55 protein-coding genes and 6 pseudogenes (1 of these 61 running past the window's edge) are annotated in these 55,469 nt (G+C 71.1%); 38 read left to right on the top strand and 23 right to left on the bottom strand.

The window, feature by feature from the left end:
- The 5 genes in view from glyA to AC067M_RS39015 are tightly spaced (at most 10 nt apart) and all read left to right on the top strand, a layout consistent with a single transcriptional unit that may run on beyond the window.
- Nucleotides 1-1,056 carry the 3' portion of a serine hydroxymethyltransferase gene (gene glyA / locus AC067M_RS39035; RefSeq protein WP_478701745.1) on the top strand. 258 nt of this gene lie to the left of the window's left edge, so the window shows 1,056 of its 1,314 coding nt (coding positions 259-1,314); the start codon falls outside the window, past its left edge; its stop codon occupies nt 1,054-1,056.
- Nucleotides 1,053-2,273, top strand: a complete 1,221-nt coding sequence (locus tag AC067M_RS39030; RefSeq protein WP_478701744.1) for a sarcosine oxidase subunit beta family protein — start codon at nt 1,053-1,055, stop codon at nt 2,271-2,273. The genes glyA and AC067M_RS39030 overlap by 4 nt, the downstream gene beginning before the upstream one ends.
- Nucleotides 2,274-2,283: 10 nt before the next feature.
- The gene (locus AC067M_RS39025) at nt 2,284-2,580 is read left to right on the top strand and encodes a sarcosine oxidase subunit delta (protein WP_478701743.1); all 297 of its coding nucleotides are present in this window, start codon (nt 2,284-2,286) and stop codon (nt 2,578-2,580) included.
- Nucleotides 2,577-5,435, top strand: a complete 2,859-nt coding sequence (locus tag AC067M_RS39020) for a sarcosine oxidase subunit alpha family protein (RefSeq protein WP_478701742.1) — start codon at nt 2,577-2,579, stop codon at nt 5,433-5,435. Before AC067M_RS39025 ends, AC067M_RS39020 begins: the two co-directional genes overlap by 4 nt.
- Nucleotides 5,428-6,057, top strand: coding sequence for a sarcosine oxidase subunit gamma (locus tag AC067M_RS39015; protein ID WP_478701741.1), 630 nt, complete (start codon nt 5,428-5,430; stop codon nt 6,055-6,057). The genes AC067M_RS39020 and AC067M_RS39015 overlap by 8 nt, the downstream gene beginning before the upstream one ends.
- Nucleotides 6,058-6,163: 106 nt before the next feature.
- On the opposite strand, the gene AC067M_RS39010 is transcribed toward AC067M_RS39015, so the two are convergent.
- Complete coding sequence (locus tag AC067M_RS39010) at nt 6,164-7,015, bottom strand: SDR family oxidoreductase (protein ID WP_478701740.1); 852 nt, start codon at nt 7,013-7,015, stop codon at nt 6,164-6,166.
- A gap of 133 nt (nt 7,016-7,148) precedes the next feature.
- On the opposite strand from AC067M_RS39010, the gene AC067M_RS39005 reads away from it, so the two are divergent.
- The 5 genes from AC067M_RS39005 (at nt 7,149) to AC067M_RS38985 (ending at nt 11,842) form a co-directional block, all read left to right on the top strand.
- Nucleotides 7,149-7,715 (top strand): RNA polymerase sigma factor, encoded by a 567-nt coding sequence (locus AC067M_RS39005; RefSeq protein ID WP_478701739.1) that lies wholly within the window; start codon nt 7,149-7,151, stop codon nt 7,713-7,715.
- A 76-nt stretch (nt 7,716-7,791) separates the two neighbouring features.
- Nucleotides 7,792-8,715 carry a zf-HC2 domain-containing protein gene (locus AC067M_RS39000; protein WP_478701738.1) on the top strand — a complete coding sequence of 308 codons (924 nt, stop codon included), beginning with the start codon at nt 7,792-7,794 and terminating at the stop codon, nt 8,713-8,715.
- Nucleotides 8,716-9,588: an ABC transporter ATP-binding protein gene (locus tag AC067M_RS38995; RefSeq protein ID WP_478701737.1), complete on the top strand. Its 873-nt coding sequence runs from the start codon at nt 8,716-8,718 to the stop codon at nt 9,586-9,588. It abuts the gene before it with no gap.
- Nucleotides 9,585-11,165, top strand: coding sequence for a hypothetical protein (locus AC067M_RS38990; protein ID WP_478701736.1), 1,581 nt, complete (start codon nt 9,585-9,587; stop codon nt 11,163-11,165). The genes AC067M_RS38995 and AC067M_RS38990 overlap by 4 nt, the downstream gene beginning before the upstream one ends.
- Complete coding sequence (locus AC067M_RS38985) at nt 11,150-11,842, top strand: hypothetical protein (RefSeq protein ID WP_478701735.1); 693 nt, start codon at nt 11,150-11,152, stop codon at nt 11,840-11,842. The genes AC067M_RS38990 and AC067M_RS38985 overlap by 16 nt, the downstream gene beginning before the upstream one ends.
- A 158-nt stretch (nt 11,843-12,000) precedes the next feature.
- Here AC067M_RS38985 and AC067M_RS38980 read toward each other — a convergent pair whose 3' ends face one another.
- Nucleotides 12,001-13,302, bottom strand: coding sequence for an alpha/beta hydrolase family protein (locus tag AC067M_RS38980; protein WP_478701734.1), 1,302 nt, complete (start codon nt 13,300-13,302; stop codon nt 12,001-12,003).
- A gap of 210 nt (nt 13,303-13,512) precedes the next feature.
- Here AC067M_RS38980 and AC067M_RS38975 point away from each other — a divergent pair, with 210 nt between their 5' ends.
- Nucleotides 13,513-14,883, top strand: a complete 1,371-nt coding sequence (locus tag AC067M_RS38975) for a sensor histidine kinase (protein ID WP_478701733.1) — start codon at nt 13,513-13,515, stop codon at nt 14,881-14,883.
- The gene (locus AC067M_RS38970; RefSeq protein WP_478701732.1) at nt 14,880-15,584 is read left to right on the top strand and encodes a response regulator; all 705 of its coding nucleotides are present in this window, start codon (nt 14,880-14,882) and stop codon (nt 15,582-15,584) included. Before AC067M_RS38975 ends, AC067M_RS38970 begins: the two co-directional genes overlap by 4 nt.
- Before the next feature lie 44 nt (nt 15,585-15,628).
- Here the strand turns inward: AC067M_RS38970 and AC067M_RS38965 are convergent, their stop codons facing one another.
- Nucleotides 15,629-15,799, bottom strand: coding sequence for a hypothetical protein (locus AC067M_RS38965; RefSeq protein ID WP_478701731.1), 171 nt, complete (start codon nt 15,797-15,799; stop codon nt 15,629-15,631).
- Nucleotides 15,800-15,952: 153 nt separating this feature from the next.
- Between AC067M_RS38965 and AC067M_RS38960 the strand changes: the two genes are divergently transcribed.
- Nucleotides 15,953-17,767 (top strand): hypothetical protein, encoded by a 1,815-nt coding sequence (locus tag AC067M_RS38960; RefSeq protein WP_478701730.1) that lies wholly within the window; start codon nt 15,953-15,955, stop codon nt 17,765-17,767.
- Nucleotides 17,768-17,872: 105 nt separating this feature from the next.
- On the opposite strand, the gene AC067M_RS38955 is transcribed toward AC067M_RS38960, so the two are convergent.
- On the bottom strand, nt 17,873-19,444 hold the full coding sequence (locus tag AC067M_RS38955) for a multicopper oxidase family protein (protein WP_478701729.1): 1,572 nt from the start codon (nt 19,442-19,444) through the stop codon (nt 17,873-17,875).
- Between the two features lie 171 nt (nt 19,445-19,615).
- Between AC067M_RS38955 and tap the strand changes: the two genes are divergently transcribed.
- The 3 genes from tap (at nt 19,616) to AC067M_RS38940 (ending at nt 23,593) form a co-directional block, all read left to right on the top strand.
- Nucleotides 19,616-21,772 carry a telomere-associated protein Tap gene (gene tap / locus AC067M_RS38950; RefSeq protein ID WP_478701728.1) on the top strand — a complete coding sequence of 719 codons (2,157 nt, stop codon included), beginning with the start codon at nt 19,616-19,618 and terminating at the stop codon, nt 21,770-21,772.
- A gap of 6 nt (nt 21,773-21,778) precedes the next feature.
- Entirely contained in the window at nt 21,779-22,333 is a 555-nt protein-coding gene (gene tpg, locus AC067M_RS38945; RefSeq protein ID WP_478701727.1) for a telomere-protecting terminal protein Tpg, read from the top strand.
- A 153-nt stretch (nt 22,334-22,486) separates the two neighbouring features.
- Nucleotides 22,487-23,593: an NAD(P)/FAD-dependent oxidoreductase gene (locus AC067M_RS38940; protein ID WP_478701726.1), complete on the top strand. Its 1,107-nt coding sequence runs from the start codon at nt 22,487-22,489 to the stop codon at nt 23,591-23,593.
- A 7-nt stretch (nt 23,594-23,600) separates the two neighbouring features.
- On the opposite strand, the pseudogene AC067M_RS38935 reads toward AC067M_RS38940, so the two are convergent.
- Nucleotides 23,601-23,780 (bottom strand): annotated as a pseudogene (locus AC067M_RS38935) (tripartite tricarboxylate transporter substrate binding protein); the annotation flags it as partial.
- A 169-nt stretch (nt 23,781-23,949) separates the two neighbouring features.
- Nucleotides 23,950-25,356 (bottom strand): cytochrome P450 family protein, encoded by a 1,407-nt coding sequence (locus tag AC067M_RS38930; RefSeq protein ID WP_478701725.1) that lies wholly within the window; start codon nt 25,354-25,356, stop codon nt 23,950-23,952.
- Nucleotides 25,357-25,627: 271 nt separating this feature from the next.
- On the opposite strand from AC067M_RS38930, the pseudogene AC067M_RS38925 reads away from it, so the two are divergent.
- Nucleotides 25,628-26,480 (top strand): annotated as a pseudogene (locus AC067M_RS38925) (class I SAM-dependent methyltransferase).
- A gap of 34 nt (nt 26,481-26,514) precedes the next feature.
- Here the strand turns inward: AC067M_RS38925 and AC067M_RS38920 are convergent.
- Nucleotides 26,515-26,865 carry a hypothetical protein gene (locus tag AC067M_RS38920; RefSeq protein ID WP_478701724.1) on the bottom strand — a complete coding sequence of 117 codons (351 nt, stop codon included), beginning with the start codon at nt 26,863-26,865 and terminating at the stop codon, nt 26,515-26,517.
- Between the two features lie 177 nt (nt 26,866-27,042).
- Between AC067M_RS38920 and AC067M_RS38915 the strand changes: the two genes are divergently transcribed.
- From AC067M_RS38915 to AC067M_RS38890, 6 genes and pseudogenes are all read left to right on the top strand, one after another.
- Nucleotides 27,043-27,909: a lysozyme gene (locus tag AC067M_RS38915; RefSeq protein WP_478701723.1), complete on the top strand. Its 867-nt coding sequence runs from the start codon at nt 27,043-27,045 to the stop codon at nt 27,907-27,909.
- A 128-nt stretch (nt 27,910-28,037) separates the two neighbouring features.
- Nucleotides 28,038-28,241: a hypothetical protein gene (locus AC067M_RS38910; protein WP_478701722.1), complete on the top strand. Its 204-nt coding sequence runs from the start codon at nt 28,038-28,040 to the stop codon at nt 28,239-28,241.
- Nucleotides 28,242-28,279: 38 nt separating this feature from the next.
- Nucleotides 28,280-29,082, top strand: a pseudogene (locus AC067M_RS38905) (alpha/beta fold hydrolase).
- Nucleotides 29,079-29,332 (top strand): annotated as a pseudogene (locus tag AC067M_RS38900) (hypothetical protein); the annotation flags it as partial. The pseudogenes AC067M_RS38905 and AC067M_RS38900, both read left to right, overlap by 4 nt.
- Nucleotides 29,333-29,404: 72 nt before the next feature.
- Nucleotides 29,405-29,716, top strand: a complete 312-nt coding sequence (locus AC067M_RS38895; protein ID WP_478701795.1) for an STAS domain-containing protein — start codon at nt 29,405-29,407, stop codon at nt 29,714-29,716.
- Between the two features lie 66 nt (nt 29,717-29,782).
- A complete protein-coding gene (locus AC067M_RS38890) occupies nt 29,783-30,535 on the top strand; it encodes a restriction endonuclease (RefSeq protein ID WP_478701721.1) in 753 nt (250 codons plus the stop codon).
- A 6-nt stretch (nt 30,536-30,541) separates the two neighbouring features.
- On the opposite strand, the gene AC067M_RS38885 is transcribed toward AC067M_RS38890, so the two are convergent.
- Nucleotides 30,542-31,897 carry a lipase family protein gene (locus tag AC067M_RS38885; protein WP_478701720.1) on the bottom strand — a complete coding sequence of 452 codons (1,356 nt, stop codon included), beginning with the start codon at nt 31,895-31,897 and terminating at the stop codon, nt 30,542-30,544.
- A 267-nt stretch (nt 31,898-32,164) separates the two neighbouring features.
- Here AC067M_RS38885 and AC067M_RS38880 point away from each other — a divergent pair, with 267 nt between their 5' ends.
- Nucleotides 32,165-32,860, top strand: coding sequence for a beta-glucanase (locus AC067M_RS38880; RefSeq protein ID WP_478701719.1), 696 nt, complete (start codon nt 32,165-32,167; stop codon nt 32,858-32,860).
- A 13-nt stretch (nt 32,861-32,873) separates the two neighbouring features.
- Here AC067M_RS38880 and AC067M_RS38875 read toward each other — a convergent pair whose 3' ends face one another.
- Nucleotides 32,874-34,460, bottom strand: a complete 1,587-nt coding sequence (locus tag AC067M_RS38875) for a glycerol-3-phosphate dehydrogenase/oxidase (protein WP_478701718.1) — start codon at nt 34,458-34,460, stop codon at nt 32,874-32,876.
- Nucleotides 34,457-35,056, bottom strand: coding sequence for a TetR/AcrR family transcriptional regulator (locus AC067M_RS38870; protein ID WP_478701717.1), 600 nt, complete (start codon nt 35,054-35,056; stop codon nt 34,457-34,459). The genes AC067M_RS38875 and AC067M_RS38870 overlap by 4 nt, the downstream gene beginning before the upstream one ends.
- A 99-nt stretch (nt 35,057-35,155) precedes the next feature.
- On the opposite strand from AC067M_RS38870, the gene AC067M_RS38865 reads away from it, so the two are divergent.
- Together AC067M_RS38865 and AC067M_RS38860 are read left to right on the top strand one after the other, a co-directional pair.
- Entirely contained in the window at nt 35,156-36,751 is a 1,596-nt protein-coding gene (locus AC067M_RS38865; protein WP_478701716.1) for an FAD-binding oxidoreductase, read from the top strand.
- A gap of 106 nt (nt 36,752-36,857) precedes the next feature.
- A complete protein-coding gene (locus AC067M_RS38860; protein ID WP_478701715.1) occupies nt 36,858-37,739 on the top strand; it encodes a diacylglycerol/lipid kinase family protein in 882 nt (293 codons plus the stop codon).
- Nucleotides 37,740-37,817: 78 nt separating this feature from the next.
- Here AC067M_RS38860 and AC067M_RS38855 read toward each other — a convergent pair whose 3' ends face one another.
- Complete coding sequence (locus AC067M_RS38855; protein ID WP_393627882.1) at nt 37,818-37,988, bottom strand: hydrophobic protein; 171 nt, start codon at nt 37,986-37,988, stop codon at nt 37,818-37,820.
- A gap of 208 nt (nt 37,989-38,196) precedes the next feature.
- On the opposite strand from AC067M_RS38855, the gene AC067M_RS38850 reads away from it, so the two are divergent.
- Both AC067M_RS38850 and AC067M_RS38845 read left to right on the top strand, forming a co-directional pair.
- Complete coding sequence (locus tag AC067M_RS38850; RefSeq protein ID WP_478701714.1) at nt 38,197-39,558, top strand: diacylglycerol/lipid kinase family protein; 1,362 nt, start codon at nt 38,197-38,199, stop codon at nt 39,556-39,558.
- Nucleotides 39,551-40,141: a phosphatase PAP2 family protein gene (locus tag AC067M_RS38845; protein WP_478701713.1), complete on the top strand. Its 591-nt coding sequence runs from the start codon at nt 39,551-39,553 to the stop codon at nt 40,139-40,141. The genes AC067M_RS38850 and AC067M_RS38845 overlap by 8 nt, the downstream gene beginning before the upstream one ends.
- Before the next feature lie 5 nt (nt 40,142-40,146).
- Here the strand turns inward: AC067M_RS38845 and AC067M_RS38840 are convergent, their stop codons facing one another.
- Both AC067M_RS38840 and AC067M_RS38835 read right to left on the bottom strand, forming a co-directional pair.
- The gene (locus tag AC067M_RS38840) at nt 40,147-40,662 is read right to left on the bottom strand and encodes a molybdenum cofactor biosysynthesis protein (RefSeq protein WP_478701712.1); all 516 of its coding nucleotides are present in this window, start codon (nt 40,660-40,662) and stop codon (nt 40,147-40,149) included.
- A gap of 104 nt (nt 40,663-40,766) precedes the next feature.
- Entirely contained in the window at nt 40,767-41,600 is an 834-nt protein-coding gene (locus AC067M_RS38835; protein WP_478701794.1) for a chitosanase, read from the bottom strand.
- 155 nt (nt 41,601-41,755) lie between these two features.
- Here AC067M_RS38835 and AC067M_RS38830 point away from each other — a divergent pair, with 155 nt between their 5' ends.
- Entirely contained in the window at nt 41,756-42,355 is a 600-nt protein-coding gene (locus AC067M_RS38830) for a 3'-5' exonuclease (protein ID WP_478701711.1), read from the top strand.
- 742 nt (nt 42,356-43,097) lie between these two features.
- Here the strand turns inward: AC067M_RS38830 and AC067M_RS38825 are convergent.
- Complete coding sequence (locus AC067M_RS38825; protein ID WP_478701710.1) at nt 43,098-43,322, bottom strand: hypothetical protein; 225 nt, start codon at nt 43,320-43,322, stop codon at nt 43,098-43,100.
- Here AC067M_RS38825 and AC067M_RS38820 point away from each other — a divergent pair.
- The gene (locus AC067M_RS38820; protein WP_478701709.1) at nt 43,317-43,466 is read left to right on the top strand and encodes a hypothetical protein; all 150 of its coding nucleotides are present in this window, start codon (nt 43,317-43,319) and stop codon (nt 43,464-43,466) included. The genes AC067M_RS38825 and AC067M_RS38820 overlap by 6 nt on opposite strands.
- 53 nt (nt 43,467-43,519) lie before the next feature.
- On the opposite strand, the gene AC067M_RS38815 is transcribed toward AC067M_RS38820, so the two are convergent.
- From AC067M_RS38815 to AC067M_RS38805, 3 genes and pseudogenes are all read right to left on the bottom strand, one after another.
- Nucleotides 43,520-43,912, bottom strand: coding sequence for an arsenate reductase ArsC (locus AC067M_RS38815; protein WP_478701793.1), 393 nt, complete (start codon nt 43,910-43,912; stop codon nt 43,520-43,522).
- Nucleotides 43,913-43,960: 48 nt separating this feature from the next.
- A pseudogene (locus AC067M_RS38810) lies at nt 43,961-44,179 on the bottom strand (three-helix bundle dimerization domain-containing protein); the annotation flags it as partial.
- 262 nt (nt 44,180-44,441) lie between these two features.
- Complete coding sequence (locus AC067M_RS38805; RefSeq protein WP_478701708.1) at nt 44,442-44,855, bottom strand: arsenate reductase ArsC; 414 nt, start codon at nt 44,853-44,855, stop codon at nt 44,442-44,444.
- 130 nt (nt 44,856-44,985) lie between these two features.
- On the opposite strand from AC067M_RS38805, the gene AC067M_RS38800 reads away from it, so the two are divergent.
- Genes AC067M_RS38800 through AC067M_RS38780 form a run of 5 tightly spaced genes read left to right on the top strand, consistent with a single transcriptional unit; the run spans nt 44,986 to nt 48,000 of the window.
- A complete protein-coding gene (locus AC067M_RS38800; RefSeq protein ID WP_478701707.1) occupies nt 44,986-45,300 on the top strand; it encodes an ArsR/SmtB family transcription factor in 315 nt (104 codons plus the stop codon).
- A 36-nt stretch (nt 45,301-45,336) separates the two neighbouring features.
- Nucleotides 45,337-46,119, top strand: a complete 783-nt coding sequence (locus AC067M_RS38795; protein ID WP_478701706.1) for an aquaporin — start codon at nt 45,337-45,339, stop codon at nt 46,117-46,119.
- Nucleotides 46,116-47,174, top strand: a complete 1,059-nt coding sequence (locus AC067M_RS38790; protein ID WP_478701705.1) for an ArsO family NAD(P)H-dependent flavin-containing monooxygenase — start codon at nt 46,116-46,118, stop codon at nt 47,172-47,174. Before AC067M_RS38795 ends, AC067M_RS38790 begins: the two co-directional genes overlap by 4 nt.
- 34 nt (nt 47,175-47,208) lie before the next feature.
- Nucleotides 47,209-47,322 carry a MerR family transcriptional regulator gene (locus tag AC067M_RS38785; protein ID WP_478701704.1) on the top strand — a complete coding sequence of 38 codons (114 nt, stop codon included), beginning with the start codon at nt 47,209-47,211 and terminating at the stop codon, nt 47,320-47,322.
- A 21-nt stretch (nt 47,323-47,343) separates the two neighbouring features.
- A complete protein-coding gene (locus AC067M_RS38780) occupies nt 47,344-48,000 on the top strand; it encodes a MerR family DNA-binding protein (protein ID WP_478701703.1) in 657 nt (218 codons plus the stop codon).
- A 363-nt stretch (nt 48,001-48,363) separates the two neighbouring features.
- On the opposite strand, the gene AC067M_RS38775 is transcribed toward AC067M_RS38780, so the two are convergent.
- Nucleotides 48,364-48,741, bottom strand: a complete 378-nt coding sequence (locus tag AC067M_RS38775) for an ArsR/SmtB family transcription factor (protein ID WP_328785320.1) — start codon at nt 48,739-48,741, stop codon at nt 48,364-48,366.
- 224 nt (nt 48,742-48,965) lie between these two features.
- Complete coding sequence (locus AC067M_RS38770; protein ID WP_478701702.1) at nt 48,966-49,304, bottom strand: FAD-dependent oxidoreductase; 339 nt, start codon at nt 49,302-49,304, stop codon at nt 48,966-48,968.
- A 107-nt stretch (nt 49,305-49,411) separates the two neighbouring features.
- On the opposite strand from AC067M_RS38770, the gene AC067M_RS38765 reads away from it, so the two are divergent.
- From AC067M_RS38765 to AC067M_RS38755, 3 genes are read left to right on the top strand one after another with little or no spacing between them, the layout of a single operon-like run.
- Entirely contained in the window at nt 49,412-50,788 is a 1,377-nt protein-coding gene (locus AC067M_RS38765; RefSeq protein ID WP_478701701.1) for an NAD(P)-binding domain-containing protein, read from the top strand.
- A 28-nt stretch (nt 50,789-50,816) separates the two neighbouring features.
- The gene (locus AC067M_RS38760) at nt 50,817-50,945 is read left to right on the top strand and encodes a hypothetical protein (protein ID WP_478701700.1); all 129 of its coding nucleotides are present in this window, start codon (nt 50,817-50,819) and stop codon (nt 50,943-50,945) included.
- On the top strand, nt 50,942-51,109 hold the full coding sequence (locus AC067M_RS38755) for a hypothetical protein (protein WP_478701699.1): 168 nt from the start codon (nt 50,942-50,944) through the stop codon (nt 51,107-51,109). The genes AC067M_RS38760 and AC067M_RS38755 overlap by 4 nt, the downstream gene beginning before the upstream one ends.
- 188 nt (nt 51,110-51,297) lie before the next feature.
- On the opposite strand, the pseudogene AC067M_RS38750 reads toward AC067M_RS38755, so the two are convergent.
- From AC067M_RS38750 to AC067M_RS38735, 4 genes and pseudogenes are all read right to left on the bottom strand, one after another.
- Nucleotides 51,298-52,674: pseudogene (locus AC067M_RS38750) on the bottom strand (IS1380 family transposase).
- A 459-nt stretch (nt 52,675-53,133) separates the two neighbouring features.
- Nucleotides 53,134-53,370: a hypothetical protein gene (locus tag AC067M_RS38745; RefSeq protein WP_390993535.1), complete on the bottom strand. Its 237-nt coding sequence runs from the start codon at nt 53,368-53,370 to the stop codon at nt 53,134-53,136.
- Between the two features lie 237 nt (nt 53,371-53,607).
- Nucleotides 53,608-54,702 (bottom strand): ABC transporter permease subunit, encoded by a 1,095-nt coding sequence (locus AC067M_RS38740; RefSeq protein ID WP_478701698.1) that lies wholly within the window; start codon nt 54,700-54,702, stop codon nt 53,608-53,610.
- A partial coding sequence (locus AC067M_RS38735) for an ATP-binding cassette domain-containing protein (protein ID WP_478701697.1) occupies nt 54,699-55,469 on the bottom strand: 771 nt, incomplete at its 5' end. The genes AC067M_RS38735 and AC067M_RS38740, both read right to left, overlap by 4 nt.

Here is a 55,469-nt window from a genome sequence, read left to right as displayed (position 1 = left end):
CTGGCCATCGCCCGGGTGAAGGAACTGTTCGGCGCCGAGGCCGCGAACGTGCAGCCGCACTCCGGCGCCCAGGCCAACGCGGCCGCGATGTTCGCGTTGCTCAGCCACGGCGACACGATCCTCGGCCTCGACCTGGCGCACGGCGGTCACCTCACCCACGGCATGCGCATCAACTTCTCCGGCAAGCTGTACAACGTGGTGCCGTACCACGTGCGCGAGTCCGACCTGCGCATCGACATGGACGAGGTCGAGCAGCTCGCCCTCGCGCACCGGCCCAGGATGATCGTCGCCGGCTGGTCGGCGTACCCCCGGCGGCTGGACTTCGCCGAGTTCCGGCGGATCGCCGACGCGGTGGGCGCGTACCTGATGGTGGACATGGCGCACTTCGCCGGGCTGGTGGCCGCGGGCCTCCACCCGAGCCCGGTTCCCTACGCCGACGTCGTCACGACCACTACCCACAAGACTCTCGGCGGCCCGCGCGGCGGGGTGATCCTCAGCCGGTCCGGCCTGGCCAAGAAGATCAACTCGGCTGTCTTTCCGGGCCAGCAGGGCGGCCCGTTGGAGCATGTCATCGCGGCGAAGGCGGTCGCCTTCAAGGTGGCGGCGGGGGAGGAGTTCAAGGAGCGTCAGCAGCGCACCCTGGACGGCGCCCGCATCCTCGCCGGACGGCTGCTGGCCGACGACGTGGCCGAGGCCGGGATCACCGTGCTGACCGGCGGCACCGAGGTCCACCTGGTCCTCGTCGACCTGCGCGACTCCGCGCTCGACGGGCAGCAGGCCGAGGACCGGCTGCACCGCATCGGCATCACCGTCAACCGCAACGCGGTGCCGTTCGACCCCCGCCCGCCGATGGTCTCCTCGGGGCTGCGGATCGGCACCCCGGCCCTGGCCACCCGCGGCTTCGGCGAGGCGGAGTTCCGGGAGGTCGCCGACATCATCGCCGAGGCACTGAAGGGCGATCAGCCCGACGACGAACTGCGCGCCCGGGTCGGGAAACTCGCCGCCGCCTTCCCCCTCTATCCTCACCTGCCCCACCTGAACGGAGACGCGGCATGACCGCCGAGCCGCTGCCGGAGCACCCGGACTTCCTCTGGCGCAACCCCGAGCCGCGCTCCTCGTACGACGTCGTCATCGTCGGCGCCGGCGGCCACGGCCTGGCCACCGCCTACTACCTCGCCAAGAACCACGGCATCACCAACGTCGCCGTACTCGAAAAGGGCTGGCTGGCCGGCGGGAACATGGCCCGCAACACCACGATCATCCGCTCCAACTACCTCTGGGACGAGAGCGCGGCGATCTACGAGCACGCGCTCAAGCTGTGGGAGCAGCTCCCGGAGGAGCTGGACTACGACTTCCTGTTCAGCCAGCGCGGCGTCCTCAACCTCGCGCACACCCTGCAGGACGTCCGCGAGGGTGTGCGGCGCGTCAACGCCAACCGCCTCAACGGAGTCGACGCCGAGTGGCTCGACCCGGACGAGGTCGCCAAGGTCTGCCCCATCCTCAACGTCTCCTCCCGCACCCGGTATCCGGTCCTCGGCGGCACGTTCCAGCCGCGGGCCGGCATCGCCAAGCACGACCACGTCGCCTGGGCGCTGGCACGACGGGCCGACGAGATGGGCGTGGACCTGATCCAGGGCTGCGAGGTCACCGGCTTCCTCAAGGACGGCGACCGGGTCGTGGGCGTCGAGACCAACCGCGGCCGCATCCACGCCGGCCGGGTCGGCCTCGCGGCGGCCGGACACAGCAGCGTGCTGGCCGCGCGGGCGGGCGTACGGCTGCCGGTGCAGTCCCATCCGCTCCAGGCGCTGGTCTCCGAGCTGCACGAGCCGGTCCACCCGACGGTCGTCATGTCGAATCACGTGCACGTCTATGTATCCCAGGCGCACAAGGGCGAGTTGGTGATGGGCGCGGGCGTCGACTCGTACAACGGCTACGGGCAGCGCGGCTCGTTCCACGTGATCGAGCAGCAGATGGCCGCCGCCGTCGAGCTGTTCCCGATCTTCGCGCGCGCGCATGTGCTGCGGACCTGGGGCGGCATCGTCGACGTCACGCCGGACGCCTCCCCGATCATCGGCACCACCCCCGTCGAGAACCTCTACGTCAACTGCGGCTGGGGCACCGGCGGATTCAAGGCCACCCCGGCCGCCGGCTGGACCTTCGCCCACACCATCGCCACGGGCGAAGCACATCCACTGAACGCCCCCTTCGCCCTCGACCGTTTCGCGACGGGCGCGTTGATCGACGAACACGGCGCAGCAGCCGTGGCCCACTGAGGAGGACGTCGTGCTGCTGATCACCTGCCCCTGGTGCGGCCCCCGTGACGAGACCGAATACCACTACGGGGGACAGGCCCACGTCCCCTACCCCGAGACCCCCGCGGACCTCACCGACGAGCAGTGGGCCGAGTACGTCTTCTACCGCGACAACTCCAAGGGCCCCTTCGCCGAGCGGTGGATGCACGGCACCGGCTGCCGCCGCTGGTTCAACGTCCTGCGCGACACCGTCACCAACGAGGTGCTCACCGCCTACCGGCTCGACGAGCCCCGCCCCGAACTGCCCCAGGCCGGAGGGAACCGATGACCGACCAGCACTTCCGGCTCCGGCAGGGTGGCCGCGTCGACCGCGCCACCGTGCTGCGGTTCACCATCAACGGACGCGAACTGACCGGGCACCCCGGCGACACCGTCGCCTCGGCGATGCTGGCGAACGGGCTCGTCGAGGTCGCCCCGTCGCTCTACCGCGGCCGCCCGCGCGGCATCGTCGCCGCGGGCGTCGAGGAACCCAACGCCCTGCTCCAGCTCGACGGCCCGTGCTCGGAGGGCATGCTCCCGGCGACGACGGTGGAGCTCTACGACGGCCTGTCCGCCACGACCTTGTCAGGGATGGGCCGACTCGACCCGACCCCCGACCCCGCCGTCTACGACAAGAAGTACGTCCACACCGACGTTCTGATCGTCGGCGCGGGACCGGCCGGGCTCGCGGCAGCCGCCGCTGCCGCCGGCTCCGGCGCCCGCGTGATCCTCGTCGACGACCAGCCCGAGTCCGGCGGTTCGCTGCTCGCCGGCGCGCGGAGCGACCTCCAGTGGGTCGCCGACGTCCGCGCGGCACTCGACGCCGCCCCCGAAGTCGTCGTACTCGAACGCACCACGGCCTTCGGGTCGTACGACGACAACTACGTGCTCGCCCTCCAGCGGCGCACCGACCACCTGGGAACTGCCGCTCCGGAAGGCGTCTCGCGCCAGCGGCTGTGGCACATCCGGGCCCGCCAGGTGGTCCTGGCGACCGGTGCCCATGAGCGTCCGCTGGTCTTCGCCGGCAATGACCGGCCCGGGGTGATGCTCGCTGGGGCCGTTCGGACGTACGTCAACCGGTATGGCGTGGCGCCGGGTTCGCGAGCCGTGGTGAGCACGACGAACGACAGTGCGTACGACACGGTCGCCGACCTGCACGCGGCCGGGATCGACATCGCCGTCGTCGTGGACGCGCGGCCCGAACTGTCCCGCAGGGCCACCGAGGTCGCCGAGGCGACCGGGGTGCGGGTGCTGACGGGCAGTGCGGTGGTCGGCACCTCGGGCGACCACCGGCTCACTGGCGTCACCGTTCAGGAGCTCGACGTCGATGGCCAACTCACCGGTGAATCCCAGCCGTTCGACTGCGATCTGCTCGCCGTGTCGGGCGGATGGAGTCCGGTGGTGCATCTGCACAGCCAGCGCCAGGGACGGCTGCGCTGGGACGAGGACGTGGTGGCCTTCGTCCCCGACGGGAATGTACGGAACCAGCAGGTCGTCGGTGCGGCTCGGGGGACGTACGACCTCGGCGGTTGCCGGGCCGAAGGAGCGCGCGCCGGTGCACGCGCCGCCACGGACGCCGGGTTCCCGGTGGCCGTACCGTCTGATGTCGCGCGGCTCGCAACCGGCCCGACGCGCGCCCTGTGGCTGATACCCGCCCCCGACGGCGAACCCGGCACCTGGGACACCCACTTCGTCGACCTCCAGCGCGATGTCACCGTCGCCGACGTCTGGCGCTCCACCGGTGCCGGCATGCGCGGTGTCGAGCACGTCAAGCGCTACACCTCGCTGGGCACGGCGAACGACCAGGGCAAGACATCCGGCGTCAACGCGATCGGTGTGATCGCCGAGGCCCTCGGCGGTGCGCTGGGAGAGATCGGCACCACGTCCTACCGGGCGCCGTACACGCCCATCGCCTTCGCGGCCCTGGCCGGGCGCGAACGAGGCGAGCTGTTCGACCCGGAGCGGACCACCTCCCTCCACCAGTGGCATGTCGCGCACGGTGCGGAGTTCGAGGACGTCGGGCAGTGGAAGCGCCCCTGGTACTACCCCCAGGCCGGTGAGGACATGGACATGGCCGTGGCCCGTGAGTGCCGTGCGGCCCGTGAGGGGGTGGCGTTCATGGACGCCTCCACCCTCGGCAAGATCGAGATCTGGGGCGCGGACGCGGGCGAGTTCCTCAACCGCGTCTACACCAACGCCTTCAAGAAGCTCAAGCCCGGCATGGCCCGCTACGGCGTCATGTGCAAGCCCGACGGCATGATCTTCGACGACGGTGTGACCCTCCGCCTCGACGACAACCGCTACTTCATGACCACCACGACCGGCGGCGCCGCCGGGGTCCTGGACTGGCTGGAGGAGTGGCTGCAGACCGAGTGGCCCGGACTCGACGTGCACTGCACGTCGGTGACCGAGCAGTGGTCGACGATCGCCGTCGTCGGCCCCCAGTCGCGCGAGGTCGTAGCCCTTCTCGCCCCCGAGGTCGACCTGTCCAACGAGGCCTTCCCGTTCATGGCCTTCCGCGAGACCACCCTGGCCTCCGGCATCCCCGCCCGCATCTGCCGGATCTCCTTCTCCGGCGAACTCGCCTACGAGATCAACGTCTCGGCGTGGTACGGCCTGGCGGTCTGGGACGAGGTGTACGCGATCGGCCGGCCGTACGGCATCACCCCGTACGGCACCGAGACCATGCACGTCCTGCGGGCCGAGAAGGGCTACATCATCGTCGGCCAGGACACCGACGGCACCGTCACCCCACAGGACGCGGGCATGTCCTGGGTGGTCTCCCAGCAGAAGGACTTCATCGGAAAGCGGTCCTACTCCCGCGTCGACACCTCACGCACCGACCGCAAGCAACTGGTCGGCCTGCTGCCGACCGACCGCACGACCCGGCTGCCCGAGGGCACTCAACTCGTCGCGCCGGACGTGCCGATCACTCCCGAGGCCGGGCCGGTGCCGATGCTCGGTCACGTCACCTCCAGCTACCACAGCCCGGCCCTCGGCCGCCCCTTCGCCCTCGCCCTCGTCGCCGACGGGCGGGCAAGGATCGGCGAGACCCTGCTCGCCCCGGTGGGCGAGGACCTGGTGCCCGTCGAGGTGGCCGACTTCGTCCTCTACGACCCCGAAGGGACCAAGCGAGATGGCTGATCCGACGATCGAGCAAGGCGCAGGCCCGGTGGCGCTGCGCACGAGCCCCCTCGCACATCTGGAGGAGCAGATGCGCGCCGCCGCCGTCAGCGGCGCCCGTGGCGTCACGCTGACCGAGCAGCCGTTCCTCACCATGGTGAACCTGCGCGTCGATCCCGCGTCCGATGCGGCCGCCCGCATCGAGAAGACCCTGGGGGCGCCGCTCCCGCGCCAGTGCGGCCACACCGCCGAGTCCGGCGCCCACACGGTCGCCTGGCTGGGCCCCGACGAGTGGCTCGTGCTGTCCCAGGCCGACACGCCCGCCGTGGCCGCCGGGTTGCGCGAGGCACTCGGCGGAGACCCGGGCTCGGTCGTGGACGTCTCCGCGAACCGCACCACGCTGGAGCTGAGCGGCCCGGCCGCCCGGCAGGTACTGGACAAGGGCTGCCCGCTGGATCTGCACCCCCGGTCCTTCGCACCTGGCGAGGCGGTGTCGACCACGGTGGGCCCCGTCGCGGTACTGCTCTGGCAGGTCGACGACATGCCGACGTATCGACTGTTCCCACGGTCCTCGTTCGCCGACTACCTGGCGCGCTGGCTCATCGACGCGATGAGCGAGTACCGCCGCCCGGAGGTGCCGTGACGGGGCTCGGCGCGGTCGTCTGCACCGGGTCAGCATGGGCCCCGCCTGAGTGGCCGGCTCGGCGCGACGGGCCGCGGGCACGGCTCGCCACAGCGGCCGGGGGACATCACGCGAATCGTGGTTGACGGGGGGCGTCTCCTCGGAGGAACTCACGGGCGCCTCGGAGCCTGATCCGCAGGCGCTCCTGTGTGGCGCGGCTGTCGAGGCGTACGTCGAGGGGCCCCGGCAGCGGGATGTCGGCTCGCCGCCCGGCGGGCAGTCGCGCGGCGTCGAGCCCATCGCGCCGGGCGATCAGCACGCCGAGGTCGTGACGGCTGAGGGCGTCCGGCCCGGCGAGGTGGAACACGCCTGCCACATCGGACAGCGCGAGTTCCAGGAGAGCGGCGGCCAGGTCCTCCACGTGCACCGGGCAGCGGATGTCGTCGGTGAACAGGACGCCGTCGTGCGTGCCGGCCGCGAGGGCGTGCACCATGCGCTCGTGGACGGACCGCCCGTGTCCGATGATCAGCGAGGTACGGGCCACCGCGGCGCTCGGCAGGAGGAGCCGCACGGCCGTCTCGGCGGCGGCCTTCGCGGCGCCGTACGGGGTGAGCGGGTCCGGAAGGCAGGTCTCGTCGTAGCGGTCGCGGGCACCGGAGAACACCGCGTCGCTGGAGACATGGACGAGGCGCGAGCCCTGCTCCGCGGCGGCCATCGCGACGCGGACCGCCCCGTCGGCGGTGATCGACCAGTCGGAGTCGCTGCTCGCCAGGTTGACGACGACCGAGGCGGCGACGTCCTTGACGACCCCTGTGACCCGCACCGGATCCCGTAGGTCGAGGGCATGCCAGGCGACACCCGAAGCGGGGCCGGGTTCGGTGGTGGCAAAGGTGGCGGCGGTCTCGAGTCCCGCCGCTGTGGCCTGGCGGACCAACTCGGTTCCGAGAAAGCCGCTGCCGCCGATGATCAGGATGGTCATGGCTCGACACAGTAGGTCCTGGGCGACATCGGCCGACTGGCCGCCGACGGACAACTGCGACCCGTCACGAGCCTGTGATTTAGATCACAACCTGAGGGTGAACCAGGTAGGGCCTTCGGATCGACGAGCGGGTGTGAAGGCCGAACAAGGGGACGGGGATGCCGATGCTGAGCTCCTGGGTGCGGTGGCCGAGGGGGACCGGGAGGCGTTCGAGGAGCTGTTCCGCAGGTTCGCCCCGTGGCTGAGGGGCCGCTTGCGTCAGCGGTGCGCTGATCCCGTCCTCGTTGACGAGGTCGTCCAGGACGTTTTCGTGGAGGTCTGGCGCCATCGTGAGCGCGCCCGAAACGGCCGCCTCGATCAGGTCGAGGACGTGAACGGGTGGCTGTGGCGCATCGGCTGGCGTCGGCTGATCGACGCGCAGCGGGCGCAGGAACGACGGGGGCGGCTCGTGCGCCGTCTCGCGGTTCTGCCGAGACGACACGGGGTGTCCGCCGAGGAAGAGCTTCTGGCGGAACTGGGCGACAGGGCTCTGGCCGCGGTGGAGTTGCTGCCCTCCGACCTGGGGGCCGTGATGCGGGCGACCGCGCTGGACGGGCTGACCGTGCGGGAGGCCGCCGAGCGGCTCGACATCCCCACCGGCACGGTCAAGTCCCGGGCTTCCCGAGCCAGACGGCTGCTCAGGCAAAGGCTGCAGCCGTGACCGGAACCCCGACGAGGAGAAAGACGAGTGCCGTGAGCACGGCCACCGAAGACAGGGCCAGCAGGAGGAGGAACAGATGAGCGGGGCACCATTTTCCGGCCCGACTGATCGTCCGGGCGGCCACTCGGCGCACCTGGACCCCAGCCTGCTCTGCGCATACGCGGCCGGACCGCTGTCCTACGAGCTCAGGGGCATCGTGGAAGCCCATGTGGACCGGTGTTCGGGCTGCCGTGAGCGGTTGTCCCCGCTCCTCGCGGACGAGGAGGCGTTGTCCTCCATCTGGGAACGGATCGACCGCACCACCGACGAGCCGACGAGGAGTGTGCTGGAAAGGTGTGCGCTGCGCCTCGGAGTTCCGGAGCACGCGGCTCGGTTGTGCGCGGCGATGCCCTCACTGAGGTGGTCCTGGTGGGGTGGGGCGGCGCTCCTGCTGATGCTGGCCGTGGCCGTCGCGCGCTGGAGTGAATCCACGTCGGCGCCCTTGCTGTTCTTCGCGCTGGAACCCGCCCTGTCGGCCGTCGCCGTCGTCGCGGTCACAGGTCAGCGCTTCGACCCCGCGTACGTATGGCTGGCGGTCTCCCCGCTGAACGGCTTCCGGGTCGTGCTGCTGCGTGCCACCGCGGTGCAGGTACTGAGCCTGGTTCTGAGCGCGGTGAGCGCGGCCGGGCTGCCACTTCCGTTTCCCTACATGCTCGGCTGGCTGATTCCGTCACTCATGCTCACCGCGGTCTGTCTCGCCCTGTCGAGCCGGATGGACGCGGCCCCGGCCATCGGGCTGACCCTCACAGCCTGGGGCGTCTGGCTCGTGCTCACCTACAACTCCAAACTGCCCGGAGGGACGCGACTTCTCCTCCCCGAGGCACAACTGGCCATGGCAGCCGTGGCCGTACTGACCACCGGCGTGCTCTTCGCGCTGCGCGACGGATTCGACACGTTCGACAGGCAAGGCCGGACGGCTCCTCATCAGGTGCCGACGGCGGGGACGAGGGGGCTGGCGTAGATGGAATCCACAGCGTCACAGGTCACGTTGACCGACGTAAGCGTGCGCTACGGGCGCCACACCGCACTGAGGGACGTGTCCTTGACCCTCGGACCGGGGGTGACGGGCCTGTTGGGGCCCAACGGTGCGGGAAAGACCACCTTGCTGCGCATTCTTGCCACGGCGGGCACCCCGGACGCGGGCACGCTTGAGATACTGGGCCTCGATCCTCTGACCACCGCGGGCCGGCAGGCCCTGCGCCGACGACTCGGTTACCTCCCGCAGAACCCAGGACTTCCCTCCCATTTCACGGCCTTCGACTTCATCGACTACGTGGGGATCCTCAAGGAGATCAGCGACAAGGGGGCCCGGCGCGGGGAGGTCCGCAGGGTGTTGGAAGAGGTCGGCCTGACCGCCGACCGGAGCAAACGCATCCGGAAGTTGTCGGGCGGCATGCGCCAGCGCGTCGCACTCGCCGCCGCCGTCGTCGGTGACCCGGAGCTACTCATCCTGGACGAGCCGACCGTGGGCCTCGACCCCGAACAGCGTCTGCGCTTCCGCGAACTCATCGCCGGACTGGGGGAGAGCAGAACCGTTCTGCTCTCGACACACCAGACGGAGGACGTGGCAGCCCTGTGTCACAAGGTCGTGGTGCTCGACCACGGCACAGTGAAGTTCCAGGGAACCCCACACGAGCTGGCCCTGTTGGCGCAGGGGCGGGTCTGGAGCAGCGACGAGCGCTCGCCCGGCGCTCTCGCGGCATGGCGCACCGGCGTCGGTACCTTCCACAACATCGGCATCCCACCGGCCGACGCGTCGCTGGTCGAACCGACCATCGAAGACGGGTACCTTCTGCTCCTCGACGGAGCCCAGTCATCCGTGAGTGCGGTATGAGCGACGTGCGCCCTGTGCCCCCACTGCCACGGAACGCGTTTCAGGCCCAGTGGTCACTCGCCCGGTTCGAGTCCGCGCAGGTGGTGCGGCACCCCGCCTTCGTCACCGCCGTCCTCCTCTACGTCGGCCTCTGGACATACGAAGCGCTGGGCAACGGCCTCCGCAGCCGCTATCCGGTGCTGCAGGACGAGGACCGCTACACACAGGTGCCGCTGCTCCTGCTGGCTGCGGGAGGTCTCGTCGCGACGAATCTCGCCGTCACCCGGATGCACCGGCACGGTGCGGGGCCGCTCTGCGAAGTACTCGAACTGCCCCTGTGGCGGCGGGTGCTCGCCCACTTCGGCGCCGCCCTCCCGCCGGCCGCGGTGGCCGCGGTTCTGGCCGCGGCCCGGATCGCGTACTACGCATCGGCTCCCACAGCGGTCGGCAGCCCCTCGGTCGTCGAACTGGTCACGGGACCGGTTGTGGTGCTCCTCGCCTGCTGTACGGGCGTGACCCTCGCATGCTTCACCCCGGCGGTCACGGCAGGCCCCTTCGCCGCGGTGTTCATCGGAGCACTCGTCCTGTGCAGTGCGCTGGATGTACGGGGTATGAAGTGGTGGGGCCCTCTCGGAGTGGAGAGCGAATTCGCGGCCCCCCTGCCCACCGACCTGATGCACCGTCCCGCCTTGACGCATCTCGGGTATCTGGCTGCCGTGACCGGCGTACTGGTCCTGCTCGCCCTGGCCCGAGCCGGATCGCACACTGTCCCGGTACGGTCGGCGCTGGTTCTCCTGGTGGTGGGCGCCGTCCTGGTCGGCGTCGTCCAATACCAGCCGCCCTCCGACGCTTTGGCGGCCCGCCGAGACACCGCGGAGAAGCACCCGGGCGATCAACAGCGTTGCCGAACGGCCGACATGGTCACGTTCTGCGCGTTCCCCGACTTCCTGAACCGTACGAAGGACTGGCAGAACGTCACCGGAAGCATCCTCGACAAGGTGCCGGATCCCGAGCAGACGGGCCCGTACGCAGTGCGCCAGCGGCTCTTCTTCGGCGGCGATCGGGACGGTGTCGTCGGCAAGCCGCCGCCGGAGTGGGCCCAGGACGACGCGCTGCACCACACACCCGGAGCGGTCACCGTCGGCACCTCATGGGGCACTGACGACATCGGCGGCGGCGAGATGCTCGCCTTCGCGGTGAGGTTCGCCCGCCGTGTGGTCGTCGGCCACAGTCAAGTAGAGGAGACCCATCCGGAGATGCTGTGCCGCGCCCGTGCCGTGACGGTTCTCTGGCTCGCGGCACAAGCGACCTCGGAGACGGCCGACGCACTTCGCTCCCTCGATCGGCGCAGTTTCGGCGGCATCACCTTCTTCACGTTGGACTCGTCCGAGGCGGTCGCCATCAACACCTCAGAGGTTCAGGTCGTCCTCGATCTCCTGGACATGCCCGCGGACAAGGTCGGTGATCGTCTCCAGGCGTCCTGGCCCGTACTCGTCGACGACCGCACGAGCACCGAGCAGGCCGCCCGGCTGCTGGGCGTGTCCCCGCCCACGGACGCCGAACGGGGATCGGAGGGCACCCCATGCGCAACCCGCTGAGGCTGCACACCGCCCTTCTGCCCCACCTGCTTCGCTTCGTGCCCCGCGCTCCACTGGCGCTGGGCGGGGGGCTGGCCTTCGTGGTCTGTGCGCTACCGCTCGCCTTTTCGACCCGCCTCGAACCAGGTGACGCGGCACTGCTGCTCCGCCTGGCGGCCGTACTGTGCACCGTCCCCGTCGCATTCGCCCTGGACGACCCGGCCGCCCGCACCACAGCGACACAGCCGTTGCCTCTGGCAGTACGGCGGTTGCTGCGGCTGGCGCTGACCCTGGCGCCGCTTGCCGCGATCTGGACGACCGGCGGATTCCTGCTCGGGGCCGCGCTCAACCCGGACAACCGTGTCGCGCTGCCCATGGCCGGACTGTCCCTGGAGGCCGCCGCGCTGGGAGCGACAACGATCCTGCTGACCGCGTTCGGCCTCCGCTTCTCCAGGGGAGAACGTGGCAGCACGCTGGCCGCGCCAGGCGGTGTGCTGCTGCCCCTCGTCCTGGTCCTGAGCCCCGCCCGCACGCAACTGTTCGCCGTTCCCCCCGCGCAATCCTGGACCGCGTCCCGATGGGTATGGGCCACGGCCTTGACCGTCGCAGTCGGCACCGCGGCCGTCCTCCTGCGCGAGCGACCTCTCGGCACGCGCCGCACATCCGCCGCGCACACCTCACCGACCGCACCCATGTAGGCGCCGCCGGTGAGCACCGGCTCCCCGCGGACATGAGTGCCCGACACATGGACGAGTCCGGTGGGCCCCGCTCACCGGCGTCGAACAGCCCCCGTCACTTCCCTGCGACCTGATCCACACGAAAGACCCTAGGTGTGCTGTCCCGGCACCAGTGCCGATCAGTTGCCGCAGCCGCGTGCTGCCGTGAAGCAGAACGTGACTTCGGGGTAGCGGGGGGACAGCTGGTCCAGGAGGGGCTGCGGCTCGTTTCGTAGGTGGAGGTCGAAGAATGCTCCCGTATAGCGGCGGGTGATCTGCGATGCGCGGGCGGCGGGCAGGGTGGCGCCGATGTCGAGGCCGAATTGTTCCGCGAGGAGGCCGACGTCGGTGAAGGAGGCGTGCTCGGCGCCCGCGACCACGAGCCAGCGCTTCCACCCGGCCAGGTGCTCCCAGTCGCGCTCCCAGGTGGCGGCCGGGCCCCCACCTCCCGGGGTGTACGTGGACTGCCTGCCCAGGAACAGGAACGGCCGCGCCAAGCCGCTGTCGGGGATCGGGACTTGAGCGGTGCCGTCGATGTCGATCCCGGCGCGGATCCGGGAGTCGGCGAGCATGGCGGCGCTGGTGCTCGCGCCTCCGACGGAGTGGCCCGCCATCGCGATCCGACGCGGGTCGATCAGCCGCGCGCCATCCCACTGCGGATGTGGTCCGGTCAGTTCGTCGAGCACGAAGGAGACGTCGGCCGCTCGTCCCCTCACCAGCTTCTCCCAGAACGCCTGGTCGTGGTCGACCTCGCAGGCGGCACAGGTGGCAACCCGCCCGTCGGGGAAGGTGGTGGCGACGTTCTCGTAGGTGTGATCGATGCCTGCCACGACGTAGCCCCGGCTCGCCAGGTCCTCGGCCAGCGAGGTGAGCGTGGCGCGGGGTTTGGTGAAGCCGGGCGAGAGCACGATCAGGGGCAGACCGTGCCGGCGGCCTGCCGGTTCGGCGTCGCTGACCGCGTTGGTGCGTGTCTTGCTCAACAGGTCGAGCGGCACGCTCGTGATGCCGCCGTCCGCGAGGAGGAGCTTCGACTCCGTCGGTGTCATGTAGTACGCGGCTCGTTGCCCGTCCGAAGGCTGCGCCGGATACCACACGGAGACCATGAGTTCCCGCACGTCCGCGCCGGGGACCCACGGGTCGGGGCGGGAGGCGTCCACGAGATGCAGGGAGGTTCTGCCGATGTGGTGCGGGCCGGTGGGCCGCGGCAGATACGGCGTGCCGCTCGGTACGGCCGACGCATCGGCGGTGCCGCTCGCGGTGGAAGCGTCCGCGGCGCAGGCGGGCGCGCACGTTGCCATGACGAGGAGCCCGGCGAGCAGCCCGGCGAGGGTGCTCAGGCCCTGGCGCAGGGTCCGAGTCCGGGGTGCCGGCCGTGGGGTGGCCGGGGTCCTGCCGCCGTCGTCGCGGTGATCGGCTGGTGGTCTGGTCAGTGGTGCGGTCATGGTCGTCTCCCTCGGTCGCCAACTCTGGCTCCAGGGACGCTAGAAGCGGGGCAGGTCTCGGCACGTCGGCCGCCGGGGCAGTCTTCGGTACCGCGCCGGGACGATGTCGCACGCGTCATCCTCTCGGTGTAGTCGATCGACGTATGAAGGGTGATCACAGTGATCACCGGGGCGGATGTCGCCGCCCGGGGCATCGGTGAGAATGAGCCGGTGACGACCGTGCCTAGGGCGGACAGACTGCTGGAGCGGATCAAACCGGACCGGCTGGGGGAGTGGATCAAACCGGGCCGACCGGGGGAGTGGTTCGCGCTGCTGACGCGCTCGACCGGTCCGCCCCCGCGGCCCACCCGGCGCGGTCGGACGTTCGACGCGGCGCTGGCACTGGCCGTCGGCATCGGCTCCGTCTACTACGTCCTCGACAACATGACCGCCATCGTGGACCGCGGAAACCGGCCCGCGCCCGCGCCGGGCGAGTGGGTCGGTCCGGTGATCGTGGCGATCATCGCCGCGGTACCTCTGACGCTGCGTAGGCGGTACCCGCTCGCCGTGCTGTGGATCGTGCTGGCCGCCGTCATGGTGACACCGCACGACGCACCGCGGCTCACCTTCTACGCCTGTGTCGTCGCGGCCTACAGCGCCGCCGCCTACAGCCCGCACCGGATCCCCACCCTGGCCAGCCTGGCGGTGGCGGTGCTCCTGGTCCACGCGGACTCGGCGTTGCCCACCGTCCCCGCCAAGTACGCCCCGTACCTGATCCTGGTCCCGATCGTGGTGGCGGCCAACGGCCTGTGCACATGGAAGCTCAGAACGGACGAGGGCCGGCGGCGCCTGTCCGCGTTGGAACGTGAGCAGGCCGAGGCGCTGCGCCGCGCGGTCGAACACGAACGCGCGCGGATCGCCCGCGAGTTGCACGACGTGGTGACGCACAACGTCAGCGTGATGGTCATCCAGGCCGGTGCCGCCCGCAAGGTCATGGACGCCCACCCCGACCAGGCTCGCGAGGCGCTCCTCGCGGTCGAGGCCGGCGGGCGGGCGGCGATGACCGACCTGCGGCACGTCATGGGGCTGCTCACCATGAGCACCCCGGACAACACGGACAGCACGGGTGTTACGGGTACCACGGACACCCACGCCGTTCCCGACGGCCCGATCCCGCTCGACCCGGCCGATCTGACGCCGCAACCGAGCCTGAACCAGCTGGAGACACTGGTCGCACGGGTGCGTGAGACAGGCATGCCGGTCGAGTTGGCGGTGACCGGGCAAGCGCGTCCGCTGCCGTCCGGGGTCGAACTGGCCGCCTATCGGGTGGTGCAGGAGGCACTGACCAACACGGTCAAGCACGCGCCCGGCGCGAGCGCGGCGGTCACCGTCGACTACGCGGCCACGCGCCTCCGCGTCGATGTCACCGACACCGGCGGCACACCAGGTGCGTGCGCTGCCACCGGCACGGCCGCCGGAGCCGGACGTGGGCTGATCGGTCTGCGCGAACGACTCGCCGTCCACGGGGGAACGGTGCGGACCGGGCCGCATCGTGCCGGGGGCTACCGCGTCACCGCACTGATCCCCTTGGAGGCTTCGTGAACGGCTCGCCGCGCGTGGTGATCGCTGACGATCAGGCACTGGTGCGTACGGGCTTCCGGATGATCCTCGCGGCCGACGGCATCGACGTGGTCGCCGAGGCGACCGACGGCGCGGAAGCCGTTGACGCCGTTCGGCTCATCCGACCCGACGTGGTGCTGATGGACATCCGTATGCCGGAAATGGACGGCCTGGAAGCCACCCGTCACATCCTGACCGGCACGGACCACAAGCCCCACGTGATCATCCTGACCACGTTCGACCTCGACCGCTACGTCTACGCGGCCCTGACCGCAGGGGCCGCCGGTTTCCTGCTCAAGGACACCACCCCCGAACACCTTGTCGCCGCCGTCCGCATGGTGCGCTCCGGCGACGCGCTGCTGGCCCCGGCCATCACCCGCCGCCTCGTCGAACGATTCGCCCACCACGACCCCGACACCACCGCTGTCCACCGCGACCTGGCCGTACTGACCCCACGCGAGCGTGAAGTCCTGCGACTGCTGGCGCACGGGCTGAACAACGCCGAACTCGCCGACCACCTCCACCTGTCGGAGGCCACAGTCAAGACCCATGTGGCCCGCATTCTCGCCAAACTCGGACTCCGCGACCGCGTCCAGGCCGTCATCGCCGCCTATCGGACCGGGCTCGTCAGCCCCACCCGGACACACGACGGCACGACTTGCCGCACCCTGTCCGCAGGGTGAGCCGTGATACTGGCGGTCCGGCCCGAGGAGGGGGCCGTGCCGGGCTATTGACCGTTTCCAGTGGAAGTGACCAGGGCGATGAGAACCAGCAGGCACGTGGTGAGGGTGATGACATCTTGTGCGCTCCAACCCTGCTGGAGGGTCAGGACGAGGGCGACGGCAACGACGTAGGGCCACGAACGGCGCGGCTGCTGTGGCGAGTTGGGGTTGGTCATGGCGGGGGCTCCAGAGATTGGCTGGTGTGCTGGAGACCCACGGTGATCCATGGTTTCGTTGTCCGGCGTAGCCGAACGCGATTGCCGCAGGTGACGACTCATTGATCGGGGACAACCCGGGGTTGTTCCTGGACAAGCAAGAAGGGGGAGCGGATGGGGCGGCCGCTGGGGGCGCTGAAGGGGCGGACGGAACAGGCCAATGAATTCGCCCGCTGGTTACGCCGGATCACCACCGGCGTGACAGTGCGGACCCTGGAGGAGGATTTCCCCTACGGCAAGTCCTCGTGGAGCGGGTTTCGTGACGGCAGCCGGTTGCCGCCCGCTGACCTGGTCGAGCAGGTGGCCGTCCGCTACTTGCGTGAACCCGCGATGCGCAAGCGCCAACTGGAGCACGGGCTGAGCCTGTTGACAGCGGCGGAGCGGGCCGCGAAAGCTCTTCAGGACGAGGTGGTCGCCCCACCCGTCGCGGACCTGTCGGCGGTACTGGCCGCACAGCGTCGGCTCGACCCGACGACCCTCGCGTTGCTCCGCTTGGACGATGCCCGCCTGCGTCAGATCGAGGCGATGCAGAAGTTCGCCGCGTCCGAACGGCGGCGCGAGGAACTGGAGACCATGGTCTCGATCCTGGAACAGCGCATCACCGTCCTGGAGAGCGAGCGCGACCGGGCGAGGGAGGACATCCGCGCGGAGCTGCTGCACGAACTGCAGATGTCGCGGGAATACCGGCGCCAGGCCGGCGAGAGGCTCAAACAGGCCGCCCAGGCCGTGGAACGGGCCCGTCAGTACCGGCTCGCGGCGGACACGCAAGTGGCTCGCGAACGGCACGAGCTGCTGCGCGTCGACGGCGGCGGTACGGGGGACACCGCCCTGCCGCCCGCGCCGAACGGCACGGTGGCCGAGGAGTTGCAGCTGCCGCCCCTGCACCGCATCCAGGAGTTCCTCGACGCGAATCAGGAGCAGATGGATGCTCTGAACGACGAGCTGGACGACCTCGGTGAGGAGCTGGGCGTCCAGGCGGCACAGGGCTCGCAGGACGACGATTCCGCCGCGACCCGCATCGTGTGGGGGCAGGTCGTCGATCCGGCGGACCCTGCCGGGGATGTCCGCACATCCGCGGTGGACAATCCGCGAAAACCCCTGACCAGCACAGACACCACGCATGCGGCGAAGGAAATGGGGCCCGAAACACCTCCGGCAGCGCATGCCGTGGCCACCGCGCCCGGACGTCACGCTGTGTCGGCGGAGCTGGTGGTCGGCCTGAGCACCGTCAGCACTCCGGATGCCCTGTCGGTGGCGCTCTCCCGGCTGCTGCGCCGGGCCGGAGTGCAGTCGATCCGGCAGCTGACCGCCACGCTGCCCGCCGACATGAAGGACGACGTACTCGGTGCGGCGGTGGGCCGCTGGATCGATGGCGACGCCCTCCCCGACACCTGGCCCCATCTCGAGGCGCTGGTACGGCTCATGGGAGCCACGGACGACGAAGCGGCGGCGTTCCAGCAGGCATACGAACGGATCACCCACAGCAGCTCCGCCGCGTGGAGCAACCCCGATGGCGACCTGTCCGACCTCACGCCCTTCACCCGCGGCCTGCACCACCTCCTGCGCACGTCGGGCGTGGCGCGGCCGCGGACGGGGGAGTGGATCACCGCCGTCCTCACTCCAGTGGTTGTCGTCGCCCTCACGACCGCCTACACGGCCGGCCTCCGACTCACCCCTCGCCCCGGCCTGATGAGGCTGAGTGCCTACGGCGCCCTGCTCTTGACCGTGTGCCTCCTCGTTCTGCTCGTCACCGCCCGGGTCGCCGTACTGTGCGCGCGGACGAAGAGGTCCGCGGTGCATAAACGCTTCAGCGCCGTCAGCCTCGTCGTCATCAGCGTGCTCGCCGTTCCGGCGGGGCTGGTCCTGCCCTGGCTCCTGGACTCCGACACCCCTGGACGATGGTTCGCCCATCTCATAGGGCTGGTGTAGCGCTGACCGAGGTCCGTCTGGTGGTCAGTTGCGTCCGGCCATGACGCCGCCGTGTATGTCCCGGACCGTGCCGGTGACCCAGTCGGTCCGGTCCGGAAGCTCGGCTCAGGCCCCGTAGGCCACGAGCGCCATCATCCCGGCCTCCCCGTGGTAGACGTTGTGACAGTGCAGCATCCACTGGCCCGGGTTGTCCGCGTCGAAGAAGACGGACACCTTCCGCTGGGGCAGCACGATGGTGGTGTCCTTGCGGGGGCCGGTGCTGCCGAGCTGGTAGGTGTGGCCGTGCAGGTGCATCGGGTGCCACATGTGGGTGGCGTTGATGAAGTCGAGCCGGACGCGCTGCCCCTCCTCGACGAGCAGCGGGTTCGCCGTCGGGTCGGCCATGTCGAACCGCTTGCCGTTGATGGCCCAGTCGTACTTGGCCATGCTGCCGGTCAGTTTGATCCGGTGGACCCGGTCGGGCTCCTTGGCGTCCAGCCGGACGTCGTCGACGGCGCGCAGCTGCGAAGCGGTCACGATCAGGCCGTCCAGTTCGCTCGGCCGCACATCCGGCTTCGGTGTGCCGCCCCACCCGGTGCGCAGGACGGCCATACCGGAGGCGCCCTTGCCCTCGGCGAGCGCGACCAGCGGGAAGACGCCGTCTCCGAGGGTGACCAGGACGTCGTACCGCTCGCCCATGCCGACCAGCAGCGCGTCCACCTGCCGGTGCTCGACGGGGTAGCCGTCCGTGTGGGTGATGGTGAGCTTGTGACCGCCGAGTGCCACCCGGTACGCGGTGTCGCTGCCCGCGTTGATGATCCGCAATCGGACGCGGCGGCCCGGCTTGCTGCGGTGAACGGCGGGGTCGGACGGGACTCGCCCGTTGATCAGGTGGTACGGGTACTTCACGTCCCCCGCGTCGCCGCCGAGCAGCTCGCTGGTGGCGCCCGTGAGCATGAACGTCGTCGACATGTCGTGACCGTCTTCGTCACCGTCCCCGCCCCCGTCTCCGGAAGACTCGGACGGTGCAGCCGTCGCCTCCTTCATGTCCATCCCGACTGTACCGTGGCTGAGTTCGGTGAGGACGTCTTCGGGGGTGCCGGTCACACCGTCGAGCCAGTCGTCGAGGACGACGACCCACTCGTCGTCGTACGACAGCGGCTCCCTGGGGTCCTCGACGATCAGCGGGGCGTACAGAGCGCGGTCGAGCTGGACACCGACGTGCGGGTGGAAGAAGTACGTGCCGGGTGTGTCCGCGATGAAGCGGTACGTGAAGGTGGACCCGGGGTGCACGGGGCTCTGGGTGACGGGCGGTACGCCGTCCATGTCGCCGCGCAGCGCGATGCCGTGCCAGTGGACGGACGTCGTCGTCCCGGCGGGCAGTTGGTTGGACAGTTCGGCGGTGACGGTGTCGCCGGCCGAGATGCGGATCGCCTCGGCGGGGACTTGGCCGCTGAAGGCCCAGGACCAGGCCACGACGCCGGCGCCGAGGTCGAGGGCGGCGGGAGCGGCGGTCAGGTTGCGAGGGCGCACCCTGCCCGTACTGCTCCGCTGTTCCTCCACGCGGGCGACCTGGGAGCCGGAGGGGCTCAGGAGCGAGGGGCTGGTGGAGGCTTCGGCGCCGCAGGCGGCGAGCAGGGCGGTACCTGCCGCGCCGAGCCCGGCGATCAGGACGGAGCGACGGTCGATGCAGTTCACGAAGGGTCCTCTTCTCGATGCGCTGGTGCAGCTGAGAGAGTGTTTGCGCGGGCTGTCCGAATCCCAACGGCGCCACGCCCACATTCAGCCCGTTGCCGACACGCGTCAGCCCTCTCTGGGCTAAAACCAGGGGTAAATTCTGCTAGCGTCCCGGGTGGAGGTGGCGCATCCGTGGCAACCGAGGAAGAGCTGTTCGCGTCCGTCGACGCCCTGTTGGAGGAGGAGCCGCAGCTTCCGCCGCCTGCGGAGCGGGCGAGGCTGCGTGAGGCGGCGGGGATCACTCAGGCGCGGCTGGCGCAGGCGTTGAAGTCCACGCTGCAGACGGTGAAGAACTGGGAGAACGGCCGGAGCGAGCCGCGGCCGCCACGACTGCAGGCGTATCAGCGACTGTTGGAGGGCTGGGCGGCGAAGTATCCCCAGTCCGGCGCCGCGGCGAAGGACGCACAGCCCGGCGCCGTCCCCGCTCCCGCGCCCCCCGTCGTGCCCGAGCCCGCCTCGGAGACGCTCCCCGGCCTCACCGGCCGCGCGGTGGAGCAGCCGGTGACCGCCGTCCCCGAGGCGCCGACACCCGCCCCGGCGGTCGCGACCCGTACGGAGCGGCCCCCCGTGCCCCGTACGGCGTCACCCCGTCCGGACCGCAGACCCGTCCCCGTCGCCGACGCCCGCTTCCCCAACGGTCCGCTGGCCGTCCTGGACGGCGACGGGCAGGCGTACGGCGTGGGTGGCGTCGTCCTGGACTGCCCGGCGACCACGGTCCCCGAACTGGTGGAGTGGACGCTGCGGGAGTCGGGGCTGGGTGCGCCCCGGTTGCACCGCAACGGCAAGGACAGTGACCCGCTGGTCGTGCTCACCCCGTCCGCGGCCGTGAAGCTCGGTCTGCCGGAGCGCCTGGAGGGCCACGAGCAGCGCCGCTCCCTGCGGTTGGAGGAGGGGCACCCGGTCCTCCAGCAGATCGCCAAGGCGAAGTGGCAGCTCACGCAGCGCGGATTCGGGCCGTGGGCACGTGTCTACCGCCCGGCCAAGGGCGGCGAGCGACAGTGCGTGCAGCTCGCGATCGTGTCCTGGGACGCGTTCGACGCGCGTGCCTGGCCCGGCGTCCCGCAGATGGAACCCTCCGATCTCGCACACGCGCTGGGTGTGTACGCGACGCGGGTCATCACCCCGCGCGGCTCCACCGCCGTGTCGGGGCTGGAGCTGATGACGGCGCTGCGCCCGCCGACCCGCGCCGTACGCGACGCGGCCACCGGCGGCTGGGTCTCCGGCCACAACCCCGGCTCCCTCGGCACCGAGCCGCTCGACCCCGCGCCGCCGGAGGCCACCCCAGAGCATCCCGTGGTCGCGCACAGCGGCTGGACCGGCGGCTTCCTGGACGAGGAGGCCTGCCAGTGGGTGCGCGACATCGACCTCCTCACCGGAGCGGAGGCGGCCCTTCCGTTCGCGATCGGCCTCGACCTGAATGTCGCCTTCCTCGCCGCTTCCGCGCGCCTGGTCGTGGGCCTGTCCGGTCCCGAGCACTTCGTGGGCCCGGCCTTCAACCCGAAGATCCCCGGCTCCTGGCTGGTGGACCTCTCCCACGTCGACCTGGACCCGCGGCTGCCGTCGCCGTTCACGCCGAGCGGCGAACGCCCGACCGGGCCGGCCTGGTACCAGACCCACACCGTGGCCTACGCCGTCGAACTGGGCTACAACGTGGCCCCGATCGAGGCGTATCTGCGCAGGGAGACCGGCGCGTACCTGGACCCGTGGCACGACCGGCTCAGGACCGCCTACCTCGACACGATGGCCGACCTGGGCGTCGCCAAGGACCTCGACGACCACGCGTTCCTCGCCGCGATGGAGCGGCACAAGAACCTCGACCCGGCCCTGACGGCCGTACTCGCCGCCATCAAGGCCACCGTCAAGGGTGGCGTGGGCAAGCTCAGGGAACGGCCGCAGGGGCGGCACTACCGGGACGGCGACCGCTGGCCGGCGCTGGAGCGCCCGACCTGGCGCCCCGACATCCGCGCCGCGGTCATCTCCAAGGCCCGGGTGAACATGCACCGCAAGATGCTCAACACGGCCAAGGCGACGGGCCTTTATCCGCTCGCCGTGCTGTCCGACTGTGTCGTCTACCCGAGCCCGGGGCGTTCGCCGCTGGACTTCCTCCCCTACAGCACCTCCGGCAAGCCGCTTCCGGGCGCGTTCCGTCTCGGCTGCGCTCCTGGACTGGCGAAGGTCGAGGGCGTGCAGGAGATGGCCTGGGCGGTCGACCTGATGGAGCAGGGCTTCAACCCGGCCCGCCACATCAAGGGCGACGGCCACGACGCCAGGTTCGACGAAGGGGAGTGACGGGCCGTGGGAGACATCGACGACGCCCTGGACCGCGCAGGCCAGGAGGTGTTCACGAGACAACCGCCCAGGACGCTCAAGGGGCAGATCGGCTTCCTGATGAAGCAGCTCAAGACCACGCGGGCCGTCGCGGCGGAACTCGGGGTCAGCAGGCGGTCGGTGGAGCGCTACCGCAAGGGCGAACGCAAGCACCCGCCCAAGCCCATCCAGGACCGGGTCGACGCGGCCGTACGGGCCCGCTGGCAGCCGCAGGTCCGCAAACGGCGCCAGAAGCAGGCTGCCACCGCCACCGGCATCACCGTGGAGACCCGCGCCCAGTTCGGCTACACGGCCCCGATCGGCTCCACCGACGACGGCCGCTTCCGCCGGCTCACCGTCCACCTTCCGCCGGAGTACGCCCGCCGCCTCTTCGACGCCCGTGAACAGGGTGCCAGCGACCAGCAGATGCGTGACATCGTCGCCGAGGGACTGCAGGAGGTGTACTTCAAGGACGGCGGCCGCCGCGCCAACGACCTCGAGGTAAGCCTCAACAACATCGACTACTTCGACGTGTCCTTCTAATCCGCCCGGGGCGTACGCCGTCACTTCACAAAACGCTCACACACTCTCACCAGAGCTTGAGGTTTCAAGCGTTACGCTCACCGGCAGACCGAGTGGCCGAGGGCGGCCCCGCCGCGGTGCTCGTCTCCCCCCACCTGGTACAGGAGATTCGGCGTGCGTGACGGCGACGTAGTGGTGATCGGCGGCGGTTATGCGGGTGTCCGCCTGGCGAAACGACTGGACGGAACGGCCCGGGTCACCTTGGTGGACCGCAAGGAGGTCTTCTTCCACCGTATCGCCTCCCTCCGCGCAGGCGTGCACCCGCACTGGACGGTGACCCCCTTCATCCCCTATGACCGGCTGCTGCGCAACGGCCGGGTGGTGGCGGGCAAGGCGGTCCGCATCGACACCGCCGAGCGGCAGGTGGTGCTGGCCACGGGTGAGCGGCTGCCGTACGACGTGGTGGTGATCGCCACCGGCGCCGACTACCCCGAACCGGCCCGCTTCACCGGCACCACCGTCGAGGAGACGATCAAGTCGTTCTCCGCGCACCAACAGAGAATCGGTTCCGCCGAGCACGTCCTCGTCGTCGGCGGCGGGCCCTCCGGCGTCGAGCTGAGCGCCGAGATCCGGCTGGCCCGCCCGGACGCCCGGGTCACGCTCGCCCACTCCGGGCCCGCGCTGCTCCACGGGACGGGCAGCGAGCGGGCCGGGCGCAAGGCGCTCGCCTGGCTGGAGTCCCACGACGTGGAGGTACGGCTCGACTCCTTCATGTCCCCCGGCAACGACTTCGGCACCTATCGCGACGCCCGGGGCCACATCGTCGAAGCCGACCTGTCCTTCTGGGCGACGGGCACCACCCCCAACACCCTTTGGCTGCGCCTGGGCGGGCACGGCGACTGGCTGAACACGGACGGGCACGTCAAGGTGGACCGGACGCTCCGGGTCGACGGCTGGGCGGACGTCTTCGCGGTCGGCGACGTCAACGACGCCACCGAGCTCAAGATCACCCCCGCCGCGCTGGCCCAGGCGGACCTCGCCGCCTGGAACATCCGTGCCTACCTGAACAGTTCGGGCAGGCACCGCAAGGACCCCCGCCTCTACCGGCCGATCCACCGCACCCCGATCATCGTGCCCTTCGGCTCGGCCGACGGCCTGACCATGCTGCCGGTGCCGGGCGGCGAGACGGCGGTCCTCGGCAGTCGTACGTCGGTCCTGGCCAAGGCGAAGACCCTCATGACGCCGTACATGAGACGCCAGCTCGGCTACCCCGGCACCTGAGGCAGTCGCTGCGGCTCAGCCCGCGGGCCGTGATGTCGTACCCGCCGCCCGGCGAGTTCGGGACCATGAGACGCAGACCCGGGATCTGCGTGCCGCTGTCGGCGCCGCCACCCGTGGTGAGCAGGGGCGGTCCGGCGAGCACGAGCACGGCTGCCGCGAGCAGATGGAGGGAGGTCCGCAGGCGCATGTGAGTCACCGCCTTTCGGGGCGCTGGGGTGGCCCACATGGTGCCCGCGGCTGAAACCGGCTGTCTCTCTTCGGTAAGCAAGGGAGGTTGTGGTCTTTGCGATCACATGCCCCTTGCCGGGGGGTGGGGGGTGACCCTAGGTGGGGGCGCCACGGTGACCGCGAGCCCGTCACCGTCCGCGGACCAGCCCCGCCAGGTAGCGCCACAGCGACGAGCGCGGCCTTTCGGCGCCCTCCGGGTCCGGAGCCTGACCGGGGGAGGGCGGGGCGGCGGGCAGGGGAGGCGCGGGCGTGGGCGGCGTGGCGGGAGGGCTCGCGAGGGAGTAGCGCACGGGGAGCGAGCGCAGACCCCGCATGAAGGGGGAGGAGCGCCAGGGGAGTTGGTCGAGCGGCAGGGAGAGTTCCAGCCCGGACAGGCGCTCGAACAGCCGGCTCACGCCGATCGCCGCCGTGGTGGTCGCCAGTTCCCTGGCCGGGCACTGGCGCGGTCCCGCGCCCCAGGCCAGGTGCGCCCGGGTGCTGATGGTCGACGCGGGGCAGACGTTGTCCGAGAACGCCGGGTCGGCGTGGGCGGCGCCGACGGACACCCACACCGGGTCGCCCGCCGCGACGGTGTAGTTGCCCAGACGGGTGTCGGCGACGGGGAACCGCGGGACGAAGTTGATCAGTGGTGGCTTCTGCATCACCACCCGGTTCATGGTCTCCCTGATCATTCCCGCCGACAGGCTGGCCCGCGTCGAGGCGTTCCCGCTGATCACCTCGACGACCGTGTTGGAGATCAGGATGCCGACATGGTCCGAGGTCATGCCGAGCAGCATCATCAGTTCCCGGGACAACTCCTCGACACCGAGGCCGGGGTGGGCGGCGAGCAGATAGGAGGGGAAGTCGTCGCCCGGCTCCTTCATCTTCAGGGCACCCAGCTCCGCCAGGGCCGCCAGCAGCCGTTCCAGGGCGGGCCCGGCGTCGGGGCCCGCGTCCAGCACCCGCCACATGTCCATCAGCACGTCGTCGTTCTGGGAACCGGGGAAGCCGAGCAGATGGCTGGCGACCATCAGCGGCAACGGCCGCGAGAACTGGGCGGACAGATCCGCCCACCCGGTGCCGCCGCCCTGGGAGAGCAATGTGATCAGCTCGTCCGCGTCCCGGGCGATCCGCGCCCTGAGCTGCCGGGCCTGGGCGTTCCGCGGGTCCTGGAACGGCCTCAGAGCCGCGTCCCACCCGGCACGCAGGCCCAGGTACCCCTCCCCGCCCTGTATGAGCACATGGTTGACGTCGAGAGAGGGGGCCAGCGGCCAGTCCTCGGGGAGCCGCCCCTCCTCACGCGCCCGCCAGTTCTCCAGCCCCTTCGGAAACCCTTGGTCGTCCCGAAGAACCTCCAGCGACTCCCCGTAGCCCAGCACCAGCCAGACGGGCACCCCCAGCAGGTCGACCGGCGCCACCGGACCGTGGATCCGGCGCAGCCGCTCATAGACGAGGGCAGGGTCACGCTCGTAGTCCCGGGTCATGAGCGGCTCCAGGCTCATCGACTCCAGTGGCCCGTGAGGAGCTGTCGACCCGCTGTTCAGATGCGACCCCATGACTTCCTTTCCTACGACGAGCGTTCCTCCGGGCTGAACGCTCCGTGCACGTGACGGCCCCACAGAGTAAAGAGGATCGCCCGCCGGGCACAGACAGCGGGTCCCACATGACCGAACCCGTCGGTAACCACCGGCGTACCCGTACCACCCGCGCCACCCGGACGGGCCGCTTCGCTGGTCAACCGGCGGGGGCGGTGGTGCCGTGGACGGGAGAGTGCTCACGGGGCCGTTCCCGCGTCCGGGAAGCCCCTCTCGTACGGAGGTCACCGCCATGGCCCAGCACACGAAGCCGCCGAAGGCCCGGCGCACGAACCCGCCGAAGGCCCTGCGGAAACCGGACCGCGACCGCTCCACCCTCACCCACAAGCTCGGCTACGCCCTGCTCCACCCCGGCCGCGTCGCCCCGTACCTCCGCCGCGCCGGCCGGGACACCTGGCTGCGCCTCCGGCACCCCGACCACGTCGGCTACTACCGGGCGGTGATGGCCTCGGACACCCGCCGCGACCCCGAGGCCGCCGTCGGGAGCGGGAGCCATGAACGCTGGCTGGCACTGGGGCAGATGCAGTTCGACTACCTCGTCGAACACGGCCTGCTCCCCGAACACCGCATGCTCGACATCGGCTGCGGCAACCTGCGCGCCGGCTGGCGCTTCGTCGACCACCTCGACCCCGGCCACTACTACGGCGTCGACATCTCACCCGACATCCTGATCGCCGCCAAGAAGACGCTCACCGAGCGGGGGCTCCAGGACAAGCTGCCGCACCTGACCCTCACCGGCGACCTCACCCTGGACTTCCTGCCCGCCGACCACTTCGACGTCGTCCACGCGCACAGCGTCTTCTCCCACTCCCCTCCGCACGTCATCGAGGAGTGCCTGGCCCACGTCGGACGCGTCCTGACCGACAGGGGGTTCTTCGACTTCACCTTCGACCGCACCGAGGGCCCCGAACACCACGTCCTGCACGAGGACTTCTACTACCGCGCCGAGACCCTGCTGTCCCTCGCCCGCAGGCACGGCCCTGTACGCGCGCCTCATGGAGGACTGGGAGCGGCGACCGCACGGCCAGTCGAAGATCCGGGTGAGCCGGTCCCCGCTGCCGGAAGAGGCGGCGCCAACGCGGTGAGGGTCACGTGGCGGCCATGTCCTGGAGCTGCCCGTCAGGCCGCCTTCGGCTGGTACGCCGCGCAGTACGCGTCGGTGTCCAGGTCCACGTTGCCGGCCCGCAGTTCGTAGCGTGCGCGCAGCACGGAGGCGGCCTGTTCGCGGGGAACCGCGGTGAGGCCGAAGTGCTGGCGGGCGTACTCCAGGACGTCGTCGACGGTCACGCGACCGCGCAGCACCCGCTCGCCGCCCGCGCGCAGGTCGGCCCGCAGCCGGGCGATGACCTCCCTGCGGCGTACGGTGATGGCGATGTCGGCCGCGACACCCAACTGCGCTCGCAGGTGGTGTGCGCGTCGTGCGGACAGTTGCCGAGTCGTGCGGCCGCGCCTGCGGACCAAGTTCCTCATCCCAACCCCTCATGGCTCGTCGCCGTCCGGGTGGTGACGGACGGCGCCTGGATGACCTGTCACGCCCGCCTACCCGGAGACCCGACGTTCAGACGTTCGACCACGAGGGGGTACGGGAGAGGGAGGGCGCCCCGGGTGGACGACGCCGACGTGCGGGGAGACGTGACTGTGGGTCGGATGGGATCCGTGCATAGATCCCTGATCACAGCGGCGCGCCGCTTCCGCCTTCGTACGACGGGCCTGCTGCTCGCCGTGCTCGCGTTCGTCGTCCCCCTGTCCGCAGCCCCCTCGTCCGCCGACCACCGCCCGGTCCACGACACCTCCGCCCGCCACGGTCCGATCCGCGGCTCCGCCTACATGGGCATGGGCGTCCTGACCCACGACGGGTGGTCCGGCACCCCCGGCGGCACCCGGGTCACCCTCACCGAAGGTGTCGACGTCGCCAGCCACCAGAGCTCCGTCGCCTGGCCGACCCTGTGGGGCAACGGCGTCAAATGGGCCTACTCGAAGGCCACGGAGGGCACCTCCTACCGCAACCCCTACTTCGCCCAGCAGTACGGCGGCTCGTACGACGTCGGCATGGTCCGCGGCGCGTACCACTTCGCCACCCCGGACACCGGGAGCGGCGCCGCCCAGGCCGACTACTTCGTCGACCACGGCGGCGCCTGGTCGGCGGACGGAAAGACGCTGCCGGGCGCCCTCGACATGGAGTGGAATCCCTACGGCGACGCCTGCTACGGCAAGACGCAGAGCGCGCTCGTCAGCTGGATCCGCGACTTCCTCAACCGGTACAAGGCCCGCACCGGCAGGGACGCCGTGATCTACACGGCGACGAGTTGGTGGAGCCAGTGCACCGGGAACCACGCGGGCTTCGCCGCCACCAACCCGCTGTGGATCGCCCGGTACGCCTCCGACGCGGGCACCCTGCCCGCGGGCTGGGGCCACTACACGATGTGGCAGTACACCTCGACGGGCCGGACCGTCGGCGACCACGACGCGTTCAGGGGAGCTCCGACGGACCTGTGGGACCTCGCCATCGGCTGACACGCGAGCGCTCCCGTCAACCGTCACGCCCCCGAAACGCCGAAAAATTCACGCGAACGGCCCGCCCACCGGGCCGTGGCGGCGATGGTGCGGTGCGCTGGAAGCATCGCCGTCAAGGGAGGCGCGTCGTGTACGAGATGTGCGTAGGTCCGCAGGCAGGAAGTTCCGAGCTGGTGTGGCACGTGGTGGCCCGGCACGCGAGAAGCAGCCTCTGCGGAGTGGAGCTGTCGGTAGCGGGGCCCGGCCCGGCCGACACCGACCGCCACTGTGCGAGCTGCATGACCCACTTCCAGCAGTTGCTGGACGCCGGGGGCGACCACCGGAGGGGATGAGATGAACCGCCCATGCCCGTGGTGAGAGGATCGCGGGCATGGACATCCCCCGCCGCAACAACGTCACTGTCACCGGCAACCCGGGGGGACCGGTCGTGGTGCTGGCCCACGGCTTCGGCTGTGACCAGAACATGTGGCGGCTCGCGGTGCCCGCCTCGCGGAGACCCACCGGGTGGTGCTCTTCGACTACGTCGGCTCCGGGCGTTCCGACCCGGCCGCGTTCAGTGAGGACCGGTACTCGTCCCTGGACGGCTACGCCCAGGACGTGGTGGAGGTGTGCGAGGCGCTCGACCTGCGGGACGCGGTCTTCGTCGGGCACTCGGGCAGCGCCATGATCGGCGTCCTGGCCGCGCGCGACGCCCCGGGGCGCATCGGCGCCCTGGTCATGGTCGCGCCCTCGCCCCGCTACCTCGACGACGAGGGCTACCGCGGCGGGTTCAGTGCCGAGGACATCGACGAACTGCTGGCGTCGCTGGACGTCAACTACCTGGGCTGGTCGGCCGCCATGGGCCCGGTGATCATGGGGAACCCGGAGCGGCCGGAGCTCGGTGAGGAGCTGACCGACAGCTTCTGCGCCACCGACCCCGAGACGGCCCACGTCTTCGCCCGCACCACCTTCCTGTCCGACTCACGGGACGATCTGAAGACGGTCACGGTGCCGACCCTGATCCTGGAGTGCACGCAGGACGTCATCGCCCCGCGCGAGGGGGGCGCCTTCGTGCACGAGGCGATCCCGGGCTCGCGACTGGTCACCCTCGACGCCACCGGGCACTGCCCGCACCTGTCCGCTCCCGAGGCCACCAACGAGGCGATCAGCCGATTCCCTGCGGACCTACGATGATGTGCCGCGTCGGGCAGACCCCCGACCCGCCGGAGCCGCACGAGTCGCACAACCGCACAACCCGCACGACCCCCACGACTCGGACGACGGGGCGGCGGACGCGGCCTTCGCCGCGCTGCTGGAGGACAGCGCGGAGGAGCTGTACGAGACCGCCCCGTGCGGTTACCTGTCCACGCTCATGGACGGCACCGTCGCGAAGATCAACACCACCCTCCTCGGCTGGCTCGGCCTGACCAGGGACGCCGTCGTCTCCGGTAGCCTCCGCCCCGGGAGCCCCTTCGACCGCCCGACGCGACCCCGACCCCTCGACGAAGAACACGCCATGAGCCTGCTGAAGATCACCCCCCGAGATGCCGCCACCGGCCCCGTACTGGAGATCGGCGGGGAACTCGACTACTCCAACGCCGCCGAACTGCGCGACCGTGTGCCCCGGTTCACCCTCGAACCCGGCCAGTGCCTGATCCTCGACCTGGCCGGCCTCGAGTTCTGCGACTCCAGCGGCATCACTGCCCTGATCGCCGCCCGCAACCACGCCCGGGCAGCCGGTGCCGACGTCGCCCTGACCGGCGTACCGGCGAACACCCTGCGCATCCTGCGCATCGTGGGCCTCGACCAGATCTTCACGATCAACTGAACCGCCCGATCTTGGGCAGACGGACGAAGTGATCTTCACGTCGATCCCAAGAGGGGGCTCATCACCGTGGCCGTACCTGCGCGTCGTACCGCGTCCGCGAACCGTCGGCGTGCGTTCGACCTTCGCTCGACAGCTCTGTTCTTCGCCCTGCTCGCCGTGGTGGTGAGCATCCTGGGATTCGCGGCCCGCACGGTGGCCGACGTCGTCGAGCGACATCCCGGCTGGGCGTTGACCCTGCTTCTGCTGGGAGTCGGGGGCATCGCGGGACTGGGGCGCCGCATCCACCTGGCGAGAGCGGCACGACGGGCCGCGGCCGCGCTCGACGAGGCGGCGACGGAGGCCGCCGACGCGTGGGAGACCGCGACCGTTCCCCGTCCGCGCGTGGCATCCGGCATCGACGTCGACATCGACTACGACGCCCTGGACGCCGAGGAGTTCGAGGCGGCGATCGCCTCCCTGTGCGAGCGGGACGGCTGTTCCGACGTGGAAGTCGTGGGCGGTGCCGGGGATCTGGGCGCCGACGTCCTGGCCGTGTCCCCCGAGGGATGGCGGGTCGTCGTCCAGTGCAAGCGCTACGGCGACTCCCACCGGGTCGGCTCCCAGGACATGCAGCGCTTCGGCGGCACCTGCTTCACCGTCCACGGGGCCGACGTCGCCGTCCTGGTCACCACCAGCGACTTCACCGCGCCTGCGACGGAGTACGCCGAGCAGTGCGGGATCGTGTGCGTGGACCGCCGGGCGCTGCTGTCCTGGGCAGACGGAAGCGGGCCTCGCCCCTGGGAGGCCGTGAAGGCCGTCCGGGACGTCGAGGCCCGCTGACGTCGGTCAGCGCTGGAAGGGCATCGTCCAGCAGTTGGACGTCGTGGGCTTGCCCTCCAGGCGGTCGGTGAGCCAGGAGATCGCCGCGGTCTGGTCGGTGATGAGCGGGGCGACGTGGTTGGTGAGGAGTCGGTCACCGAGGTTGGGCAGGTCGACGGCCTCGTAGGTGACGTTGCCGCCCTTCCGGCACCAGTCCACGGCCAGTTGGCGGGCTTGAGCGTGCGGAACGATGTCGTCCTGGATGCCGGTGGCCAGTCGTACCGGGCCGGCCGGCTTGAGTGTTCCGATGCGCTGCTGGTCGAGGACGGCCTGGGCGCGGGGTTCGGCGGCGATGATCTCGGCGACGGACTTGCCGCTTGCCGTCCACGCGCTGCTGTTGGTGAAGCCGTAGCCGAAGATCGCGTCACCGACGCACATGGTCGAGGTGTCGGCGAGGGCCTTGCGCCCGACGTCGTTGACGTTCGCCTCGACGACGCTTCGCATGTCGGGGTACGCCTGCGCGAAACCGTTGATCGACCAGCCCAGGGCACCGGCCAGAGCGCTCCCGTCGATGCCCTTCATGACGGAGGTCAGGTCGGCGGGCGGCGCGCCCGAGTAGGTCCCGGCCAGGACGACGTCGGGCGCGTACGTCGGCTGCAGTTCGGCCGCGGAGGCACTGGCGCCGCCGCCCTGGCTGTAGCCGTAGAGGGCGACGCGGGAGCCGGAGGTGAGGGACGTCGCGGGCAGGGCGCGGGCCGCGCGGACGGCGTCCAGCACCGCGTGTCCCTGGTCCAGGCGGTTGACGTAGGTGTGCAGACGGTCGGTCTCGCCCAGGCCGACGTAGTCGGTGACGACGACGGCCGCTCCGGTGGCGAGGAGACGGTAGACCGACAGGTTCTCGTAGGCGATGGACGCTGTCTGCCCGTTGAGGGTGAGGGGGTGTTCCAGGGCGAACGAGGGCGCGCACTGGTCGCCCTGGCCCATGGTTCCCGAGGCAACCGCGACGAGGGGACGCGGTCCGCCGCCCTTCCATTCGGCGGAGGGCTCGATGTAGGCGCCGGTCACCGCCACCGCCCGGCCGCTGGAGTCGGTGGACTTGTACATCAGGCGGGTCGCCGTGCCCGGCAGGGGGCGGCCGTCCAGGCCGGGCAGCGAGAGTCCGAGGGGAAGGGGCTCCTTGCGGATCAAGGTGCCGTTGGCGGTGGGCAGTTGCGTGGGCGGGGTGTAGAAGGCGGGGATCGTGACTCCCCGGGACACGACGGGTTCGGCGTCCGTGGCGGCGCCGGACGGGCTCGCGCTGACGCAGACGCAGGCCACGGCGGCGATCGCGACGGCGGTCAGGCGGCTGAACGTGGAACGCGGACGGGCTGTGTAGCGGCTCACAGTTCACTCCTCGCGCTGCTCCGTTTCAGGGTGGCGAAAAACTAGCACTGCTTATTTACCGTCGGTAACACCTTGAGGAGTTACGCTCCGGTAACTATTTCTGGGGTCCAAGGGCATGGCGTGGTGCCGGAGGCCGCGCATTCACCCGACCGAGTGATATGAGCTGCTGACACTCCGAAGGGCGGCATGCCGCAGCACACCCCGGGCAGAACCCCTGCGCCCAGCCGCGCCAGCCGCGCCCATTCGCGCCGGGGAAGGAGGAGCCGTATGCCTGCCGACCCCGCCTTCGCCGCTGACCCCACCGCCGCAGCCGACCCCGTCCTCACCGCCGACTTCGCCTCGGCCCGGCAATGGGTCGCGGGGCGTTCGTGGGCCTATCCGGACGGCGGACCCGTCAACCCCGGTGACAACAAACTGGACCACCTGGTGGCGGACCCCGACTACTGCCGCGGCGGGACGTTCCGGGCGACGCGTCGCCCCGACGCCCTCTGGGACACCGGGCTGCTGACCACCGAGGGCAGCGAGGAGGGGTTCCTCGTCCGGACCGGGGACCTGCTGCGGACCCGGGTGCGGCTGCCCACCGAGACCGGCGCGTGGCCGGCGATCTGGACGTGGCGCGACGGCGACCAGGAGATCGACGTCTTCGAGTACCACCCGGACAACCCCGACCGGCTGGAGTTCTCCAACCACGTGCGCGGCGGTCACCTCTACCACCGCGACGACGCCGTCCGCCCGGGCGCCTGGATCGACCTGGCCGTCGAGTTCGGCGCGCGCCGCGTCGTCTGGACGCTGAACGACACGCGCGTCTACACGAACCGGCACGGCGTGGGGCGCGACTGGCACGCCCACCTCATCGTCAACCTCTCCGTGTGTGCGGGCCGTTACCACCCGGCTCCGGACCCGGACGTCACGGAGATGTCGTTCGAGGTCGCGAGCCTGGTGGTGTACCGGCCGGCCGCGTAGAGGCTGCGGCAGGTCATCCCTTCCGGTCGGAGGCCTCCGCCAGCAGGTCGCGCACGGTGTCCAGCGCGGCCGCCCGGTCCTCGGGCACCAGCCCGATGCGCGTACGACGGTCCAGCAGATCGGCCTCGTCGAGCGCACCCTCGTGCCGGACGGCCCACCGCAACTCGGCCCGGGTGACGGGGTGTTCCGGCAGTACGCGGTCGTTGAGCCGGGGGTCGCGGGCGCCGAGTGCCTGGACGGCCGGTGCCTCGGTGCCGTAGCGCCGCAGCAGGCGGCGGGGCACGGGCAAGGCGTCGAGGACGCGCGGGGCTGCGGCGCCGACCAGCGGGAGGCCGGCGGTGCGAGAGGGGGCCGCGTCGAGTCGGGCCCCGGCCACGGCGGCGTCGACGGCGTCCTCGGCCATGCGCCGGTAGGTGGTGAGCTTGCCGCCGACCACGGTGACGACACCGTCCTGCGAGGTGATGACCGCGTGCCGGCGCGAGATGTCGGACGTCCTGCGCGTGTCCTCCGGCTGCCCCGCGGGAGCGACGTCCAGGAGGGGGCGCAGGCCCGCGAACGCCCCCACCACGTCGGACCGGTGGACCGGCGTGTTCACGACGGAGCCGAGGACGTCGAGCAGGAACCCGATGTCGGACTCCGGCGCCTCGGGGACATCAGGGACGTCGCCGTCGACGGGCTCGTCAGTGAGCCCGACGTAGACCCGGCCGTCGCCCTGGGGCAGCACGAGGACGAAGCGGTTGCTCTCGCCGGGGATCGGGATGTGCAGCCCTGAGGGGAGAGAGCCGAGGTGCTCCGAGCGCAGCACGATGTGCGTGCCGCGCGAGGGGCGCACGCGTATGCCGTCCACCAGGTCACCCGCCCACACACCCGAGGCGTTGATCACCACGCGGGCCCGGATCTGCCCTTCCTCGCCGGTGAGTTCGTCGCGCACCACGGCTCCGGACCCGGTGAGCCGCAGCACGCGGACCCGGGTGAGGACGCGCGCGCCGTGCGCCGCGGCGGTGCGGGCGAGGGCGGTCACCAGGCGGGCGTCGTCGGTGACCCGCCCGTCCCAGGACAGCAGCCCGCCGCGCAGACCGTCGGTGCGCACCGACGGGGCCATGCGGTGAGCCTCCACCGCCGAGAGCCGGCGCGGTGCGGGCAGGGTGGCCCGGGCCGTACGCGCCGCCAGACGCAGGGTGTCACCGGCCCTGAAACCGGCCCAGGCGAGGGCGGCCTGTCCGCGGGAGACCAGTGGAGTGAGGGGCAGCAGGAAGGGCTGGGCGCGCACCAGATGGGGCGCCGTCCGCTCCATCAGCACCCCGCGCTCCACCGCACTCTCGTGGGCGACGTCCAAGTGGCCCGAGGCGAGGTAGCGCAGCCCGCCGTGAATGAGCTTGGAGCTCCAGCGGGAGGTGCCGAAGGCCAGGTCGTAGGCGTCGACAGCGACGACGTCCAGGCCGCGGGCCGCCGCGTCCAGGGCGGCTCCGGCGCCGGTCGCGCCGAGTCCGACGACCAGGACGTCCACGACCTCGCCGCCCACGGTGTCCGCGAGTTCGCGCGAGCGCCGGGCGGCGGACAGTGACGATCCAGGGGCTGCAGGAGTGTTGGCGGGACTCACGGCGTGAGGGTCCTCTCCAGGATGATCCGCAACTCGGCGAGGAACGCCGACGTGTTCAGGTCGCCGTCGTCCTCGTCGGTCATGGTCCGCAGCGACAGGGTGAAGGACTGCACGACGAGCAGCAGGGAGCGCGCCTGCCGTTCGGCGTGACCGGCCCGGACCGACCCGTCGGCGTGCCCTTCCCGCAAGCCGTCGGAGAGCAGCTTCAGCAGCGCCTCCTGGCTGGCCCCGCGGCGGTCCAGGACGTAGGGGAGGAGCAGCTCGGGATCGACGTCGACGATCTTGCGGAAGAGCGGATGGGCACGGAAGGCGTCCACGCCGGCCACGAGCCCGTCGACGACCAGGGACCGCGCATCCGCCCCCGCGCGGCGCTCGGGCATCGCGCGGGTGGCCACGTCGACCCACTCACGGGTCATCAGGTCGCCGACCAGGGAGCGCACATCGGGCCAGCGTCGGTAGATCGTCATGCGCGAGACCCCCGCGCGACGGGCCACGTCGGTCAGCGTCGTACGCCGGACTCCCACGGCCAGGACACAGTCATGCACCGCGTCGAGCACCGCGTCGCTGTCCGCATAGTTGTGACGAATAGGCGTCATGTGTCACAGTGTAACTCCCGGTGAGGTCCGGCGGGGCGCTTCCCCCAGCCCCGACCGCACAGGACGCAATCCCTACATCGACCGGTGAGGACGCACGCCATGGACATGCTGTGGAGCGGCTGGGGCGACCCGGCCAGGGCGACGCCCCTGCCGGACACGGTGATCGGGCTGTTGCGCGATCTGCTCGGCGTGAAGCCGAGCGACGCCGAACCGGTCGCCCTCGACGAGATCGCCGTACCCGAGCCGGCCCTCGACACGAGCACGCTGCGCGCGCTGCTCATCGCCGTCGGCGGTCGGGCCCCGTGCCTGCGGACCGACGCGGAGACGCGCGTACGGCACACGCGCGGCAAGTCCACGCCCGACCTGCTGCGGCTCCGGCGCGGCGACGTCGACGACGTGCCCGCCGCCGTGGTGCTCCCGGAGAGCCACGACGAGGTGCTCGCGGTGTTGGAGGTGTGTGACGAACACGGCCTGACGCTGGTGCCGTTCGGCGGCGGCACCTCGGTGGTCGGCGGCTTGGCCCCCGGCCTGCGCGGCGCCTTCGTCGCCCTGGACCTGCGCCGCATGGACCGCCTGCTCGCCCTCGACCCGGTCTCCCGCACCGCCACCCTGCAACCGGGGCTGCGCGCCCCGCAGGCCGAGGCGCTGCTGGGCGAGCACGGCTTCACCCTGGGGCACTTCCCCCAGTCCTACGAGTGGGCCACCATCGGCGGGTTCGCCGCGACCCGCTCCAGCGGACAGGCCTCCGCGGGCTACGGCCGCTTCGACGAGATGGTCCTCGGCCTGACCCTCGCCACCCCCCGGGGCACCCTGGACACGGGCCGCGCCCCCCGCTCGGCCGCCGGCCCCGACCTGCGCCAGCTGATCCTGGGCTCGGAGGGGGCGTTCGGCGTGATCACGTCCGTGACCGTGCGGATCCGACCCGTCCCGCAGACCCGCGTCTACGAGGGCTGGCGCTTCGCCTCGTTCCAGGAGGGCACCGACGCGCTGCGCAGGCTCGCCCAGGACGGCCCGCGCCCGACCGTGCTGCGGCTGTCCGACGAGACCGAGACGCTCATCGGCCTGGCCCAGCCCGACGCCATCGGCTCCGGCGCCGGACAGAACGCGGGATGCCTGGCGATCGCCGGCTTCGAAGGCACACCGCAGGACACCGCTCACCGCCGGGAGCACGCCGCCGCCGTACTGCGCGACTGCGGCGGCACGCCCCTGGGGACGGAACCGGGGGAGAAGTGGGCCCACGGCCGCTACTCAGCCCCCTACCTGCGGGACGCGCTGCTCGACGCGGGGGCGTTCGCCGAGACGCTGGAGACCGCCACCTTCTGGTCCCGCGTCCCGGACCTGTACGCCTCCGTCCGTGAGGCGCTCACCACGGCCCTCACCGAGGCCGGCACCCCGCCCCTGGTCATGTGCCACATCTCCCACGTCTACGACAACGGCGCCTCCCTGTACTTCACCGTCGTCTCCGCCCAGGGCGCCGACCCCGTCGCTCACTGGACGCGGGCCAAACGCGCCGCCAACGAGGCGATTCTCGCCGCCGGAGGCACGATCAGCCATCACCACGGGGTCGGCACCGACCACCGGGACTGGTACGTCCGGGAAGCCGGCCCCTTGGGCGTCGACGCCCTACGGGCCGTCAAGCAGCGGATGGATCCGGCAGGAGTGCTCAACCCCGGCGTCCTGCTGCCCGCGGATTGAACCCGTGGACTGAACCGCGGACTGCACTCGCGGATTGAACCCGCGGACTGACCCGACACCTCGCCACTTCTCCTCGAACAACCAGCCGTCAGCCCGGAGGCCCCCGATGCGACAGTTCACCGCGGTCGTCAACCCCACCGCAGGCGGCTCCACCGGGGCCGCCGCGCTGCTCGCGGTGGCGCGGCTGCTGCGGGAGGCGGGCGGGGAGTTGGAGACGGAGTACAGCCGTAGCCTGGCGCACGCGCAAGACCTCGCGCGGGAGGCCGGGCGGCAAGGGCGCGTGGTGCTGGCGGTCGGCGGGGACGGCATCGCCGGGGCCGTCGGAGGAGCCCTCAGCGGTACCGGCGCGACCCTCGGCCTTGTCCCGGCCGGGCGCGGCAACGACTTCGCGCGGGCCCTCGGGCTGCCGACGGAGGCGGCCGCGCTGGCCGAGGTGCTGCTCCGCGGCGAACCACGCGCCGTCGACACCATCGCGGTGGAGTCGGCCGTCCACCACGGCACCGTCGTCCTCGGCAGCGTGTACGCGGGCGTCGACGCGGTCGCCAACCGGCACGCCAACAGGGCGAAGGTGCTGCGGGGCGCCGCCGCCTACTACGCCGGCGGGCTGCGGGCGGTCGCCACCTGGCGTCCGGCGCACTACTGGGTCACGATCGACGGCGAGGAGCACGCGCACAGCGGCTACACGGTGGTGATCGCCAACTCCGGCTCCTACGGCTCGGGCCGGATCATCGCGCCCGGCGCCCGTGTCGATGACGGCCTGCTCGACGTCGTGACGATCCGTGAGGCGCCGCGGCACCTGTTCTTCACCCTGATGAACGAACTCCGCTCGGGCGCCCACGTGGCACGGCCCGAGGTGCGGATCCTGCGCGGCAGGGAGGTCCGAGTCGAGGCCGACCGACCCGTGCCCTACGGCGCCGACGGCGAGGTGGAGGCCGTCCTCCCGGTCACGGCCAGGGTCCAGCCGGGAGCACTGCGGGTGCTGTGCTGAACCGGAGTCGGTCACGGACGCCCGTGGGCCCCGTCGGCGGGATGCCGACGGGGCCCACTCATGCCGTGATGCTCCCGGCTACCAGCGGTACCAGCGACCCCTGCGGCCGCCGGCCCCCGCGGGCCGTACCAGGAAGCCCACCAGCCATAGCACCAACACGATGACGGCGATCCACCACAGGGCCTTGAGCGCGAAACCGGCGCCGAAGAGGACCAGTGCCAGAAGCAGAACAAGAAGCAGGGGAACCATTGTTATCAACCTCCAAGGGTTCAAGTGCCCCGCAAAATGCCCATCACGCACCCGTAATCCGCACGTTTGTTCCACAAAAGGCGGGGCATCCGAAGCGGTTCGCACATGCCCGCCGAAGGCTCGTCACCGAAGGCCGGGGTGCCGAACCGGCGGGCGGTCACGACCATGGGGAGAAGGAAGGGCAACGGTGCGTGTACGGAGGAGACCGATGGCCAAGCCCGACGGCTCGGACCGGGGTGGGGGTGTGGCGCGGGGCTGGGCCCAGCTCGCTCTGCTGTGCGTCGCCGGTGCCGTCGCTGCGGTGGTCGCCGGCGGCGGCTCCGGCGGGTGGCTGGTCCTGCTGCTGGGCCTCGTCGGCCTCGCCCTGGCGGGCGCCGGCATCTGGTGGACCCTGGCGCACCGGGGGGCGGTCCGTCTGTTCGGCACCCTGCTGGCCCTCGCCGCACCCGTGGGCGTCCTGGTGCTCTACGCCGTGTCGGGCCTGTGGGTCGTGGCGGTGGCCGCGCTCGCGGCGTGGGCGGCCGCGCTGGCGTGCGCGCGCAGCGCCCTGCGCCGCCTGCGCCGCCCGCACGGCATGCACAGCCGTTCGACCCGCCCGCCCCGCCGGCCGGTTCTGATCATGAACCCGCGGTCCGGAGGCGGGAAGGTCGGCCGGCACGGGCTCGTGGAGCGGGCCGAGGCGCTGGGGGCCCGCGTCGTGCTGCTCGATCTCGACGCCCACCCGGACCCCGTGGCCCTGGCCCGGGGGGCCGTCGCCGAGGGCGCGGACCTGCTCGGCGTCGCGGGCGGCGACGGCACCCAGGCGCTGGTGGCGGCCGTGGCCGCCGAACACGGCCTCCCGTTCCTGGTCGTGGCCGCCGGAACACGCAACCATTTCGCCATGGACCTGGGCCTGGACCGTGACGACCCGGCGACCGGCCTCGACGCACTCACCGACGGCGTGGAGCTCCGCATCGACCTCGGGGAGGTGAACGGGAGGCCCTTCGTCAACACCGTCTCGTTCGGCACGTACGCGGAGATCGTGCAGAACCCGGAGTACCGTGACGCCAAGGCGGCGACCGTACTCGACCAGCTGCCGGATCTGCTGGTCGGCGACGGTGGTACGTCCCTGGACGTGCGGACCGACGACACGCGCGTGCACGCTCCGCAGGCGCTGCTGGTCAGCAACAACGCCTACGGGCGCGTCGATCCCCTCGGCGGCGGGCGCAGGCCCCGGCTCGACGCCGGCGCGCTCGGGGTGGTCGCGGTGCGTGTGGAAGGCGCGGCCCAGGCCGCAGAGCTGGCGCTGCGCGGCGAACGGGCCAGCGGCATTACTGTGTTGACGTCACGTCGCGTGGTCGTCGAGGCCGACGAGGAGTACATCCCGGTGGCCGTCGACGGGGAGGCGCTCACCCTGTCCACGCCCGTCGTGTGCACCGTACGGCCCGGTGCGCTGCGGGTGCGGGTACCGAGACACCGTCCCGGCGCCACGTACGTGGCACCGTCCGTCGACTGGCGGCGCGTGGTCCGCCTCGCGCTGACCCGGTCCCCCGACCGACCCCGTACGACTCAGGAGCACAGCGATGCTTGACCGCCCGTCGCGGGAACACCCGGCCCTGCGCAGCCTGGTGCGCGACCTCGCCACCCTCGACCAGACGCTGTACGAGGCCGTGACGATCACCGAGACCCCCACGCTGGACTCCGCCCTGCGGCGGTTGTCCGCCGCGGCGGACCACTCCAAGATCTCGTTCACGGTCGCCGGGCTCCTGGCGCTGTTCCCCGGCCGCCCCCGCCGCGCAGCCGCCCTCGGTGTCGCCGCCATCGGCGTGGCCTCGGCGACCGCCAACCTGCTCGGCAAGCGTCTCGTACGCCGTCCGCGGCCGCACCGCGCCGAGGACTCGCCGTTCCCCGGGCGGCACGTGCCGATGCCGGAGTCCGCGTCGTTCCCCTCCGGCCACACCGCCTCCGCCGTCGCCTTCGCCGCTGCCGTGGGGCCCGCGTGGCCGGCCGCCACGGTGCCGCTCGGCCTGCTCGCCTGCGCAGTGGGCTACTCGCGGATCCACACGGGGGTGCACTATCCGGGCGACGTCGTCGCGGGGGCCGTGCTGGGGACGGGTGCGGCGGCGGTGGTGCTCGCCGCGACGGCCCACCTGGAAACCCGCCTGGAGTGGTGACGAGGCTACTGACGGGTGGGCGGCTCGTCGATCACGGACAGGGCCGCCTTCCCCAGGGTGAGCACTCCGTCGGACAAAGGCGTGCACCGCACCCCGCCCCCGCCGCGCAGCGCGCGCTGGGCGCCCGGGCCGACGGTGACGTCCATCCACGCGCACGGTCTGGCCGGACGGTTCACGGCGAACGTGACGGGTCCGGCTCCGGTGTCGAGGGAGAGCGTCGAACCGACGCAGGAGTCGATGTCGAAGCCGCGGATCAGGATGTTCCGGCGCGTCTGGAGAAGTCCGACGCGCGGATCGATGTCCAGGGGAAGGCGCTCCGTGGCCATGATCGTCACGGCCGCGTCCCGATGGGCCCGTCGGCCGAAGTAGCGGTCGCCGACCAGCCCGAGACCGCCGCGCACCTCCACCTGCCGCACCAGCTCGTCGCCCGGTGCGGCGGGCGGCCCGTCCGACGGCCGTCCGGCGAGCCGGTGCGCCGACGAGACCAGTAGCTGGACCACCTCGACCTCGACCTCGACCATGGAACCCCACCATACGGAGCCGGGGGATGTGACCTTCCGGTCGAGGTCGAGGTCGAGGTCGAGGTCGAGGTCGAAGGTCGAGGTGGGCGCGGGCCCGGACCAGGTCAGCCGATGTGGTAGCTGTCCCCGTACACCTTCCAGTCCAGCGGCGGAGTCAGGTCCAGGTTGCCCTTGCGCAGGAAGACCCGCTGAGCGGTGTCCACCCGGCTGGTGTCGCTGTGGGCCTCTTCCTGCTTCATCGCCCAGACCCGGGCATCGAGGAAGGCGTTGAGGTAGGCGACCTCGTCGCCGCCCTGCGCCGGCGGCTTCGCACTGCGCAGGGCGCGCTTGCGTATGTTGCGGAAGCTGGTCGGGTCGGTGCCGTCGCCGTGCATGACGATGGCGTCGTAGTACGCGAACTGGCCCAACACGCGCAGCCCGTCGGTCTTGCCCTGCTTGACGGCCGGGTTGAAGTACACGCGGTCGCGTTCGTCGTTCTGCGCCTGCTGGAAGACCGTGTCACGGGCCGCCGTACGCCAGTCGGCGGGGAACGCAGGGTCGAGGCCGTTGTGCGAGTCGGTGCCGTTCACGCGGCGCAGGGCGGGGAGGTACTTGGCGAGCACGTTGCCGGGCTTGCGGTCGGCGTACAGCTCCACGAGGTCGAGCATGTCGCCGGTGCCGGAGCAGAAGCCGATGATGCCGGCGGTGTAGCCGCGGCCGTCGCCGATGTCCTCGATGTACTTGTACTGCGCCTTCCAGTCGAGCGAGGAGTTCTCCGCGCTCGATACCAGCTTCATGGCGATCTCCTTCTTCGCCGGGTCGTCGAGGCCCACCGCGCGGGTGGTGGCGGAGGCGTGCGGGGTGCCCAGCAGGGGGACGGCGGCCAGGGAGGCGCCCAGCACCGTGAGGAGAGTACGGCGGGAGGGACCCGAGGCGGAACGTTCCGCCGCGGTGAGAATGCGTACCACTGTGACTCCAAGTGGCTGTGGGGAGTGGCTGGTTGATAGGAATGTTTCCTATCAGACGCAGGGGCAAGTGAACAGCCGTGCGAAGCCAAATGGGGCGCGTGAAAATCGGATGCCGGAAGCGGGGCGCCCTTCCTACGCTGCGCGCCATGGACGGAAACGGGCGAGCGCCCTTGCTGAACGTCGTCGACGTCGAAGCCACCTGCTGGCGGGGGTCCCCGCCGCCCGGCGCGGTCAGCGAGATCATCGAGATCGGGCTGACCGTCGTCGACCTGGCGGCCCGGCGGCGCGTAGCCCGGCATCGCATCCTGGTGCGGCCCGCGCGGTCCACCGTGAGCGAGTTCTGCACCGAGCTGACCGGCCTCACTCAGCAAGAGGTCGACACCGGTGTCGAGTTCGCCGAGGCGTGCCGACAACTGGCGGCCCTCCATCGGGCCGGTGAGCGACCGTGGGCGAGCTGGGGCGACTACGACCGGAACCAGTTCACCCGGCAGTGCGCGGCGACCCGCGCGCCGTACCCCTTCGGCGGCCGCCACACCAACGCCAAGGCCGTCTTCACCGAGGCGCACGGCCTGCGCAAACGCCCCGGCATGGCCCAGGCCCTGCAGATCGCCGGACTGCCCCTCGAAGGGCGCCACCACCGGGGCGAGGACGACGCCTGGAACATCGCGGCCCTCGTGCTGGACCTGACCGCACGCGAAGCCTGGCCCGACGCCCTCGGTGACCGCACGGATCGAGCCGTCCCCTAGGGCCTGCCCAGGCCGCAGGGCGGCGACGGTGCTGTTCCATGCGGGTGAGCGGGGTCTGGTGCGTGCCTCTGCGAGGCGGAGGCCGCCCTCGACCTCCTCGGCCGCACCAGCCAGGGCGCGTTCGACGTCCTCTACGGCACAGTCGGCCCCCTTCCCATCCGGACCGCAATGCGGCTGCTGAACAAGACGGGCGTCTACCTCGACATCCACGCCAGCCCCGCCAAGTTCGCGCATGCCGCCGTCGCGCGCCGCCACAAGATCTTCTTCTGCGAGCCCGACACTCGGACCCTCACCGCGGCCGCCGCCCGGGCTGCCGCCGGAGACATCCGCATGTCCATCGGCGAAACCGTCCCCCTGGACACCGCTACCGCCCTGATCACCGACTGGGAAAGGCCGAAAGATCAACGGCAAGGGCCTGATCCTCATGACCCCAAGCACCTGACCGGTCTGACAACGCCCCAACGTCACCCGAAGGAGAACTGCGGGTGCAAGGCGGCCTCGGCGACCAACTGTTCCCGTCTTTGGGCACCTGGACGCGATTGCGGCGCAGGCCGAGACGCTGCACCGTCCACCCGCCGGACGCACCGCTCCCAAGGACAGGGCGTGGCTGGCACGCTCCATCGGCCACCAGCCCGCCAACCCCCCCGGTCGCTGCGGTGTTGACCCCCGTCGTGCAGACGACATCGATGGCGGTGCCGCTACGCCGCAGACGTGGCCGCAGATCGACTCGCGTGGCTCGTCTTCAGTCGGGTGTCTCGGACGAGTCGGCGGACTGGGAGTCGTTGGCCGGCGCGGACCGCTCGATGTCGTCGTTGGTCGCGGCCCAGCTGGCCAGCAGGTTCAGGGCGTCCTGCGAGGGTGAGGCGGGCTCGGCGGTGTAGGTGAGGAGGAACTGGCTGGGGCCGTCGGGGAGCGGGAAGGTTTCGAAGGGCAGCTGCGCGGACGGGACGACCTGATCAGCGTGCACCGGCTGGGCGGGGAGAGCCCGTGGCCGGACGCGGTCCAGGGGCTCGTACGGCCTGACGGCTACCTCGGCTACGTCGCGCGCGGTGCAGACCTCGAAGGGCTGCGCGCTTACCTCGAGCGATGGCTGCCCACACAGCACGGTTGATTCGTACGGCCAACGAGCTGTGTGGGTCCGGCCTCCGCACGCCCTGCGTGCGGTCAGTGCTGGGCCGCGACGCCGAGCTCGTCGAGGAGGCCGCGGACGCGGCGCTCGATCTCGTCGCGGATGGGCCGGACGTCGTCGACGGACTGGCCTGCGGGGTCGTCGAGGGTCCATTCGAGGTATCGCTTGCCGGGGAAAACGGGGCAGGCATCGCCGCAGCCCATGCTGACGACGACATCGGCGGCGCGGACGATCTCGTCGGTCCAGGGCTTGGCGAACTCGCGGAAGATGTCGATGCCACGCTCGCTCATCGCGGCGATGGCTGACGGGTTGACCTCGTTCCCGGGTTCGGAACCGCCCGACCAGGCCACTTGGTCGGCGGCGAGGTGCTGGAAGAAGCCCATGGCCATTTGGCTGCGGCCGGCGTTGTGGACGCAGAGGAAGAGCACGACGGGCTTGCCGTCGGTGTGGTGGCCTTCGACCTTGGCCAGGGCGCGCAGGCGCTGGCGGGCGAAGCGTTCGGCCATGAGGGGGAGGAAGTTGGGGATGGTGCTGCGGCCGGCGCACTGGTCATAGCTGGTGTGCAGGAACCGTTCGATCGTTTCCTGGCCGAAGGTGCCGTCGAACTCGCGGCCCAGGTGGGTGGCGGCGGTACGCAGGGCGAGTTGCTGGTCGATGCTCAGGTTGCGGTGCAGGACGGGCGCAGTTTCAGTCATCGCTGCGATCGCTCGATCAGGCCGACCTGTTCGAGCAGCTTGAGGTGGTGGGCCAGGAGGTTGCTGGGCATGTGCAGCTCCTGGCCGAGTTCGCCGGGATCACTCAGGGCGTCGGCGAACGCGTCGTCGGTGCCGGTGCCGGTGCGGGTGGGGTGGGGGACCGACCAGTGCAGGCGCGAGGCGCGGGCGGTGTAGAGGGCGGCGGTTTAGCCCGCAGGACCGGAGCCGATGATGACGACGTTGCGTATGTCCGCCGCAGTACTCATCCCTGGGGCTCCGGCGCGATCTCCTTGATCAGGCCCTCGACCAGCACCTTGATCTCGTCACGGATCGGGCGGACGGCATCGACGCCCTGGCCCGCCGGGTCCTCCAACTGCCAGTCCAGGTACCGCTTGCCGGGGAAGACGGGGCAGGTGTCGCCGCAGCCCATGGTGATGCAGACGTCCGACTCCTTCACCGCGTCGACCGTGAGCATCTTCGGGACCTCGGCGGAGATGTCGATGCCGACCTCGGCCATGGCCTCGACGGCGGCCGGGTTGACGCCTGCGCCCGGGTTGGAGCCGGCGGAGCGGACCTCGACACGGTCCCCGGCCAGGTGGGTCAGCCACGCGGCGGCCATCTGGGAACGGCCGGCGTTGTGGACACAGACGAACAGCACGGACGGCTTGTCGGACATCAGGAGGTCTCTCTTGATCTCGCGCCTGCCAGGCGACACCTGCCAGGCGACACCTGTCAGGCGACAGAGGAGGGCACGACATATCAGCACCCAGTGGTGTCATTCACCACTGATATGAGAGTATCAGCGCATGCTGACGTCAGTCGACACTGATCTGATGCGGGTCCTGGCGGACCCGCTCCGCCTCCAGATCGTCACCTTGCTCGCCAAGGAGACGCTCTGCAGCACGCACCTGATCGAGGAGACGGGGGCCAGACAGACCAACCTCTCCAACCATCTGAAGGTGCTGCGCGAGGCCGGGGTCGTGGAGACCGAGCCCTGTGGCCGGTTCACCTACTACCGGCTCAAGCCCGACGTCATCGCCGCCCTCGCCGGTCAGTTCGTCGACCTCGCGGAGACAGCGCGCGCCACCGCCGAGAACAACGTCAAGCGGTCCTGCCCCTGACCCCCACCGCTCCGGCGACTGCACCGAGGAGTCCTGTTGACCGCCACCGAGGCCACCGAGCACGACAGAATCGGGGACTCCGCCGCAGCCCCCGGCGCCGAGCCACAGCCCGCGCCGGGAGCCACCCCGCCGCGTAACCCCCTGGTCGCCCGCGCCGCCGCCGAACTCATAGGCACGGCTCTGCTGGTGGCGGTCGTGGTCGGCTCCGGCATCCAGGCCACCGAACTGACCAAGGACGTCGGCCTGCAGCTGCTGGCCAACTCCACGGCCACCGTCTTCGGCCTCGGCATCCTGATCCTCCTGCTCGGCCCGGTCTCCGGCGCACACTTCAACCCGGTCGTCACCCTGGCCGAGTGGTGGACAGCCCGACGCGGCGGCGCTGGGGTCACCTTGCGCGAGGCCGCGGTGTACGTGCCCGCGCAGATCGTCGGCGCGATCGCGGGCGCCATCCTGGCGGACGCCATGTTCGGAAAGCCGCTGGTGGAGTGGTCGACGCACGACCGGTCGGCGGGACACTTGCTGCTGGGCGAGGTCGTCGCCACGGCAGGCCTGATCCTGCTGATCTTCGGCCTGGTCCGCACCGACCAGCTCCGGTACGCGCCCGTGGCCGTCGCCTCCTACATCGGCGCGGCCTACTGGTTCACCTCCTCGACGTCGTTCGCCAACCCGGCGGTGTCCATCGGCCGCGCCTTCACCGACACCTTCGCGGGCATCGCGCCGGGCTCACTCCTGGGATTCATCGGCATGCAACTCATCGGCGGCGCGGTCGGGCTGGCGCTGGTGGCCCTCATCTTCATGCGCGGGCGTCCGGCCGAGTGACCAACAGGACGCAGGTGGTGGTGATAGGCGGCGGCCAAGCAGGGCTCGCCGCCGGCTACCACCTGCGCCGCCTCGGCCTCGACTTCGTCGTCCTCGACGCCCAGACCAAACGGGGCGGCGCCTGGCAGCACACCTGGGACTCACTGCGTCTGTTCTCCCCGGCCGCGTACTCCTCGCTGCCCGGCCGCCTCATGCCGACGCAGACCGGCGAGACCTACCCCGACACGCAGCACGTGGTGGAGTACCTCACCGACTACGAGAAGCGCTACGAACTCCCCGTCGAGCGTCCGGTACGCGTCCTGGGCGTCCACCGGGACGGTGCGCCCCTGCGGGTGGAGACCGACTCCGGCACCGGGCACGCCCACGCCGTGATCAGCGCGACGGGCACCTGGTGGCGGCCCTTCCTCCCCGCCGTCCCCGGCCAAGCGGCCTTCGAAGGCCGCCACCTGCACATGGTGGAGTACCGCACCTCCGCCGACTTCGCAGGCCAGCGCGTGATCGTGGTGGGCGGGGGCAACTCCGGCGCCCAGATCGCCGCCGACTTGGCGTACAACACGGAGCTGAGCTGGGTGACCCAGCGCCCGCCCCGGTTCCTGGCCGACGACATCGACGGGCGCGCGCTGTTCGACGCGGCCACCGCCCGCCGCCGCGCCCTCGACGAGGGGCGCCGGGACGCGGGCGGCGTCGCCTCGCTCGGGGACATCGTCGCCGTACCGCCCGTCCGCGCGGTCCGCGACCGCGGCCTGCTCAAGACGAGCCCGATGTTCACCCGCCTTGTCCCCGGCGGCGTCGAGTGGGCCGACGGCACGCGCGCCGAGGCCGACGCGATCATCTGGTGTACCGGCTTCCGCCCAGCCCTCTCCCACCTTGCCCCGCTCCAGCTCCGAGGCCGACGCGGCCACATCGCCACCGAGGGAACCCGGGCGGTGGACGAGCCGCGCGTGAACCTGCTCGGCTACGGCGACTGGACCGGACCCGCCTCAGCGACGCTCATCGGGGTGGGCCGCCCGGCCCGCGACGCGGCCCGTGAGATCGCGGGCAGGCTGCGGGCTTGACCTTCCAGTCGACTCGAAGGTTTACGTTCGAGGCATGAGCACTCTGCGGATATCCCAGCTGGCCGAACGCTCCGGCGTTGCGGCGTCCACGCTGCGGTTCTACGAGACGGCCGGGCTCCTTCCTGCCGAGCGCACCGCGTCCGGCTAACGCCTCTACGACGAGGAGTCGGTGGAGCGCCTGGCCTTCATCTCCTCCGCCAAGCTGCTGGGGCTCGCACTCGAAGACATCCGCGACCTGCTCGATGTACGGGACGCGGGGGTGTGCGCGGCGGTGCGGGCCCGGATGGTGCCCCTGGTCGCCGACCGGATCGCGGACGCGGACCGGCGTGCGGCGGAGCTGACGGCGTTCTCCGCCCGCCTGGCCGACGTGCACGAGCGGCTGGCCGGTCCGGCACCTTCGGGAGCCTGCGGTCCGGACTGCGGCTGCACCAGTGAGGGCGGGGCGCCGGGCCCCGCCCTGGTGGAGCTGTCACCTGCCCGCCCGCCGGCCCCGGCCCAGATGCCCGCGAAGGCGGGGGAGCCATGGCGGGAGGCACCGGCGGCCTGCACCCTGGGCGGCGACGAACTGGGGGAACGGACCGTCCAGTGGCGAGCCCTGGTCACCCGGGCCACCGAGCACCAGGAGGTCCCGGACGGGGTGCGCCTGACCTTCCCCAGTTCCCCTGAACTTGCCGCCGAGCTCTCTTCGCCGGCGGCAGCCGAACAACGCTGCTGTGCCTTCTTCGACTTCACGCTGCACCTGGCCCCGACAGCCATGACACTGACCGTCCGGGCCCCCGAGGCCGCCGGATCCCTGCTGTCCGACCTCTTCAGAGCCGCCTCGTGACCGCCAAGCCTTCCTCCGGCAGGCCCTCCTCGGACAGGTCCGTGCTAGGGCCTTTCGTTTGGATCATGCCGGGCTCGCGGGGTCCGGCACCGCGCCTCGCCGCGTTGTCGTCGGTTGGCAGGGCTCTGCCCTGCCGCTCTCCTCCGCCTTGCGATGCACGGTGCCGGACCCCGCTCCCTGATCCGGCCTGATCCAAACGAAAGACCCTAGGTGCCGGGTGCTCGCGGTGGCCGCCTGCGCCGTGTGCTGCGCGGGGCCGCTGCACGGCCGGCTGACCTGCCGCCTCGACCGGCGACACCGGCCGCCGTACGAGCCGGACCCCGACCACTCAGGTCCAGCGACGGGCCGTGACCAGTGCCTTGGTCAGGCCACAGCCGACGCGTTGGTCAGCAGCTGTCCCATCGCGGCCAGCACGGACGGCTCGACGCGATAGTAGACCCAGGTGCCGCGTCGCTCTGAGGTGAGCAGCCCGGCCTCTTTGAGCTTCTTCAGGTGGTGGGAGACGGTCGGCTGGGAGACGCCGACGTCGGAGATGTCGCAGACGCACGCCTCGCCGCCCTCGTGTGAGGCGACCGCGGAGAACAGCCGCAACCGCACAGGGTCGCCGAGCGCCTTGAACATCCGCGCGGCCACCTCGGCCTCCTCCGCGCTGAACGGTCGCTCGGTCAGCGGCGGGCAGCACGGCGCCACGGCCTGGCTGTCGGCAGGCTCGATCAGCGGCAGCACCTTGGCATTCGACATACGTCTATGTTGACACACTTCGAACCAGGCGGGCGAGGCGCGGAGCGGTCAACCCTGGTTGAGGTGGTGTGCCAGCCGCCGTGCGACGCGGTCGGCGTCCCGGCCCACGCCGCGCAGGGAGTTGGACGACAGGCTGCGCTGCCACTCCAGCCCGACGAACGCCAGCCCCGGGTGCCCGAGGCGGCGACGACGGCGCGCGCCGCCAGTCGGCCACCGCCCGCCAGCTACCTCTCGACCCCCCCCTCGGCCGGGCGGAGGGCGGTGACGGGCCGGCTGGTGTGGATGTCGGCGTCCAACCGGGCGGCGTACGCGGTGAGGTAGTCGGTGACCTCGTCCCGGTGCGGGTAGCGGTCCGGGTCGGCGCCGGGGAACGACATTCCGGGCAGTGAGCTGTACCGGGCGGGTGAGAACAGCGTGAGGCTGTCGTAGTAGCGCGGCCACGACCCCACCGCCGCCTCGGACGCTTCCAGCACCACCGGCTCGATGCCCCGCTCCCGTAGAGCGTGTGCCGTGGCCAGCCCGGACTGCCCGCCGCCGATCACCGCGACGTCGACATGTTCCATGAAAGAACCGCCAAATTCGATAAATATCTATGTTGACGCCCATCGAATCAGGTGCCATGCTGGCCGCGCAAGCCATCGATGAATGTCGAAACACCGAGGAGTCGACCGTGAACGCGCCTGCCACCACCGAGCTGCCCGTCGTCGTAATCGGAGCCGGTCCCGTCGGACTCGCCGCTGCCGCCCACCTCGTCGACCGCGGCCTCACCCCGCTGGTCCTGGAAGCCGGCCCGGTCGCCGCAACGGCGGTGCGCGAGTGGGCTCACGTGCGGCTGTTCTCCACCTGGGGCGAGGTCACCGACCCGGCCGCCGAGAAGCTTCTGGCCCCCACCGGATGGGTGAAGCCGGACGCTGCCACCTACCCCTCGGGCGGGGACTGGGCCGAGCAGTACCTCCAGCCGCTCGCCGACGTCCTCGGTGAGCAGGTGCGCTTCGGCGCCACCGTCACCGGCGTCTCCCGCGCGGGCCGGGACCGGATCGTGGACGCCGACCGAGAGGACCAGCCGTTCGTCATCCACGTCGCCCACGCGGACGGCCGTGAGGAGCGGCTGTTCGCCCGCGCGGTGATCGACGCCTCCGGCACCTGGACCACCCCGAGCCCGGTCGGCGGCAGTGGCCTTCCGGCCCTCGGTGAGAAGGCCGCGTCCGACCGGATCACCTACCGCGTGCCGGACCTCAAGGACCCCGCCGTACGTGCCCGCTACGCGGGCAAGCACACCGCGGTCATCGGCTCCGGCGCCTCCGCCTTCACCGCGCTCGCCTACCTCGCCGACCTCGCCACGGCCGACGACGGCACCGGCACCAAGGCCGTGTGGATCCTGCGCCGGGGCATCTCCGGTTCCACGTTCGGCGGCGGCACCGCCGACCAGCTGCCCGCCCGCGGCACCCTGGGCCTCGCCGCCAAGGCCGCCGTCGACGACGGCCACGCCGACGCGGTCACCGGCTTCCGCACCGACGCCATCGAGCGCGACGCCCGAGGCCGCCTGGTCCTCGTCGGCGAGGACGGCCGCCGCCTCGACCCGGTCGACGAGGTCATCGTCCTCACCGGCTTCCGCCCCGACCTCTCCTTCCTCTCCGAGCTCCGCCTCGGCCTCGACGAACGCCTCCAGGCACCCACCGCCCTGGCCCCGCTCATCGACCCCAACCAGCACTCCTGCGGCACCGTCTACCCCCACGGCGTCAACGAGCTCTCCCACCCGGAGAAGGACGTCTACCTGGTCGGCATGAAGTCCTACGGCCGCGCGCCTACGTTCCTCGCGATGACCGGCTACGAGCAGGTCCGCTCCATCACGGCGGCGCTCGCCGGGGACCGGGAGGCCGCCGAGCGCGTCGAGCTGACTCTGCCGGAGACCGGTGTGTGCGGAGGCGCGGGTCTGTTCGACGACGCCGACGCCGCCCAGAGCCGCGAGGGCGGAGGCTGCTGTGCCGCCCCCGCCACCCTGGAGATCGGCATCGGCGCTCCTGCCGCCACTTACGGCGGCTGCTGAACTCCCCACCCGCCCAAGGAGGTTCGCCATGACATCCCGCGTACAGCTCGCCCTGCGCGTCCCCGACCTCGACGCGTCCATCGCCTTCTGCTGCAGCGCCTCCTCGGTGCCCGCGCCGGCCGCGCCCTCCACGAGCACGCCCAGGGACACGACATGACGGTCGTCGACCCCACCCCGGCCCCGGCGAGCCTCAGCACGGAACACCGCTTCCCCCGGGACGAGCTCGCCCCGGCCGCCCACCGGCGCATCCTGCTCGCCCTCGCCGACGGCCTCGGTGCCCGCCGCCGCGCCACCGACCAGATCGCCACAGAGTCACCCTGACGAGCCGAAGTCAGTAACCTCGATCTTGCATGAGGGTTCCGTCAGCTTGCTGACGGACCCTTTCGGCTTGTTCGGGGCGGAGTTTGCTGCCGGTGTGCAGGTCGGTGGCCCGGCTGTCGCGTCGGGTGGGTGCCGGGTTCCACGGCTCCGGTTGGGTGGTGCTGCTCGTAGGGACGGGAAGTTGCTGGTCAGCCAGGGCTCGGTAGAGCCGTGAGCCGTTGCAGGGCGTCAGTGATCACGTCGGCCCAGGGCCAGTGCCTGGCGAAGCGGAGGATGCGGCGGCGTCCGGTAGTGACAAGCTGAGCGGCCGCGGAGAACAGCCGCAGCCGTAGCCGGCGAGGCTCCCACCGGCGAGCCTGGCCGGTGAGGGCGAGCATCGGCATCCAGGCCGGCAGGTCGAGGGCTATCTGGACGATCTCCAGCCAGATCTGGTTCTGCGCGGCGTCGTGGAGCGGGAGGTTGCGCAGGCCGGTGGCGCGGGCAGCGCGGATACGGTCCTCGGCGCGGGCCCGCTGGCGGTGCCGCAGCTCCAGCTCGGCGATCAGAGTGTTCTTGGTGTTGGTGGCGAAGCAGGTCAGGCGCATGCCGTCGGCGTCGGTGAAGCGCAACTGGGCTCCGGGGTGCGGCCGTTCCTTCCGCACGATCAGCCGCATGCCGGTGGGCCAGCCCTTGAGGCAGTCGCCGTCGAGTTCGGCCACCCAGGCGCCGTCGCGGATCTCGCTGTCGGGCTCGACGGCCGGCGTCCAGGCCGATTGCGGGAGCCTTCAGAACAGCGGCGTGCATAGCGTCGGTGATGGTCATGCCGACCGAGTAGGACAGCCACCGGCCGCGGGCGGACAGCCAGTCGACGAACTCGTGGGTGCCCCCGCCCGAGTCGGTGCGGATCAGTGTCTGCCGTCCCCGCCGGTACTTCTTCGGCAGTTGCTTCAGGGCGAGACGGGCGGCTTCGATGTGGTCTGCGGCGGTGTTGCTGCCCGCGTTTCCGGGCCGCAGCAGCCCGACCACCGGCTCCCCGGACCCGCCCCGGCCGTGGTCGACGAACCCCATCAGCGGGTGCTGCCCGAAGGTCTTCTTCCAGGTCGCGGCCGCATCCTGCTTCTCGGAATGCGCCAGGACGAGCACTCCGTCCAGGTCCACGATCACCTGCCCGGCCGCGTCCGGCGCCGCATCCCCGGCCAACCCCCATATATGTTCGCGGACCCCAGCGCGGGCCCGCCGTAGTGCGGTCAGCGCGCGCTTCCCGCTCGCAGCCAACGTGCCGATCAGCCGGGACACCGTCGGATCAGAGGCCACCGGACCGAACACCGCGGGCTCGGCCCGCAGCATGCCCACGTCTGCCAGGCAGTCTCCGCCCAGTGCGACCGCGAGCGCCACGTCCAGCACGACCTTGCCCGGATCATGCACTGTCCGCGGCTTGCGCCACGGCGTCAATGCCGCCGATATCGCCTGGTCCAGACCGGTCTTGCGGATCGTCTCCACCAGCAGCACCCGCCAGCCTGGGAGACCACCCCGCGACCACCGCCCTCAGTACGGACACGCGGGTACGACCCGATACGCTTGCTCACCTGGAGAGTGCTTCTTTCATGCGACGACCTGGACCCTAGACAAGTCCCATCGTTGCAGGTCAGGAGCACTCTTCGCGTTTCTGATCACCCACCGGACGCCCTGCCGCGTGAAAGCTCGAGGCTAACCTCGAAGTTTCGTGACGGTCCGCCGACGGAGTCGGTGGACCGTTTTCGGCAGGCCGCTCGCTGATCATCACCTCGGGCGTCACGTGACCGTTTGCGCGTTGTCGGGAGCGTGCTCGTCAGAGCCCCGGTCCAGATCCCGTCTGGACCGGGGCTCTCGGCGTTTTCACTGCCTGGCTGACCGTTGGCTCAGCCGACGCTCAACCCCGAACTGACGGGGCCGCCCTGCTCTGACGCCTCGCCTGGTGGGCAGCCGCGGGCCTAAGTCCCATGACAGGCGCTGACGACTCCGGCGGATCCGTCTCAAGCCGGCGTCGAGGTCTCCAGGTCCTCGACTTACTTGGTCGTCTGGTCGTCGAAGATCTCCTGGGTGTACTGGCTCATGGTCTTGGCGTCGACGCCGTCGCATGCGTCGGGGCGCTTGCCTTGTTCGCTGTTCTTGGCGTCCTTGAACTGCTTCTCCATGGCGGCCTTGCAGGCGGCCAGGTCGGGCTTGTCGCTGCTGCTGCTGCAGGCGGCTGTCGTAGCGGCGAGGGCGAGCAGGACGGCTGTGATGGCTGTACGGGTGCGCATGTTTCCTCCCGGGACTGTTTGGCACTGATGGGCATCGTGCGGCAGGTGGGCGCCTGGTGAAGGTGCTGTGGCAGTTGTGAACAGCACGTTCGCGGCCTGTTCGACGGGGTCGTCACCGGGGTGTCGGGGCCGCGGTGAGGGCCGCGGAGGTGAGCGGGGGCGTCGAAACCTCACCCGCTCGCCTCCTTCGGCGGGGTTGCGGAGAGGGAGTGCCCCCGTGGGGGTCTGAACGGCTGTTCAGACGAGCCGCTTACGTCCCCAGATGAAGAGGAAGGCCACGATGCCGGCGGTCAGGGCGAACAGAATCGATGCTCCGAACCACTGCATACTGCTCATCTGTGAGATGGGGATGTAGTCGATCGACGCGCCGACGATGTCCGCTTTCTTCATGCACGAAGTGGTCGCCTCCTCCGACAGCGTGTCCATACACGTGGTCGGGTCGAACAGTTTCCCGCTGCCGCTGACATACGAGGAGTCGAGAAAGTGCGCGGTGCGGGGCACCTCCGGAAATGTGATCAGGCCGCCGGGGCTGATGGGCTTGCTGGTGGCTGTGACGATGTCGCCGAGCGACAGCTTGAAGTAGCCCCAGACGGCCTGGAGGGCGACGGTGAATCCGAGGGTCACGACCATGGCCGCCAGCGTGCGGCGCAGGATCACACCGATCAGCACCCCGCTGAACACGGAGAGGAGGGAGAGGGCGACGGGCGCCGGGCCCGTGGTGTTGAAGAACTCCCGGGAGGTCCAGTCGATGTCCGCGTAATGGAGCTTGATGGGATTCCACCACCAGGCGAACACCGCCGACAGCGTGACCGTGGTCACCGTCACCACCAGCCCGGTCAGCGCCAGCTTCGTGGCGAGCCAGCGGTTGCGGCTCACGGACTGGGCGGCGATCAGCTTGGCCGTGCCGTTCTCCAGGTCGCCTGCGAGCAGCGGGGCGCCGAGGAGGACACCGAGTATGACGGGTATCGCAGTGAGGCCGGTGGTGACGGAAGAGAACGCGCCGACGTAGGGGTCGAACTGCTTTCCCGCGTCGTCGAGCTTCTTGGCAGGAAAGCCGTAGGCGTTGAGGAAGTCCATCATCTGGGCGCGCTGGTAGATCATCCAGGCCACGCAGAGCACGGTGGCGGCGAGGATGGTCCAGAACGCGGCGCGGTGCTGGCGCCAGACCAGCCACGTCATACCGCTGAGGCGGGGGCGCCGGGTGGCCTGCGTGGTGCTCGTGTTCCCGGCCCCGTGCCTGGGTCCGTTCTTGGTTGCGTTCATCGTCGCGTTCATCGTCCGGTTCGCCGTCCCGTTCCTGCCGTCGGTCGAGGGGTTGGTGAAGGTGCTCATGCCGCCACCGTCCCGGTGCCGAACGCCTGGCCCTGGACCTGGGCGGTGGGAGTGATCAACGGTGGCGCGTCGGGTGAGCGGAGATAGGCGAGCAGGAGTTCCTCCATGCTCGGGGCGGCCACCTCCCAGGGGCCGGTGACCGGGCCCTCCGGGCGGATCAGCGCGGTGAACTGCCGTCCGCTGGTCCGGGCCTCGACGAGGGTGTGGAACCCGAGGAAGTCGGGCAGGCCCTCGTCCTCCTTGGCCCCGGTGACCACGGTGTGCATGGTCATCAGCTCGTCCACGTCACCGGCGACGCGCACTCCGCCGCCGGAGACGACGACGAGGAAGTCGCACACGTTCTCCAGCTCGGCGAGCACGTGGGTGGACATCACCACGGTGGTGCCGCGCTCGCCGGCCTCGGCGAGGAGGGTGCCCATGAGTTCGTGGCGCACGACCGGGTCGAGGTCCGCCATCGGCTCGTCGAGCAGCAGCAGGTCGGGGCGCTTGCCGAAAGCGAGGGCGACGGCGACGCGGGTGCGCTGGCCACCGGAGAGGGTGCCGACTTTCGCGTCGAAGGGCACATTGCCGGCGCGGACGATGTCCTCAGCGGCGCGCTGGTCCCAGCCGGGGTTCAGCTCCCGCCCCAGCCGCAGGGTCTCCGCCACGGTGAAGCGACGGAACAGCGGCTTGTCCTGCGCGAGGAAGGCCGTACGCCGACCGGACTCCACCGAGCCCGGCGCCTCGCCGAACAGACTGAGCGAGCCCTGCGTCGGCTTCAGGACATG

The organism is Streptomyces sp. NPDC043427, assembly GCF_056436655.1.
This window is presented reverse-complemented; position numbering and strand designations above follow the sequence as displayed.

Bases quoted from the DNA above. Each gene is read 5' to 3' on its own strand.
- AC067M_RS38980 (WP_478701734.1), bottom strand. From the start codon at position 13,302: ATGACCGCACCACTGACCAGACCACCAGCCGATCACCGCGACGACGGC.
- AC067M_RS38880 (WP_478701719.1), top strand. From the start codon at position 32,165: ATGCCTGCCGACCCCGCCTTCGCCGCTGACCCCACCGCCGCAGCCGAC.
- AC067M_RS38865 (WP_478701716.1), top strand. From the start codon at position 35,156: ATGGACATGCTGTGGAGCGGCTGGGGCGACCCGGCCAGGGCGACGCCC.
- AC067M_RS38895 (WP_478701795.1), top strand. From the start codon at position 29,405: ATGAGCCTGCTGAAGATCACCCCCCGAGATGCCGCCACCGGCCCCGTA.
- AC067M_RS38745 (WP_390993535.1), bottom strand. From the start codon at position 53,370: ATGCGCACCCGTACAGCCATCACAGCCGTCCTGCTCGCCCTCGCCGCT.
- AC067M_RS38965 (WP_478701731.1), bottom strand. From the start codon at position 15,799: ATGACCAACCCCAACTCGCCACAGCAGCCGCGCCGTTCGTGGCCCTAC.
- AC067M_RS38995 (WP_478701737.1), top strand. From the start codon at position 8,716: ATGGAATCCACAGCGTCACAGGTCACGTTGACCGACGTAAGCGTGCGC.
- AC067M_RS38920 (WP_478701724.1), bottom strand. From the start codon at position 26,865: ATGAGGAACTTGGTCCGCAGGCGCGGCCGCACGACTCGGCAACTGTCC.
- AC067M_RS38850 (WP_478701714.1), top strand. From the start codon at position 38,197: ATGGCCAAGCCCGACGGCTCGGACCGGGGTGGGGGTGTGGCGCGGGGC.
- AC067M_RS38770 (WP_478701702.1), bottom strand. From the start codon at position 49,304: ATGGAACATGTCGACGTCGCGGTGATCGGCGGCGGGCAGTCCGGGCTG.
- AC067M_RS38785 (WP_478701704.1), top strand. From the start codon at position 47,209: ATGAGCACTCTGCGGATATCCCAGCTGGCCGAACGCTCCGGCGTTGCG.
- AC067M_RS38805 (WP_478701708.1), bottom strand. From the start codon at position 44,855: ATGTCCGACAAGCCGTCCGTGCTGTTCGTCTGTGTCCACAACGCCGGC.
- AC067M_RS38755 (WP_478701699.1), top strand. From the start codon at position 50,942: ATGACGGTCGTCGACCCCACCCCGGCCCCGGCGAGCCTCAGCACGGAA.
- AC067M_RS38830 (WP_478701711.1), top strand. From the start codon at position 41,756: ATGGACGGAAACGGGCGAGCGCCCTTGCTGAACGTCGTCGACGTCGAA.
- AC067M_RS39015 (WP_478701741.1), top strand. From the start codon at position 5,428: ATGGCTGATCCGACGATCGAGCAAGGCGCAGGCCCGGTGGCGCTGCGC.
- AC067M_RS39000 (WP_478701738.1), top strand. From the start codon at position 7,792: ATGAGCGGGGCACCATTTTCCGGCCCGACTGATCGTCCGGGCGGCCAC.
- AC067M_RS38800 (WP_478701707.1), top strand. From the start codon at position 44,986: ATGCTGACGTCAGTCGACACTGATCTGATGCGGGTCCTGGCGGACCCG.
- AC067M_RS39030 (WP_478701744.1), top strand. From the start codon at position 1,053: ATGACCGCCGAGCCGCTGCCGGAGCACCCGGACTTCCTCTGGCGCAAC.
- AC067M_RS38740 (WP_478701698.1), bottom strand. From the start codon at position 54,702: ATGAGCACCTTCACCAACCCCTCGACCGACGGCAGGAACGGGACGGCG.
- AC067M_RS38760 (WP_478701700.1), top strand. From the start codon at position 50,817: ATGACATCCCGCGTACAGCTCGCCCTGCGCGTCCCCGACCTCGACGCG.
- AC067M_RS38870 (WP_478701717.1), bottom strand. From the start codon at position 35,056: ATGACGCCTATTCGTCACAACTATGCGGACAGCGACGCGGTGCTCGAC.
- AC067M_RS38915 (WP_478701723.1), top strand. From the start codon at position 27,043: ATGGGATCCGTGCATAGATCCCTGATCACAGCGGCGCGCCGCTTCCGC.
- AC067M_RS38855 (WP_393627882.1), bottom strand. From the start codon at position 37,988: ATGGTTCCCCTGCTTCTTGTTCTGCTTCTGGCACTGGTCCTCTTCGGC.
- AC067M_RS38860 (WP_478701715.1), top strand. From the start codon at position 36,858: ATGCGACAGTTCACCGCGGTCGTCAACCCCACCGCAGGCGGCTCCACC.
- AC067M_RS38775 (WP_328785320.1), bottom strand. From the start codon at position 48,741: ATGTCGAATGCCAAGGTGCTGCCGCTGATCGAGCCTGCCGACAGCCAG.
- AC067M_RS38930 (WP_478701725.1), bottom strand. From the start codon at position 25,356: ATGGGGTCGCATCTGAACAGCGGGTCGACAGCTCCTCACGGGCCACTG.
- AC067M_RS38840 (WP_478701712.1), bottom strand. From the start codon at position 40,662: ATGGTCGAGGTCGAGGTCGAGGTGGTCCAGCTACTGGTCTCGTCGGCG.
- AC067M_RS38845 (WP_478701713.1), top strand. From the start codon at position 39,551: ATGCTTGACCGCCCGTCGCGGGAACACCCGGCCCTGCGCAGCCTGGTG.
- AC067M_RS39010 (WP_478701740.1), bottom strand. From the start codon at position 7,015: ATGACCATCCTGATCATCGGCGGCAGCGGCTTTCTCGGAACCGAGTTG.
- AC067M_RS38960 (WP_478701730.1), top strand. From the start codon at position 15,953: ATGGGGCGGCCGCTGGGGGCGCTGAAGGGGCGGACGGAACAGGCCAAT.
- AC067M_RS39020 (WP_478701742.1), top strand. From the start codon at position 2,577: ATGACCGACCAGCACTTCCGGCTCCGGCAGGGTGGCCGCGTCGACCGC.
- AC067M_RS38985 (WP_478701735.1), top strand. From the start codon at position 11,150: ATGCGCAACCCGCTGAGGCTGCACACCGCCCTTCTGCCCCACCTGCTT.
- AC067M_RS38990 (WP_478701736.1), top strand. From the start codon at position 9,585: ATGAGCGACGTGCGCCCTGTGCCCCCACTGCCACGGAACGCGTTTCAG.